General features: G+C 68.4%; 21 protein-coding genes and 1 pseudogene (2 of these 22 running past the window's edge). 8 read left to right on the top strand and 14 right to left on the bottom strand.

Features of this window, described 5'->3' with window-relative positions; translation table 11 throughout:
- Positions 1–177 carry the final stretch of a lycopene cyclase family protein gene (locus ACIA8C_RS31815; protein WP_397141094.1) on the top strand. Its footprint begins 1014 nt before the window's first position, so only the last 177 of its 1191 coding nucleotides appear in the window; its start codon lies beyond the left edge, outside the window; the stop codon is at positions 175–177.
- On the opposite strand, the gene ACIA8C_RS31810 is transcribed toward ACIA8C_RS31815, so the two are convergent.
- From ACIA8C_RS31810 to ACIA8C_RS31800, 3 genes are read right to left on the bottom strand one after another with little or no spacing between them, the layout of a single operon-like run.
- Positions 147–1016 (bottom strand): ABC transporter permease, encoded by an 870-nt coding sequence (locus ACIA8C_RS31810; protein WP_397141092.1) that lies wholly within the window; start codon positions 1014–1016, stop codon positions 147–149. The two genes, ACIA8C_RS31815 and ACIA8C_RS31810, sit on opposite strands and share 31 nt — an antisense overlap.
- Positions 1013–1840: an ABC transporter permease gene (locus tag ACIA8C_RS31805; RefSeq protein ID WP_397141090.1), complete on the bottom strand. Its 828-nt coding sequence runs from the start codon at positions 1838–1840 to the stop codon at positions 1013–1015. Before ACIA8C_RS31805 ends, ACIA8C_RS31810 begins: the two co-directional genes overlap by 4 nt.
- A complete protein-coding gene (locus ACIA8C_RS31800) occupies positions 1837–2820 on the bottom strand; it encodes an ATP-binding cassette domain-containing protein (protein WP_397141088.1) in 984 nt (327 codons plus the stop codon). Before ACIA8C_RS31800 ends, ACIA8C_RS31805 begins: the two co-directional genes overlap by 4 nt.
- Positions 2821–3185: 365 nt before the next feature.
- Here ACIA8C_RS31800 and ACIA8C_RS31795 point away from each other — a divergent pair, with 365 nt between their 5' ends.
- On the top strand, positions 3186–4712 hold the full coding sequence (locus ACIA8C_RS31795) for an aldehyde dehydrogenase family protein (RefSeq protein ID WP_397141086.1): 1527 nt from the start codon (positions 3186–3188) through the stop codon (positions 4710–4712).
- A 7-nt stretch (positions 4713–4719) separates the two neighbouring features.
- On the opposite strand, the gene ACIA8C_RS31790 is transcribed toward ACIA8C_RS31795, so the two are convergent.
- Positions 4720–5991: a TetR/AcrR family transcriptional regulator gene (locus ACIA8C_RS31790; RefSeq protein ID WP_397141084.1), complete on the bottom strand. Its 1272-nt coding sequence runs from the start codon at positions 5989–5991 to the stop codon at positions 4720–4722.
- Positions 5992–6121: 130 nt separating this feature from the next.
- Here ACIA8C_RS31790 and ACIA8C_RS31785 point away from each other — a divergent pair, with 130 nt between their 5' ends.
- Together ACIA8C_RS31785 and ACIA8C_RS31780 are read left to right on the top strand one after the other, a co-directional pair.
- Positions 6122–6943, top strand: coding sequence for an enoyl-CoA hydratase-related protein (locus tag ACIA8C_RS31785; protein WP_397141083.1), 822 nt, complete (start codon positions 6122–6124; stop codon positions 6941–6943).
- Between the two features lie 232 nt (positions 6944–7175).
- Positions 7176–8201 carry an SDR family oxidoreductase gene (locus ACIA8C_RS31780; RefSeq protein WP_397141081.1) on the top strand — a complete coding sequence of 342 codons (1026 nt, stop codon included), beginning with the start codon at positions 7176–7178 and terminating at the stop codon, positions 8199–8201.
- Between the two features lie 133 nt (positions 8202–8334).
- Here ACIA8C_RS31780 and ACIA8C_RS31775 read toward each other — a convergent pair whose 3' ends face one another.
- From ACIA8C_RS31775 to ACIA8C_RS31745, 7 genes and pseudogenes are all read right to left on the bottom strand, one after another.
- Positions 8335–9570 (bottom strand): Nramp family divalent metal transporter, encoded by a 1236-nt coding sequence (locus ACIA8C_RS31775; RefSeq protein ID WP_397141264.1) that lies wholly within the window; start codon positions 9568–9570, stop codon positions 8335–8337.
- A gap of 127 nt (positions 9571–9697) precedes the next feature.
- A complete protein-coding gene (locus tag ACIA8C_RS31770; RefSeq protein WP_397141262.1) occupies positions 9698–10690 on the bottom strand; it encodes an alpha/beta hydrolase in 993 nt (330 codons plus the stop codon).
- Between the two features lie 309 nt (positions 10691–10999).
- Positions 11000–27913 carry an amino acid adenylation domain-containing protein gene (locus ACIA8C_RS31765; protein ID WP_397141079.1) on the bottom strand — a complete coding sequence of 5638 codons (16914 nt, stop codon included), beginning with the start codon at positions 27911–27913 and terminating at the stop codon, positions 11000–11002.
- A gap of 357 nt (positions 27914–28270) precedes the next feature.
- A pseudogene (locus ACIA8C_RS31760) lies at positions 28271–40480 on the bottom strand (amino acid adenylation domain-containing protein); the annotation flags it as partial.
- A 255-nt stretch (positions 40481–40735) separates the two neighbouring features.
- Positions 40736–48076, bottom strand: coding sequence for an amino acid adenylation domain-containing protein (locus ACIA8C_RS31755; RefSeq protein ID WP_397141077.1), 7341 nt, complete (start codon positions 48074–48076; stop codon positions 40736–40738).
- Between the two features lie 294 nt (positions 48077–48370).
- Complete coding sequence (locus ACIA8C_RS31750) at positions 48371–49357, bottom strand: DNA-binding response regulator (protein ID WP_397141075.1); 987 nt, start codon at positions 49355–49357, stop codon at positions 48371–48373.
- A gap of 91 nt (positions 49358–49448) precedes the next feature.
- The gene (locus ACIA8C_RS31745) at positions 49449–50270 is read right to left on the bottom strand and encodes a M23 family metallopeptidase (protein ID WP_397141073.1); all 822 of its coding nucleotides are present in this window, start codon (positions 50268–50270) and stop codon (positions 49449–49451) included.
- Positions 50271–50520: 250 nt separating this feature from the next.
- On the opposite strand from ACIA8C_RS31745, the gene ACIA8C_RS31740 reads away from it, so the two are divergent.
- A complete protein-coding gene (locus ACIA8C_RS31740; protein ID WP_397141071.1) occupies positions 50521–51567 on the top strand; it encodes a nitronate monooxygenase in 1047 nt (348 codons plus the stop codon).
- 63 nt (positions 51568–51630) lie between these two features.
- Positions 51631–52023 (top strand): SCO5389 family protein, encoded by a 393-nt coding sequence (locus tag ACIA8C_RS31735; protein ID WP_375914966.1) that lies wholly within the window; start codon positions 51631–51633, stop codon positions 52021–52023.
- Between the two features lie 60 nt (positions 52024–52083).
- Here the strand turns inward: ACIA8C_RS31735 and ACIA8C_RS31730 are convergent, their stop codons facing one another.
- The 3 genes from ACIA8C_RS31730 to ACIA8C_RS31720 form a co-directional block, all read right to left on the bottom strand.
- Positions 52084–53721, bottom strand: coding sequence for a long-chain fatty acid--CoA ligase (locus ACIA8C_RS31730; RefSeq protein WP_397141069.1), 1638 nt, complete (start codon positions 53719–53721; stop codon positions 52084–52086).
- 292 nt (positions 53722–54013) lie between these two features.
- Complete coding sequence (locus tag ACIA8C_RS31725; RefSeq protein ID WP_397141260.1) at positions 54014–55027, bottom strand: cation diffusion facilitator family transporter; 1014 nt, start codon at positions 55025–55027, stop codon at positions 54014–54016.
- A gap of 153 nt (positions 55028–55180) precedes the next feature.
- Positions 55181–55582, bottom strand: coding sequence for an ArsR/SmtB family transcription factor (locus tag ACIA8C_RS31720; RefSeq protein WP_397141067.1), 402 nt, complete (start codon positions 55580–55582; stop codon positions 55181–55183).
- A 483-nt stretch (positions 55583–56065) separates the two neighbouring features.
- Between ACIA8C_RS31720 and ACIA8C_RS31715 the strand changes: the two genes are divergently transcribed.
- Together ACIA8C_RS31715 and ACIA8C_RS31710 are read left to right on the top strand one after the other, a co-directional pair.
- On the top strand, positions 56066–57208 hold the full coding sequence (locus ACIA8C_RS31715) for an acyl-CoA dehydrogenase family protein (protein WP_397141065.1): 1143 nt from the start codon (positions 56066–56068) through the stop codon (positions 57206–57208).
- Positions 57209–57361: 153 nt separating this feature from the next.
- A protein-coding gene (locus ACIA8C_RS31710) for a flavin-containing monooxygenase (RefSeq protein WP_397141063.1) crosses the window boundary here: on the top strand, positions 57362–57671 show its beginning. The gene runs 1172 nt beyond the window's last position; only the first 310 of its 1482 coding nucleotides appear in the window; it begins with the start codon at positions 57362–57364; its stop codon lies off the right edge, out of view.

Below are 57671 nucleotides of genomic sequence, written 5' to 3'. Positions count from 1 at the left end.
CAACGCGCCCTGCTGTCCGCGCACGACGACTACGCCGCCCTCGGTGCGGTGTTATTCAACACCGTCGCGCACACCTGGCCGTTCCGCTGGCGCTACGACTTGGTCGGCTGGACCCACCGCAACCGCTGGCTGGACTACGACTTCGATCAGGCGCCGGTCTCCGCCGCACGCCGATAACCACGGACCGCGGGGTAGGTGAACAGCACGATCAGGCCGAGCGTCCACAGCACGGTCTTCATCAGTGGATCCGCGACCGGCCCGCCGTAGGACAACCCACGCATCGCGTCGATCGCACAGCTCATCGGCTGGTTCTGAACCGTCGACTGCAGCCACGGTGGATAGGCGATGGCCGGTGCGAAGCCGGTGTTGAAGAACATGAGCAGGGTGTTGATGATGCCGATGATGTTCACCAGCATCACGCCCTCGGTGACGGTGGCCAGCGCGGTGACGAGCACGGCGAAGGCGACACCGAACAGCACCGGGATGCCGATCAGCGCGATACCGGCGAGCGGTCCCTGGTTGAACCGGAAGCCGAGCAGCAGGCCGACGCCGATGACGAACAGGGTGGTGACCAGGACGCGGACGGCCTCGGCAAGCAGGCGTCCGGTGAGACCCGCCGCTCGGTGAATCGGCATGGTCCAGAACCGGCCGAGCAGGCCGTTCATCTTTTCACCCTTGAAGCCGAGCGCGCTCACAACGGCGCCCGACATCGCGGCGACCAGCGTGAGCAATGCCATCTGCGCGTAGATGCTCGGCTGGCCGGTGTAGCCGGTGATCGCCTTGCCGAGCACGATCTTGAACATCAGCAGGGTCAACGCCGGGTAAACCAGCGTCTGAATCGTCGTCGCGGGATCGCGCGCCCACACCAGCAGCAATCGCTTGCACTGGATCAGGCTGTGCGTGACCCAGTTGCTCAGCGAATTTTCGGGTTTCGCGGTCACCTCCGGCAACGGCGTGTTCCACGAGATCTTGTCGGTCACGTCAATCGGCGCCACGGGGGCCTCAACGGTATTCATGATCGCCTCACGCTCGCCCAGATCGCCAGCGGGATGAAGACGAGCGCGAGCCCGATCACCCAGACCAGCGGTACCCACAACACCTGCCAGCTCACCCCGCCCGCGGCCATGTCACGAAGCGCGAAGGAGAACTGAGAGACCGGCTGATTGCGCACGAAACCCTGGATCCAGGCCGGAAAGTTGCGTTCCGGGACGAATCCGCACGACAGCATGCCGAAGATCAATGTGGGCAGCGTCAGCGCCTGACTCAGCGATTCCGGGCTCTTGGTCAAACTGCCGAGCGCGTCGGCGCCGAGCGCGAGCGTGGTACCGATCGCCAACGAGAACAAACAGAACAACGCCGCTTGGCCGAAGCCCGCGACGAATCGGAATCCGATCACGTAGCCGAAGAGGACCGCCGCGGTCAGCGAGGTGATCGAGCGAACCAGCCCGGCCGCGATCCGCGCGGACAACGGAACCAGCATGCCGATCGGCATCGTCTGCATCCGGGTACTCAACCCGGTCAGCGCCTCGAACGCGGCCAGCTGCGCGTTCGACATCATGGTGAAGGCCATCGTCTGCAACACGATGATCGGCATCACGTACTGGGCGTAGTCGATGCCCTGGAACTTCATCACGAAGCGCAGCGGCAGATAGAACCCGAGGGTGAACACCAGCGGCGTTATCACCGCGACGATCAGCTCGCCCTTGGTGGCCATGGTCCAGACGATGCGTCCGGACAGCGCGCGCCACTGCGCGAGCGAGGACAGCCGGGCCTCGGGTAGATCCGCGAACAACGCGGCCGCGTCGGCGGCCCGGTCGGGAGCAGCGGTAGCGGTTGTCACGCGGTGCCGCCCGAGCGGCCGGTGATGGACAGGAAGACGTCGTCGAGTGAGGGCCTGCGCAACGCGATGTCGGCCAACTGGATGCCCGCGGTGTCGAGCCGGCGCAGCGCCTCGGTCAGCGTGGCCGCGCCCTCCGGCGCCGGAATCGAGAGCCGGTCGCCGCCGTTGATGGCGGCCAGCACCGCGACGGGCACCAGGTCGCCGAGCGCGGTGGCGGTCGGGCGCAGTTGCGTCGGATCCAGCGGGACCACCTCGCAGTAGCTGCCGCCGGTCTTCTCCTTGAGCTCGTCGGCGGTGCCCTCGGCGATCACCGTGCCCTTGTCGATGACGATGATGTTGTCGCTGAGCACGTCGGCTTCCTCGAGGTACTGCGTGGTGAGCAGCACCGTGATGCCCTGGGCCTTCAGCGCGTTCACCAGATCCCAGACGCCTTGGCGGCTGCGCGGATCGAGGCCGGTGGTCGGCTCGTCGAGGAACACCACCTCCGGCCGCACCACCAGACCGCACGCGATGTCGACCCGGCGACGCATGCCGCCGGAGTAGTGGCGCACCGCCCGGCGGCCCGCGCTCACCAGATCGAACTCCTCGAGCAGGATGTCGGCGCGCTTGCGGGCGGCGGACTTGGCCAGACCCATCAGGCGACCGAACAGTTCCAGGTTTTCCCGGCCGGAGAGGTTCTCATCGAGCGCGGCGTACTGACCGGTCATCATGATCGACCGGCGCACTCCCGCCGCGTCCGTGAGCACGTCGTGACCGGCGACCACGGCGGTGCCGGAGTCCGGGCGCAGCAGCGTGGACAGGATCTTCACCATCGTCGTCTTGCCCGCGCCGTTGGGTCCGAGGATGCCGAGGACGGAGGCGCGGTCGGCAACGAAGCTGACCCCCTGCAGTGCATGCACATCGCCGAACGACTTCCGAACGTCCGTCACCCGGACCGCTGGTTCACTCGCGTGCAGATCTGCTTGGTTCAAGCTCGGCATCAACTCTCCACTATCGGCAATTGCGGCGGCTCGGGGCCGCCGGAGCGCGCGCGTATACGTCCCCCTAGGAGATCCGTAGCGCTTGGCGTGATGTTACCGGCATGCACGGTTCGCACCGGGGTGCCCGCGCAGTACCCAACAGGAGGTCGTCCTAAATGTGTCTTTACTCACACTCGCCGATATCGGTCCGCTGCGACGCGGATCGGCGCTGGTGGACCGTGTCAAGGGCAGCGCGGTGGCGGCGAACGAGCCTTGTCGGCCCGTCGCGGCGACCATAGTCTGCTAATTGGGGGAACACTCACTCGTCCGCGGCGGCCGCCTCGCAAGTGGCCCGTACGCCGATTTCGATACTGCGAGAGGTGATCATGGCCGAGTCCGCGCAGCCACAGGTGGCGGCGCAGCCCGGAGGATCGGGCCGATCGAACGTGCTGACGTCCTACGACCCGCGCACCGGCGAGACCGTCGGCAACTACGCCGTCATGGGCGCGGGCGAAATCAACCGAACGGTGCGCGCCGCCCGAGCGGCCGAAAAGTGGTGGGCCGAGCTGGGATTCAGTGGTCGCAGGCGCTGGCTGCTCGACTGGAAACGCGATATCGCCCGTCGCGCAGGCGAATTGGTCGAGATACTGTCCGAGGAAACCGGAAAACCGGAGGCGGACGCGGCAATCGAGGTGATGCTCGCGGTCGAGAACCTCGACTGGGCGGCCCGCAACGCGGCCCGCGCGCTCGGCAGGCAGAAGCTCGGCTCCACCTGGCTGACCCGCAACCAACGCGCCTCGGTTGGCTACCTGCCGCTCGGCGTGATCGGGGTGCTCGGTCCGTGGAACAACCCGGTGTTCACGCCGATGGGGTCGATCGCCTACGCGATGGCCGCAGGCAACACGGTGGTGTTCAAACCGCACGAGCTGACCACCGGCGTCGGCGTCTGGCTGGCCGACAGCTGGACCAGGCTGGCCCCGAATCAGCCGGTGCTGCAGGTGGTTACCGGCGATCACGCGACCGGCAACGCGCTGTGCCGGGCCAAGGTGGACAAGATCGCCTATGCCGGTTCGGATTCCGGCGCGCGCGAGGTGATCGCGCTGTGTACCCAGACGATGACGCCGGTGGTCGTGGAACGCAGCGGCAAGGGCAGCATGGTCGTGCACGTCGACGCGAAGCTCGACGACGCCGCCGAGGCCGCGGTGTTCGGGGCGATGGCCAATGCCGGGCAGAACGCCACCGGAATTCAGCGGGCCTACGTCGCGGAGTCGGTATACGAACCGTTCCTGGAGCTGGTGGCCGCGCAGGCCGCCAGGCTGCGCCCCGGCGCCGACAAGCGCGCGTCGTACGGGCCGATGATCTTGGAGTCGCAGGTCGAGGTGGTGCGCAAGCAGATTCGCGACGCGCTGGCCCGCGGCGGTCGTGCGGTGGTCGGCGGCCTGGATTCGATTCGCGAGCCGTACATCGAGCCCGTGGTGCTTGCCGAGGTGCCGGAAGAGAGCCTGGCGATCACCGGCGAGGGCATCGGGCCCGTCCTGGTGGTGAACAAGGTGACCAGCATGGAAGAGGCCGCGCAACGCATCAACGCGGTGGGCAACGACGTCGCGGTCTCGGTGTTCACCAGGGACGTGCACGAGATCGAGACGTTCGCCGAGCACCTGCGCGTCGGCGTGGTGACCATCAATTCCTCGACCGCCTACGCGGGCATTCCCGCGCTGCCGTTCGGCGGTGTCGGCGAATACGGGCAGGGCCACAGTCACGGCGATCAGGGACTGCGCGAATTCAGCCACACCCTGGCCATTGCGCGTAAGCGCTACAAAGCGCCGGTCAATCTGTCCACGTTCGACCGCCACCCGCGCGATTTACGCTTGGCCAAGACCATCTTTCGCATCCGGCACGGGCGACGTACCTGACGTGCGTCTATGCCTTGTTGCCCAGTAGGACGGCTTGCATGAGGGCCGTTACCCGGGCTAATTGTGGTGGGCGGGAATCGAATCGGAGGAGGCGGCCGACATCGATGACCTGACCGATCGCGGCGTGCACCCGGAAACGTGCCTCGACGGGATCGCCGTCCAGCAGGTTGGCCCATTCGAGGACATTCTGGCGTTGAATGGCGCGCAGTTTGTGTTGCTCGGCGGGCGGCAGGTTACTGAATTCGGCGTAATAGACCGGCATGATCTCCGGCATCGCGAAGGTGAGCCGGGCCTGGCGCTCGGCAATGCGGCGCACCGCGTCCTCGCGGCTGGTCGCCTCGGCCAGCGCTTCGGTGATCGCGAGAGCAACCCGATCGCCGGTCCGGTAGAACGCGGCTGCGAGCAGGTCGGACTTGCTGGCGAAGTAGCGGTACACGCTGGAGGCGTTGATGCCGACGGCCGCGCCGATCTCCTCGATGCTGGCCTCGTGATAGCCCTGCCTGCCGAAGATCCGGATCGCCTCGGTGAGTAGCTGTTCGCGCTTCGACGACACCGGCAGGCCGCGCGTGACGGGCCCCGGATCCGGTTCCGGCGACGCGGGCGGCAGCTCGGCGCGCAGGATCGCCCAGGACATGTCGTGCAACAGCGGCAACAGCTTGGCACCGGACAGCGCGCTGCGATGCGCGGAGATGCTGGCGATCGCGCTGAGCACCGCGGCGGCCAGCATCGCCACATCGGCAGGCGGCGCGTCGGGCCGCAGCAGTGCGATGGGTTCGGCGAGGGTGCCGTTCAGGTCGTCGTAGATCTTCCTGATCCGGACTCGATCTTCGCGTTCCAGATAGCGCCGCTCCCAGCGGTACAGCCCGGCCTCGCGGCGGATCTCGATGGTGTGTTCGCTGATCGCCCTGATCAGTGCGTCCAGCCGCGCGTCAGGAGCAAGCCGCGCGTCATCCGCGGCGCGGGCGACATTCAGCAGGTGTCTGGCGCCCTCTTCGGCGGCCGCGACGAGCAACGCGTATTTGTTCGTGAAATGCCGATACAGCGCGGGCCCGGAGATACCCACCTCGGCGGCGATCTCGTCGACCCCGACCGGGTAGTACCCGCGATCGCTGAACGCGCGCGCGGCCGCCCGAATGATCTGCACCTTGCGATCCTTGGGACGCCGGCGAACCGGCCCGCCCGGCACCCGGCCCCCACCCCCGGCGGGATCACTGGGCGCTGTCGCACCGGCATCCGGCCGCGAGGAAGCGAGGCCGACCTCGCTGCGATCCGCGACCATGCACCTCTCCGATCTCCGGCGGCGCCGCTGGTTGACAGCGCCCGACAATGGAACCTAAGTTAACCACAATTCGCAAAGTTAACCAGTATTCATGGCAGGGTAGCCGCTGAGTTCCAGCGTAGGAGCAGACATGAGCAATACCGATTCTGCGGCAGTAGCCGCGTCCTCCGCGCCCGCGACGCGGTTTTCGGCGGTGCACGACGGCAAGGTGCTCCGGGTGACGATCACCAACCCGAAGCGCAAGAACGCCGTCGACTACGACACCATGGTCGCGCTCGGCGACACCTTCGTGAACGCGGCCAAGGACCGGTCTGTGCGGGTGATCGTGCTGACCGGCGACGGCGGCGATTTCTGCACCGGCGCCGACCTCTCGACCACCGTGCGCGAGGCCCAGCGCGGCATCACCCCCGACATGACGATGGACGCCGCGAACCGCTTGGTGAAGTCCATCGTCGACGCCCCGGTCCCGGTGATCGCCCGTGTCAAGGGCGCGGCGGCAGGCGTCGGCGTCGCCATCGCGCTGGCGGCCGACCTCGTCTACGCCAGCGAGGACGCTTACCTCTTGCTGGCCTTCATCAACATCGGCCTGATGCCGGACGGCGGCGCGGCCGCCATGATCGCCGCCGCAGCGGGCCGCCCCCTCGCCGCGGAGATGGCCCTACTCGGCGAGCGACTCCCGGCCCCCACCGCAAAACAAGCAGGCCTGTTCACCGCGGTAGTCCCGGAGGACGAACTCGACGCGAAGGTCGAAGCCGCCGCCGCAAAGATCGCCACCGGCCCCCGCCGCGCCCTCGAACTCACCAAGCAGGCCCTCAACCAAGCAACGTTAACCTCCCTCGACACCGCCCTCGCAGCCGAAAAGACCGGCCAGGCCGAACTTTTGACCTCCCCCGACTTCCTCGAAGGCGCCACCGCAATGCTCACCAAGCGCAAGCCGGTATTCGAAGACTGACCGCCAAACCCGAACTCTGCCAACGCAACAACTGATTTCGCGACCGCATGGGTAACTCACCGGGAACCGGCTGATCCGGCCACCTACTAAACCGCCAGTCGCCAACGCTACGAACAGCGCACACGAGTCTGGCCCGAAGTCGCGGAGAGGCGGACCAGCCAACGCGACACTCGACGCGCACGAATCTGGCCTGAAGACTCGGAGAGGCGGGCCGGCGCTAAGCTCCTCGGCTATGGGCTACCTGGTTACCGGGGCAACTGGGTTCATCGGTCGGTTCCTCATCCCCGAGCTGCTGAAACGCGAGGGGATCATCCATGTGCTGGTGCGGCCGGGCGCCGATTCAGCCGACCGGTTCACCTGCTGTGCCCGCGAGTGGGGTGGTGCGGATCGGGTGCGTCCGGTGCACGGCGATCTGGGTGCGCCCGGTCTGGGTATCGATCCGGCGTGGCTGGCCGAGTTTCGCGGCTCCATCGATCATGTCTTTCATCTGGCATCCAGCTATGACCTCGCCGAACGCAGTGACGGCACCAAGCATGTGGTCGACGTCGCCGAGAGCCTGAAAGCCGGTCTGCTGCATCATGTCTCGACGGTCGAGGTAGCCGGTTCGGCGGAGGGCCTGTTCACCGAGGACATGTTCGACGAGGGCCAGGTGCTGGCCACACCGACGCAGCGGGCCAAGTTCGAGGCCGAGCGGATCGTTCGCGATGCCGCGCTGCCCTGGCGCGTCTACCGCCCGTCGATCGTGATCGGCCATTCCAGAACCGGCGAGATCGATCGAATCGACGGCCCGTACTACTTCTTCCGGTTGCTGCGGATGGGCGCGCAGCTGCCGAGAATCCTGCCGGTACTGGTGCCGAAGCTCGGCGAAACCAACATGGTCCCAGTCGATTTCGTGGCCCGCGCACTGGATCATCTTGCGCACCAACCAGGCTCGAACGCCACCACCTACCATCTGGTCGACCCGCGCAGACAGAGCGTGGCCGAAGCATTGAACCTGTTCGCCGACGAGGCCGGCGCGCCACACCTGGTCGAGGTGATGCCGAAGCGCGCTCTCGACATGGTGTTACAGGTCCCCGGCGCCAGCTGGCTCCTCCCCCGCGTCGGCGTCCCCCGAGATGTCCTGGAGCACAGCGAGTTCACCTGCTGGTTCGACTGCCGCAACACCACCGCCGCCCTGGCAGGCACCGACATCAAGGTCCCACCCCTAGCCGCCTACGCCCCACTCATCTGGAAGTACTGGATCGAGAACTGGGTCTGAGCCCAACCCGCAGCCCGCCATCGAGGTGAGTCATATGGTCGCTAAAAGATCTTCAACAGCAACCATTTGACTCACCTCGATGTGCGGTACCGGTTGGGGGTGGTGGCTGTCGAGGGTGAGTGATGCTGTTGCTTTAAGCGCCGGTGATTGTCAGGTAGATCAGGACGATGTTGAGTACTGAGATTATGGCGGCTATCAGCCAGGCCAGGGCGGTGGTGTTTCGGTGGTTGACGTTGGCGCCCATCAGGGATCGGTCGCTTGTGAAACGCACCAGGGGGATCAGGGCGAAAGGGATGCCGAAGGACAGCACTACCTGGGAGATGATCAGGGCGCGGGTGGGATCTATGCCTGCGGCGAGGATGGCCAGGGCGGGGATCAGGGTGATTACTCGGCGCACGAGTAGTGGGATGTGGCGGCGTAGTAGGCCTTGCATGATCATCGCGCCTGCGTAGGCGCCGACGGAGGTCGAGGCGAGGCCGGAGGCTAGTAGGCCGATGGCTAGCAGCAGTGCGGCGACTGGGCCGAGGGCGTCGCCGACGGCGGTGTGCGCGTCTTGTAGGGTCTCGATCTCGCGGTCGCGCAACGTGTTTGCCGCCATCAGCAGCATCGCCAGGTTTACCGTGCCCGCCAGCACCATCGCGAGCACGACGTCGATTTTGGTGATCTTCAGCAGCCGGGCCCGCAGCGGTCCGGGTGCCGGATGGCCGTGCCGGTCCCTGGCCAGGCCGGAGTGCAGGTACACCGCGTGTGGCATGACCGTCGCGCCGATCATGGCGGCGGCGAGCAGCACGCTCTCGGCGCCTTGGAATCGGGGCAGCAGTCCGCCGAGGGTGCCGCCGACCGAGGGCGGCGAGATGAACAGGCTGGCGAGGAAGCCGATCGCGATCACCGCGAGCAAACCGGTGATCACCCGCTCGAACGGCCGCTGCCCGCGCCGGTCCTGCACCAGCAGCAAACCCATCGACACCACGCCGGTGATCACGCCGCAGACCAGCAGCGGCAGTTGGAACAACAGGTTGAGCGCGATCGCGCCGCCGACCACCTCGGCCAGGTCGGTGGCCATCGCGACGGTCTCGGCCTGCCCCCAGTAGGCCAGCCGGGTCGACCGGCCGGACCGCTCCCGCACCGCCTCCGGCAGCGACATGCCGGTCACCAATCCCAGCTTGGCCGAAAGGTATTGGACGAGTCCCGCCATCACGTTGGCCATCACGATGACCCAGACGAGCAGGTACCCGAACTTCGCACCCGCGCTGATGTTGGACGCCACATTGCCGGGATCGACGTACGCGATCGCAGCCACGAAGGCAGGGCCGAGTAGCAGGCTGGCCGCACGGGCCCGCTGGGACGCAGATCTAGCGGACTCAGCCAAGGTAGTGCTCACAGAACAAGATTTTACGGGTTCCCGAACTTTTTGGTTAGTTGTACCCGTAAAAGCCGACCGCCTGGTCATACCCAAAGGTATAACCAGGCGGTCGGTCGGTATCTAGCGGGTCGGTTCAGATGCCCAAGCCGTGGGCCAGGACCGGCCACGACAGCTGGAACTCGTCGCGCCAGTAGCCCCACGAGTGGGTGCCGGAGTTGCGGAAGTTGTAGGTCGCCGGGATGCCAAGCGAGTCCAGCTTCCCCCGGAGGTTGTTGGTGCAGTAGTTGGTGCCTGCCTCGATCACGCCGCCGATGATGATCTGGTTGGCCAGACCGTACGCGCCGGGGAGCGCGTACTTGCCGTCGAGGGTGTCGTACTGGCCGGGCAGACCGTTGCCGGTCGAGATGTAGAGGTCCAGTCCGCGCAGGCCCTCGGCGTGCACGTACGGATCGTTGGCCGCCCACTCCGGCGAACCCTGCGGGCCCCACATGTTTTCGGTGTTGCCACCGCCCCAGGTCTCGACGGTGAGCTTGACGAACTCCGAGCCGACCGGGTCACTGGTCTGGGCGCAGCCACTGTAGGCCGCGGCCGCCTTGTAGAGGCCGGGCTTGGCGATCGGCAGCGCGAGCACGGTGGTGCCCGAGGTGGACAGACCCGAGATCGCGTTCACGCCGTTGGTGCCGAGCGCGCCGTCGACCAACGGCGGCAGCTCCTCGGTGAAGAAGGTCTTCCACTTGTTGCGGCCGAGCGTCGGGTCGTCCTTGATCCAGTCGGTGTAGTAGCTCCACTTGCCACCGATCGGCTGGATCACGTTGACGTTCTTGTCCGAAAGGAACTGCAGCGCGTCGGTCTTCGCCTGCCAGGACGCGTCGTCCTGACCGCCGCCCGCACCGTTGAGCAGGTACAGGGCCGGGCGCGGCACCGAGGCGTCGGCCGGGCGCTGCACGTCGATGATGACCTTCTGGTCCATCGCCGCGGAGTACACGTACAGCCGAATGTTGCGCGCATCCTTGTATTCGGCCTTGGTGATCTTCGAGCCGTCGGGTGCGGTCGGGTTGGCGAGCAGACTCTTGCCATCGATGATCGGATCAGCGGCCGAGGCTGGGGTCATGCCGAGGCCGGTCATCACTCCCGCAAGGACCGCAGTTGCCGCGATCGCCGCGGCGGCGCGCAGGCCGCTGCGCCGGGTCTGTCGACGTATCAATTTCGCACCTTCGCTTCGTCTCTAGATTCCATCTGCATTCCCCTTAGAGCGCTTGCGAGCCGCGTATGCGCGAGGCCGCACGTGCCGTGCTGCGGTGGCTGCGCTGAACACACCACGGCAGACCATACGGGGTATGTGGTCGTGGCAAAAGAGGTGATCGTTACCGCCGGGTTGCCCCATCATGCCTGAGCAACCCCGATCTTCGCGCGCCCGACCCACCTTCGGCCGTACCTAGTGCGCCCGCGGATCGAGCAGATCGGACAGGCTCGGACCGATCTCGGCCAGCGCCTCCGGCGTGGTCATCTGATCGTGCGCGACGCCGATCGGGTGATCTTCGACACGACCGTCGACGAATGGTTGCCAGCCGGCTGCCGCGGTGTCGTGGCCTGCCGCGCTGTAGTAATCGAGCCTGCCGTGGAACACCTCTGGGCGATGTTCGGCGATGAGCTCGGCCGAACGCACCGCGCTGCGGTAGATCCGGCGCACCCGTTCCGGGGTGAGCACGGCCATGTCCGGCGGGATGGTGGCGTGCAGCGCGGCGAGCGCCTCGTCGCTGAGGTCGTGAATGTCGCCGTCGCTGGGCAGCAACGCGACTGCGTCCATGACGGCACTCGCGGGTTCCGCCGTGGTTACGCTCGCCGGGCCTGCCGCAAGTGCCGCGCCGATACCGAGCTCGCTGAGTGCCTCGCGGATCGCCGCACGGAAGTCGGTGACGTCGATGTCGGGATGACTGTCCAGCATGGCGAGCAGCGCGACCTGCTCCCCCGCGGCCTGCAATTCGGTCGCGATGGCGTGCGCGAGCACGCCGCCGAGCGACCAGCCGAGCAGCCGGTACGGGCCGTGCGCTTGCACGGCACGGATCTCCGCCACATATCGGGCGGCCATCTCGGCCAGCGATGCGGGCAGGTAGCCGTCCTCCGTCAGCGCGGGCGACTGCAGCCCGAAGATCGGCCTGCTCGCAGGCACGTAACGAGCCAAACCGGCGTAGCACCAAGACAATCCGTACATCGGGTGGATGCAGAACAGCGGCTCGGCGGCGGCCATGTCGTGCGGCACCCTGGTGCGGATGGGCAGCAGCACGCCGAGCGCGGCATTCGAATCGAGGTCGTAGTCGTGGTCACCGGCCAGCGCGGCCAGGATGCGGGTGGCCAGCGCACCCGGGGTGGAGTCGGTGAAGAACCACTGCACTCGCACCTCGGCACCGGTGAGCGTGCGCAACCGGCTGACCGCGCGGGTCGCGACCAGCGAATTGCCACCCAGATCGAAGAAGTCGTCGTCGAGGCCGACCCGGTCGACGGCCAGGATCTCGGCGAAGACCTCGACGATGGTCCGCTCCAACGGGGTGGTCGGCGGCCGATACGGGCGCGCGGCCAGCTCCGGGACCGGGAGCGCTTTACGGTCGAGTTTGCCGCTTGCGTTGAGCGGCAACGCGTCCAGGACCAGGAACGCCGACGGCACCATGTAGGAGGGCAACGACGCACGTGCGTGCAGCAGCGCCGCGGTTTGGTCGATGGTCTCCCCCGGCATGGCGACCAGGTAGGCGACGAGCCGGTCGCCCGCGGTGCCGCTGACCAGGGAGACGGCGGCGTGCCGCACCGAATCGATGGCGAGCAGCACGGTCTCGATCTCACCGAGCTCGACTCGCTGGCCGCGCAACTTCACCTGGAAGTCGCTGCGGCCCAAGTACTCCAGTGCGCCGCCGCGCCAGCGGACGATGTCACCGGTGCGATAGAGGCGCGCACCGCCCTCCTGCGCGACGAAACGCTCCGCGGTGAGGGCCGGGGCACCGAGGTAGCCACGAGCCAGCTGGACGCCCGCGACGTAAAGCTCGCCCGCCGCGCCCGGCGGCACCGGGCACAGCTGCCGGTCGAGCACGTGCACCTGAGTGTTGGCGACCGGCGTGCCGATCGGAACCCGCACCGCGGCAACGTCTTCCACCGGGTAGTCGGTGACCACCGTCGCCTCCGCGGGCCCGTACCAGTTGATCAGACCGGTGTGCGGTAGGGCGGCGGCGAACGATGCCACGGTCTCCGCGGTGAGCGCCTCGCCCGCCACGAACACGCGACGCAGGCTCGGGAACTCCGCCAATTCCGGGCCCAAGAAGGCGTCCAGCATCGAGGGCACGAAATGCACCGTGCTGACCGCATTTTCGGCAATCGTCTTGGCCAGGTAGGCCGGATCGCGATGACCGTCGGGTTCGGCGACGACGATCGAGGCGCCGGTCTGCAACGGCCAGAACAACTCCCAGGTGGAGATGTCGAAGGTGATCGGCGTCTTGTGCAGCACAACGTCACTGACATCGTGCGGATAAGTCCATTGCGCCCAGCGGAACTGGTTGACCATCTGCCGGTGGGTGATCACCACGCCCTTGGGACGGCCGGTGGAACCGGAGGTGTAGATGACATAGGCGACGTTGTCCGGGTGCACGTCGGTGTCGGTGAACGCGACCGACTCCAGCGGCAGGTAGAGCGTGTCCACCGCGACGACCGCGATATCGGTGTCGGTCACGAAAGCGTCGGCGCTGGTGGTCAGCACGCAGGCCGGGTTCGCACTGGCCAGCACGTACTCGTTGCGTTCGGCCGGGTGATCCGGGTCGATCGGCAGGTAGCCCGCGCCGGCCCGCAGCACCCCGTAGATGGTGACGACCAGGTCGATACCGCGCCGCATGGCCACGCCCACCCGCGATTCCGCGCCGATGCCCCACCGGGCGATTTCCCCGGCCAGTGCCCGCGAACGCAGGTCGAGGTCGGCGTAGCTGAGCGTGACATCGCCGTAGCGCACCGCGGGCGCATCCGGCGTGCGCGCCACCTGCGCGTCGAACAACGTCAGCAGCGTCGCGTCGTCCAGCAGGTCCGGCACCGTGGTGGCGTTGCGGGCGGCCAGCTGGGCGCGTTCGCTGTCGAGCAGCACATCGATATCGGCGATGCGGGCCTGCGGGTTGGTCACGAAGCGACGGATCAACGCCGAAAGCCGTTGCGCGAGTGCCTGTGCCGCCGCCTCGTCGAAGAGGTCGCGCAGGTACTTCACCGACACCCGCAGCTGACTGTCCAGCACCACCATGATGGTGAGCGGATAGTGGGTGCCGTTGACCGCGCCGACGCCGGTGACGCTCAGGCCGTCGATGTCGCTGGCCTTGTCCAGGCCGTCCCGGTCGACGGGGAACGATTCGAACACCACGAGGGAGTCGAAAAGCCCTTCCACGCCGATGGTTTCCTGAATATCGCTCAGCCCGAGGTAGTGGTGGTCCAGCAACCCGGCCTGCTCACCCTGCAGCTGGCGCAGCAGCCCACCGAGCGTGTCGGTGGCGCCGAGCCGCACCCGCACCGGGATCGCGTTTAGGAACAGCCCGACCATGCTCTCGACGCCGTCCAGCTGCGGCGGCCTGCCGGACACGGTGGCGCCGAACACCACGTCGTCGCGATCGACACTGCGGCCGATAAGCAGACCCCAGGCCGCCTGCACCACCGTGTTCACCGTGACGCCGAGGCCCGAGGCGAGCCGGGTGAGCGCGGTGGTGTCGGACTGCGCCAGCTCGAAGCCGACTTCGCCGACCCCGGCCGAGATTTCGCGGCCCGGATCGACCGGTGCCAGCGGCGTCGGCTCGGTGATACCGGTGAGCGCGGTGCGCCAGGCTTCGCGTGCCGAGTCGGCCTTCTGCGCGACCAGCCAGGCCAGGTAACCGCGATAGGACGGCACCTTGGGCAGATGCCGGGAATTGCCGCCGAGCGCGTACAGCGTCAGCAGGTCCTTCATCAGCAGCGGCATCGACCAGCCGTCGATCAGGATGTGATGGCTGGTCACCAGCAGGTGGAAGGCGTCGGCGGACGAGCGGATCAGCGCGAAGCGCAGCAGCGGAGCGGTCCGCATGTCGAAGTGATCGGCGAGGTCGGCCGCCTTGATGTCGGCCAGTTCCTCGGCCGCGGCCTCGGGCGCGAGCTGGCCGAGATCGATGATCCGCCAAGGCACTTCGACCGAGTCCTGCACGATCTGCAGCGGATTGCCCGCGGCGTCTTCGGCGAAGGAGACGCGCAGGTTGTCGTGCCGATCCAGCACCGCCTGCGCGGCCGCGTGCATCCGCCCTGGGTGCACGTCGCCGCCGAGGTCGAGGACGAACTGGGTGGTGTAGACGTCCACCGACGACTCGGCGAGCAGCGCGTGGAACAGCATGCCGGACTGCAGCGGCGTCACCGGCCACACATCGGTGAGGTTCGGGTAGGTGGTGGTGAGGCGGTCGATATCGGGCTGCTTCAGCCGAACGAGCGTGAAGTCCGACGGCGTGAAGGTGACCCCGTCCGTGCGCAGGCCGTGTTCGGCCAGCCCGCCGAGCGCGTAGATCCAGTGCTCGGCAAAGTTTTTCACCGCTTCACCGGCGAATACGGCGGCGGCGTAGTCGAACCGGGCGACCAGGCCGTCGTCGGCGGCGTCGACGGTGAGGTCGAGCAGCAGGTCCTCGGCCATGGTGTCGGTGTGCACCCGGGCCGGGCGAAGATCCCGATAGCGCAACGCGAATCGGCCACGGCCGAGCTCGCTCAGTTCGGCGGCGGTGTCCGCGTTGAGGTAACGCAGCAGGCCGTAGCCGACGCCGTGCGAGGGCACCGAGCGGCGCAGCTCCTTGATCTGCGCGAGCGCGGCACCGGCGGCCGGACCGCCGACCAGTGCGTCGTCGGCGTCGATCCTGGTGAGCCGCAGCGGAAGCGGGAACTCCGTGGTGAAACCGCCGACCATGTTCTCGTCGGCGCCGGTCGCGGACCGCTCGTCGGCGCAGAGCCGGATCACCGAACCGAGGGCGCGCGTGACGGGTTCGCCCGCTGATGTCTGCAGTGCCAGCGCGACCGCGGTGAGCAGGACGTCATCCACGGTGGCGTGATAGGCCGCCGCGGCAGCCGCGACCGCGGCGGCGCCTTCCGCGGTGATGGCCAGCGAGACCCGGCTGCGCGCCCGCAGATCGCGACCGTCGGGGACGGTGCTATCCGGGACGGTCGCCAAAATTCGTTCCCACCAGCCCAACTCGCCGACGGTCCGCAGATCGTGGGCCTTGGCCGAGAGCGCGCGGATGAGCACGCCGAGGCCGGATTCCGGCGCGGCGGGGGCGGCGTGCCGGCCGCGGCTCCACGCCGCGGTCAGCTGATCGACCATGGTTCGCCACGAGATGTCGTCCACGACAAGGCCATTGGCGACGACGATCAGCGTCGACCGGCCCTCCGGCCCGCCGGTCAGCACGAAGTGGATGTTGCGTCCCTGCTCGGGATCGAGGGCAGCGGCGGCCGCCTGCACCACATCGTCGATGGGCAGGGTGGTTTCACCGCCCTGCGCGTCGAGCTGGCGGAACGCCTCGCCGGTGCGTTCGTCGGCAGGCGGGATCCGCAGCACCGGAGTGTCACCCTCGCGGTCGAGCCGCACCCATAGCATCGGATGCTGCTCGAGCACCTTGCCGACCGCGGTGTGCACCGCCTCGACGGCGCAGCTGTCCGGCACGTCCAGCGCGATGGCCCGGACCTCGACCCCGGTTTCGAGCAGCCGCGCCGCGTGCGGCGTCAACGGCAGGTCACCGGACTCGTCACCCGGCCCGTCCTCGACCACGGCGGCCTTTGCCAGCACTGCGACGGTGCGCGACTCGAAAACGTCACGCGGCGTGAAGGTCACGCCGCGACCACGGGACCGCGACACCACCTGGATGGAGACGATGCTGTCGCCGCCGAGGGCGAAGAAGTCGTCGTCGAGCCCGACCCGTTCGATGCCGAGCACCTCGCCGATGACCTCGGCGATGGTCAATTCCGCCTTGGTCTGCGGCGCGCGGTAGGCAGTGGTCTCGATGGCCGGTTCGGGCAGTGCGCGCCGATCCAGCTTGCCGACCGGCGTCAGCGGGATCTCGTCCAGCACCACGATGGCCGTCGGCACCATGTACTCCGGCAACGTGGTGCCCAGCTGTTCGGTCAGCGTCGCGACGTCGAGTGTCGCGCCCTTGGCGGGCAGCACATAGGAGACCAGCATCGTTGCGCCCGCGCCGGATTCGCGGCCGAGGGTGGCCGCGAACTCGACTCCGGGCTGCGCGGTCAGTGCCGCGTCGATCTCGCCGAGCTCGATCCGGAAACCGCGCACCTTCACCTGGAAGTCGTTGCGGCCCACATACTCCACCACCGGCTCACTGCCACCGCGGGGCCCACCCGCCACCCGACCACCGCCCCTCATCGAATCGCTTCGCGATGCCGGCAACCAACGCACTACGTCGCCGGTGCGGTAGAGCCGCTCGCCGGGCCGGCCGTACGGGTCGGCGACGAACCGAGCCGCGGTGAGCCCCGCCCTGGCGTGGTAGCCGCGGGCCAGCTGGATGCCGCCCAGATACAGCTCGCCCGCAACACCTTCGGGCACCGGCCGCAGCCTGCGGTCGAGCACCAGCGAACGCATGCCGCGGATCGGGCCGCCGATGGTGACCGGCTCGCCCGGCCGCAGCGGGTCGCTGATGTTGGTCATGATCGTGGTCTCGGTGGGGCCGTAACCGTTGTGGAAGCGCCGGTTCTCGGCGCCGGCCCACTTGGCGACGAGGTCGGCGGGCACCGCTTCGCCGCCTGCCACGATGGCCCGCATGCCGGACAGGGCGTCCTGGTCGAGCGAGGCGAGCACGGACGGGGTGAGGAAGGCGTGCGTCACCCCTTCGGCCCGGATCAGTTCGGCAAGTTCGTCGCCGCCGAAGGTCTGCGGCGGCGCGACCACCAGCGCGCCCGCCGAGCCGAGCGCGAGCAGCAACTCCAGCATCGAGGCGTCGAACGAGGGGGACGCGAAAGCCAGTGCGCGCGTTGACTGGTCGAGCTCGTACCGCTCGACCTGCTCGGCACTGAAGTTGGCCAGGCCCGCGTGCGTGACAACGACGCCCTTGGGCAACCCGGTGGAGCCCGACGTGTAGATGACGTACGCGGCGTTGGTGCTCCGGATCGGCCCGTGGCGTTCGGTGAGGCTGATCGGCCGGTCCGACCGGGACGCGACGTCGAAGGTGAAGTCGCGGTCGTCGAGCACGAACCAGGGACGGCCACCCGCCATCGTGGGCAGGCCGCCGAGCTCGGCGGTGAGTGTCACGCCAAGTGCCGCACCGGAATCGGCCACCATGTGCGCGATGCGGTCGGCCGGGTAGGTCGGGTCGATCGGCACGATCGCCGCACCGGTCTTGGCGATCGCCCAGAGCGCGAGCATGGACTCGACCGAGCGCCGGATCGCCAGCGCGATCAGGACATCAGGACCCGCACCGCGATCGATCAGCGTGCGCGCCAATTGCGAAGAGGCGGCGTCGAGTTCGACGTAGCTGAAGGAACGCCCCGCCACGACGAGGGCGGCGCCGGTGGGGTTCCTGGTAACCGCGGAGGCCATCAGTTCCGGCAGGCTGCGCGGCGCGGCGGCCTCGGCACCCGCGCGGGAGACCAGGTCGGCGCGCTCGGATTCGTCCAGGATCTCCAGGTCGCCGACCGCGATGCCGGGGTCCTTGGCGACGGCGGCCAGGATGTCGCGGAAGCGGCGGCCGAACTCGGTGACCGTCTGCTCGTCGAACAGGTCACGGGCATAAGTGAATTCGGCGGCGAGGCCGGCCTCGGCACCCGCCTCGGTCCGCTGCTCGCGCATTGTCAGCAGCAGATCGAACTTGGCGGTGTCGGCCGCCGGGTCGAGCGCGGCGAAGTTCAGGCCGGGCAGTTCGAAGCTGGTGGCGGCAAGGTTTTCGAAGGACAGCGCCACCTGGAACAGCGGATGTCTGCCCGCGGAACGCGCCGGATCGAGCACCTCGACCAGCCGTTCGAACGGGGTGTCCGCGTTCGCGAAGGCCCGCAGATCGGTCTCCCGGTTGGCGGCGAGCAACTCGGTGAAGCCCAGGTCGGCCGCGACCCTGGTGCGCAAGACCAGCGTGTTGACGAACATGCCGATCAGATCGTCGAGTTCGGCCTCGCCGCGGCCCGCGATCGGGGTGCCGATGGCGACGTCCTCGATGCCGGACATGCGGGCGAGGAACACCGCGAGCGCGGTGTGCACGACCATGAACAGGGTGGCGTTGTGCTGCTTTGCCAACCCGACCAGCGCGGCATGCACGTCGGCGTCGACGACGAAATCCGTTTTGCCACCGGCGAAACTCTGCGCCACCGGACGGGGCCGGTCGGTCGGCAGGTTCAGTTCGTCCGGCAGATCGGCAAGTTCGGTTGTCCAGTAGGCCAGTTGCGCGCCCGCCAGCGACTCTGGATCGTCGTCGCTGCCGAGCACGCTGCGCTGCCACAGCGCGTAGTCGGCGTACTGGATGGGCAGCGGAGCCCAGGACGGCGCCTCGCCGCCGCTGCGAGCGGCGTAGGCCAGCATCAGGTCTCGGGTGAGCGGGCCCATCGACCAGCCGTCGGCGCTGATGTGATGCGCGACGAACACCAGCACGTATTCGCTGCCGGCGAGCTGGAACAGCCTGGCGCGGAACGGCACCTCCATGGTGACGTCGAAACCGGCGGAGACGATGCGCTGCACCTCGTGCGCGACGCGTTCCTCGCCGATCTGCGCGGGCGCCAGATCCACCGAAACCTCGTGCGGCGCAACAATGCGCTGCTCCGGCCCCGCCCCGGTCTCCGGGTAAACGGTGCGCATGATTTCGTGGCGCGCGACGAGATCGGCGACGGCCTGCTGCAACGCGTCGACATCCAGATCGCCGGACAGCCGGATGGCGGCCGGGATGTTGTAAACGGCTGCGGTGGTGTCGAACTGGTTGAGGAACCACATGCGCTGCTGGGCGGAGGACAGCGGAATGTGGTCGGGGCGTGGCTGAGCGACGAGCGGGTTGCGGGTGTGCTCGCTGGTGGTGTGCTCGACCTTGACCGCGAGTCCGGCGACGGTGGACGCCTCGAAGAGAGCGCGCACGGGGACCCGCGAATCGAGTGCGGCACCGATCCGCGCGGCGACCTGGGTCGCCAGCAGCGAGTTGCCACCGAGGGCGAAGAAGTCATCGTCGGCGCCGACGCGCTCGGCACCGAGCACCTCGGCGAAGACCGACGCCACGATCTCTTCGATAGGCGTCGACGGCGCGCGGAATGCCAGTGCCTCGAACTCGGGCTCCGGCAATGCCTTCCGGTCCAACTTGCCGTGCACGGTGAGCGGCAAGGCGTCCAGCACCACGAACGCCGACGGCACCATGTACGACGGCAGTGCCGCGCTCAGCGCCGACTTCACCTGTGCCACATCGAGACCGGCGGCATCGTCGGGCAGCCCCGCCTCGGCGGCGGCTTGCGCGGCGAAGGCAGCGGCTTGAACAGCGAACGACGAGGCAGGCCCCGCCGGAGCGCCGGGTTCGGCGGCGACCAGATAGGCCACCAGGCGATCACCGGTCTTCGGATCGGACTTGGCGACCACCGCGGACTGCGCGACCTCCGGCAGCGCGAGCAGCGCCGCCTCGATCTCACCCAGCTCGATCCGGAAACCACGGATCTTTACCTGGAAGTCGGTGCGGCCCTGGTACTCCAGCTCACCGGAGGTGTTCCACGCCACCAAGTCACCGGTCCGGTACATTCGCGTGCCGGGTTGGAACGGGTTGGCCACGAACCGATCCGCGGTCAGATCCGCGCGACCGAAGTAACCGCGTGCCAGTTGATCGCCCGCCAGATACAACTCGCCGGAGATGCCGATCGGCACCGGGCGGAGCCGACCGTCGAGCACGTAGGCCTGACTGTTCCACTCAGGTGCGCCGATCGGCACGGAGCTCTGGTCGGCGGCGGTCACCCGATGAGACGTGATCGACACCGCGGCCTCGGTCGGGCCGTACAGGTTGTCCAGCAACACGTCTGGGTGCGCCGTCACGAACCGCTGGGCCAGCGCGGCGGGTAGCGCCTCACCGATGGCGAGCACGCGCCGCAGCAGGGACGGTTCCGGCGTGGCCTCGGTGCCGGTGTGCACCAGCAGCGCGTCCAGCATGGACGGGACGACGTGCAGCGTCGTCACCGCTTCCCTGACGATCAGGTCGTTGAGGTAGGCCGGATCACGGTGCCCGTCCGGCGCGGCGATCACCAGCTTGCCCGCGCAGACCACCGCCGACCAGAACTCCCATACCGAGAGGTCGAAGGTCGCCGCGGTCTTGAGCAGCACGGCGTCGTCGTCGGACAGCCCGAATTCGGCTGCCTTCCACTGCAACTGGTTCGCGATGGCGGCGTGCGAGACGGCGACACCCTTCGGGCGGCCGGTCGAGCCCGACGTGAAGATCACGTACGCGGTGTTCTCTGGCCGCAACGGCGCGACGCGCTCGGTGTCCGCGAGCGGCGTGCTCGCGAAGGAACCGAGCACGAGCTCGTCGATGGGCACCAGGGGCGCCGCCTCGGTGTCGAAGTCCGCGTCCGCGTTGGTCAGCACGCACACCGGTGCCGCGGCCCGGAGGATGTACTCGGTGCGCTCGGCGGCTTGGTCCGGGTCGACCGGCACATACGCGCCACCGGCCTTGGCCACCGCGTACATCGCGACGACCAGGTCCACCGAACGGCGGAAGGCAAGTGCCACTCGCGATTCCGGTCCGACGCCGATCGAGATCAGGTATCGGGCAAGACGATTCACCTGGGTGTCGAGCTCGACGTAGTTCAGCTCGCGGCGGGCACCGTTGGGCAGGTCGGCCACCACGGCGACGGCCTCGGGTGCCGCGGCCATTACCGCCCGCCGCAGGAACCACGGCAGCGTCGCGGCGGCGTCTATCGGGTGCGCGGTGTCGTTCCACCGGGCCAGCACCGCGTCGCGTTCGTCGGCCGCGAGCAGGTCGATATCGCCGACCGGGGTCGCGGCATCGGCGACGACGGAGGCCAGGATTCGCGACAGCCGGTCGGCGAAGCTCTGCACCGTCGCGGCGTCGAAGAGGTCGGTGGCGTAGGTGAAGAATCCGCCGATGCCGGTCGGCGTGCCCGACTCGTCATAGCTGTCCGCCACGATGAGGTGCAGATCGAATTGCGACACATCGAGATCCGCGTCGACGCCGGCCACGGCGAGGCCGGGCAGCTCGAGCGTGGTGCGGGCGATGTTCTGGAACGACAAGCCCACCTGGAACAACGGATGGTGCGCGGTCGAACGCGGCGGGTTGAGCACCTCCACCAACCGCTCGAACGGAATATCCGCGTGCGCGAACGCCTGTAGGTCGGTATCGCGTTGCCGGGCAAGCACATCGGTGAACGCTTCGCCGCCGTCGAAGGTCGCCCGGAAGATCACCGTGTTGACGAACATGCCGATCAGGTCGTCGAGCTCGCGCTCGCCACGACCAGCCACCGGGGTGCCGATGGCGATGTCGCCGGAACCCGACAGCCGGGCGAGCAGCACCGCGAGCGCGGTGTGCACCACCATGAACAACGTCGCGCCATGTGCGCGAGCGAGTTCCATGAGCCCGGCGTGCGTGGCCGCATCGATCCGCACGTCCACTCGCGCACCGGCCATCGACGCGATCGCGGGGCGCGGCCGGTCCGTCGGCAACTCCAGCAGGTCCGGCAATCCCGCGAGTTGCGTGCGCCAGAACCCGATCTGCTGCGCGGCAATCGATTCCGGGTCGTTCTCGTCGCCGAGCACCGCACGCTGCCACAGCGCATAGTCGGCGTATTGCACCCGCAACGGATTCCAGCCGGGCGCTTCGCCTGCGGTCCGCGCGGCGTAGGCGATCATCACGTCGCGCACCAGCGGGCCCATCGAGGAGGCGTCCGCCGCTATGTGGTGCACCACCACCGCGAGCACATAGTCCGATCCCGCTGTGCCGTCGGTGATTTCGAGCAGTCGAACGCGCACCGGCACCTCGTCGGTCACGTCGAACGGAGTCGACGCCAAGGTGTATACCTCGCCGGGTACCTCGGCCGCGGCGACCGGATGCGCGGTGGCATCCAGGGTCACCAGGCTCGCGGGCAGCACCACCTGCACCGGACCGTCGGCGCTCTCCGGGTACACGGTGCGCAGTACCTCGTGCCTGCTCACCACGTCGTCGAGGGCCGCGCCGAGCGCCGCGACATCCAGCGCGCCGGTGAGCCGCAGGGCGAACGGCAAGTTGTAGGCGGCCGAGCCCACCGCCGCGTCATCACCGTCGGCTTGGTCGAATCGGTTCAGGAACCACATCCGCCGCTGTGCCAGCGACAACGGCAGCTGTTCGGGCCGGTCGATGCTGCCGAGCGGAATGCCACGCTGGTCGTGCGTCCTGGATTCGATCGCGGCGGCCAGCGACTGCACCGTCGGCGTCTCGAACAGCGTGCGCACCGGAACTTTGGCGTCGACCGCGGCACCGAGCCGCGCCACCAGCCGGGTAGCCACCAGCGAGTTGCCACCGAGGGCGAAGAAATCGTCGTCGGCACCGACCCGATCGAGCCCGAGCACCTCACCGAACACCCCGGCGACGATCTCCTCGACCGGCGTTGCGGGCGCGCGGAATTCGCGCGCGGTGAAGGTGGGTTCGGGCAGCGCCTTGCGATCGAGCTTTCCGCTCGGGTTCAGCGGGAAGGCGTCCAGTGCGACGAGCGCGGTCGGCATCATGTATGCGGGCAGCGTTTCCGCGATCGCCGCGAGCAATTCCGGCTGCTCGATGGAATGTCCCTGCGCGGCAACGACGTAGGCCACCAGCTGATCGCCCAGCGTCGACTGGCTGACCAGCGCCACCGCTTGATTCACCGAAGGCTGGGCGAGCAACGCGGTTTCGATCTCGCCGAGTTCGATGCGCTGACCGCGGAACTTCACCTGGAAGTCGGTGCGGCCCAGGTAGTCCAGCCGATGCGAGCGACCTGCCGTGGCATCGCGCCACACCACCAGGTCGCCGGTGCGGTACATGCGCTCGCCGAAGCCGAAGGGGTCGGCCACAAAGCGATCGGAGGTCAGATCCGGCCGCCGGACGTAGCCGCGCGCCAGCTGATCACCGGCGAGGTACAGCTCACCGGGCACCCCGGCGGGCACCGGGCGCAGCCGAGCGTCGAGCACGTAGACCTGGGTGTTCCACTGCGGCAGGCCGATCGGCACCGAACGGGTATCCGAGCCGTCTGCGGGCCAGTAGGTCACCGACACCGCGGCCTCGGTCGGGCCGTAGAGGTTGTGCACCCGCGCGGCCGACACCGCACGGAACGCGCCGACGGTCTCCGGCGGCAACGCCTCGCCGATCACGAAGACGTCGCGCAGCGTCGGGCAGGCGTCCGCGGCGGTGTGCGCGGCGAACACGGTCAGCATCGACGGCACGAAGTCGGTGACCGTGACTCGCTGTGCGGCAATGGTTTCCGCGACGTACACGGGATCGCGGTGTCCGTCGTGGGTGGCGACGACCAGTTTCGCGCCGACCCGCAGCGGCAGGAAGAAGCCCCACAGCGATACGTCGAAGGTGGTCGCGGTCTTCTGCAAGTAGACGTCGTCGGTGCCGAGTGGGTACTCCGCCAGCATCCACTCGAGCTGATTGTTGATCGCGGCGTGCGACACCGCGACGCCCTTTGGCCGTCCGGTCGAACCCGAGGTGAAGATGACGTACGCGGGATGCTGCGGCAGTACCGTCCGGAGCAATTCCTCCTGACGGACCGGGGAACCGTCAAAGGCGTTGGTATCGGCCGTATCCAGGGTCAGCACCGCAGTACCGGTCGGCACCTCGCTCGCGTCCGCCGACGTGGTCACCACGCAGGTCGGCTGTGCGGTATCGAGAATGTGCGCGATCCGCTCAGCCGGATGATCCGGATCCAACGGCACATACGCACCACCAGCCGTCACAATCGCATACATACCGACAACCAGATCCAGCGAACGCCGAATCGCCAAACCCACCAACGACTCCGCACCCACGCCCTGCGAAACCAACAACCGGGCAAGCTGATTAACCCGCTGATCGAACTCACGATAGGTAAGCGTCGTGCCCTCGTGCACTAGCGCGATGGCTTCCGAATGCGCGGCAGCCGCACGCCGGTAGCCGTCGAGCAACAGCTCGGGCGCTACCGCGTGCCGGGTCTCGTTCCAGCCGACCAGAATCCGTGCCAGCTCCGCAGGGGCGAGCAGATCGATCTCACCGACCGCGCGCTCCGGATCGGCACCCACTGCGGTAAGCAACCGCTCGAAGCGCTGCGCGAACTCCGCGATCGTCGCCTCGTCGAACAGGTCCGTGGCGTAAAGGAACTGCGCCGAGAACCCCTGCTCCGCCTTGGGCACCACCGTCAGCTGCAGATCGAACTTGGCCACCGCGCCGTCGAAATCGAGGGCCTGCGCGGATAATCCGGGCAGCTCGACCTGCGCCTTGTTCATGTTCTGGAAGAACAGAGCCACCTGGAACAGTGGGTGATGCGCCTGCGAGCGCACCGGGTCGAGCACCTCGACCAACCGCTCGAACGGCAGCTCGGCATGCGAAAAGGCCGCCAGGTCCGTCTCTTTGGTGGCGGCGAGCAGCTCCAGGAACGAGGCACCGGGATCGATCGGCGTGCGCAACACCAACGTGTTGACGAACATGCCGATGAGCCCGTCGAGCTCCCGCTCACCACGACCGGCCACGGGTGTGCCGATGGTGATGTCATCGGTGCCCGAGAGTCTGGCGAGCAGTGCCGCGAACGCGGCGTGCACCACCATGAATTCCGAAGCGCCGGCCCGCTGGGCGAGCTCGATGAGTCCGCGATGCACCTCGGCGGTGACCTCGAAGGTGTGCTCCGCACCGCCGCCGGTGGCGACGGCCGGGCGCGGCCGGTCCGCGGGCAGTTCGACCCGATCCGGGATGCCTGCCAAGGCATTGCGCCAGTACGCGATCTGCGCGGCGGCCACCGAGTCCGGGTCGTGCTCGTCGCCGAGGACCTCACGCTGCCACAGCGTGTAGTCGGCGTACTGCACCGGCAGCGGCGGCACCGCGGGCGGCGCGCCGTTGCGCCGGGACAGGAAGGCGCCGAGCAGGTCCCGCAGGAACGGCGCGACCGAGGCGCCGTCGGCGGCGATGTGGTGCACGACCACCACGACGACGTGTTCGCTAGGCGACAACTCGGCCAGTGCGATGCGCAGCGGCACCTCGGCGGCGACATCGAAGCCGGTCAGCGCGAACCCGCGCAACCAGTCAACTAGGTCGTGCTCGGCCAGCGGCTTCGGCGCCAGGTCCGGAACGGCCTGCGCCGCAGGCAGGATGACCTGATAGCCGACGCCATCGATGGCCGGATACACGGTGCGCAGCGTTTCGTGCCGCTCGATCACATCGGTGATCGCGGCCTGCAACGCAGGCACATCCAACGAGCCGGACAGCCGGATGGCGAACGGGATGTTGTTCGCCGCCGACGCCGTGTCGAACTGGTTCAGGAACCACATCCGCTGCTGCGCCAGCGACAGCGGAATGTGCTCGGGCCGCTCGGTGGGCGCCAACGCACGCCGATCGCCTGCGCCCTTCAACGACTCCATCCGCTCGGCAAGCCCGGCGACCGTTGGTGTTTCGAAGATCAGCCGGGCAGGCACCCGGGCGGTAAGGGCCGCGCCGAGCCGGGCGGCGGCCTGTGTCGCGATGAGCGAATTGCCGCCGAGCTCGAAGAAGTTGTCGTCGGCACCCACCGGGGCACCAGGCCCGAGCAGTTCGGCGAACACATCGGCGACCAGTTCCTCCAGCGGGCCGACCGGCGCGCGAAACACCTTGGTCTGCAGGCGCGGCGAGGGCAGCGCGGCCCGGTCCAGCTTGCCGACCGGTGTCAGCGGGATCGCGGCGAGCACCATGACCACGGTCGGCACCATGTGCGCGGGCAGGCTCCGCTCCGCGACCGCGGCCAATTCGGCGGCGTCGGCGTCCATTCCGGGCGCGGAATGCACATAGGAGACGAGAATCGTCGCACCGCTGTCGAGGTCGTGCCCGACGGTAACCGCGAAGTCGACCGTCTCGTGCGCGGCGAGCACCGCGTCGATCTCACCGAGCTCGATGCGGAAGCCGCGAATCTTCACCTGGAAGTCGTTGCGGCCCAGGTATTCCAGTTCACCGGAGTCGGTCCAGCGCACCAGATCGCCGGTCCGATACAACCGGGAACCATTGGCGTCGAACGGATTCGCGACGAAACGCGCCGCCGTCAGCCCCGCTCGATCGTGGTATCCCCTCGCCAACTGCGTGCCCGTGACGTACAGCTCACCGGCGGCGCCAGCGGCCACCGGTACCAACTGCTCATCCAGCACGTATTCGGTGATCGCGCGGATCGGCGCGCCGATGGTCACCGGTGCGTCCGGGGCAAGCGGCGCACTGATATTCGTCATGATCGTGGTCTCGGTGGGCCCGTACCCGTTGAAGAACTCCCGGATCCGCTTACCGGAAACCGGTGCGGCCCAGCGCCGCACCAACTCCGGCGGGCAGGCCTCGCCGCCCGCGACCACCACGCGCAACTCGTCGAGCCCGAACGGATCCAGCGAGGCCAGCGCGGCCGGCGTGATGAACGCGTGCGTCACGCCTTCCCGGCGGATCAGCGCCGCAAGCTCCTCGCCACCGAACACCGTGGGCGCGACGATCACCATGGTGGCCGCGCCGCCGACCGCCAGCAGCAACTCCAGCACCGAGGCATCGAAGGACGGCGACGCGAAATGCAAAGTCCGCGAATCACTCGTCACCCGATACCGCTCGCGCTGCTCGTCGCAGAAGCTCGACAGTCCGGCCTGAGTGATGACGACACCCTTGGGCTTGCCGGTCGAGCCCGACGTATAGATCACATAAGCCGGATGTTCGGCACGCAGCGGCCGCACCCGGTCGATGTAGGTCACCGGATCCGCGGGGAACTCCTCGAGCAGCCGCGCGCAGTCGGCGGTGTCGATCGGGAGCCAGTCCAGCCGGTCCGGCAGCTCGTCACGCACCGCGGCGACGGTCAGTCCGAAGACCGCGCCGGAGTCGACGACCATGTGCTCAACCCGGTCGGCCGGATAGTTCGGATCCACCGGCACGAAGCCGGCGCCGGCCTTGGCCACCGCCCAGACCGCGACCACGGAGTCGATCGACCGCGGGATGCCGACGGCCACCAGGTCCTCCGGCCCGACACCGCGGCCGATGAGTAGTCGGGCCAGCCTGGTCGACCGGTCATCGAGCTCGGCGTAGCTCAGCTCCGCCAGGGTGCCGGTGGCGTCGGCGAACGCGACGCCGACGCCGCTCGGGTTCGCCTCGACGGCGGTCGCCATCAGTTGCGGCAGGGTGGTGACTCTGGATCGTCTGGTTCGGGTCGGCCGAACGCGTGCCGGTCGGGTCATGACTCCACCTCGCTGGCGCTCGGCTCCGTCATGCCCCAGGCGGGCTGTAACATGGCTCCCTCGCTGCGCTCGGTCACGCGCACACCGCTGCGCGCGCGTCGTCATACCGCTGCCCGACCGACCGAACCATGGAGAAGCCTCACCCTGCCTGTTGTCGCCGCAAACCCGCCTCGATGCTCCCCGCCCCCATGATCATCGAACGCGCGTATGCCCATCGTTACCGACCCCACCGGCGCACACCGGACACAGCCCGTGCGATCCGTACCGCGAATCGCGACCCGACCGCGCGAAACGCGCGCCGGGAACGATTATTCCCTGCCGGCGCGCGATTGGTGACCCCACGTCGGCAGGACCTGCTCAGCTCAGCTGATCGAGCAGAATCGCCAGCTCGGCGCCGATCTCGGCCAGCGCCTCCGGGGTGGTCATCCGCGCGTGCGTCACGCCGACCGGCCGATCGACCACCGCGCCCGTCACGTGCGGCGACCAGTCGGTCGACGTGGCGCGAAGCACATCCGCGGGGTCGGCCACCGCCGCGCTGAAGTACTGCAGCGTGCCGTCGAACACCCCCGGTCGGTGCTCGGCGATCAGTTCGGCCGAGCGGACCGCGCTGCGATAGATCCGACGCAACCGTTCGGGGGTCAGCGCGACCAGTTCGGGCGGGATCATCGCGTGCAGCGCGGCCAGCGCTTGATCGCTGAGGTCGTAGATATCGTCCTCGGCCCCGATCAGGTCGCCGCCGAGCCCGAGTTCGGCCAGCGCCCCGCGCACCGCCGCGCGGAAGCCCGCGACGTCCGGGTTCGGGTGGCTGTCCATCATGGCCAGCAGCGCGACCTGCTCGCCGTCGGCCTGCAGCTCGGTGGCGATCGCGTGCGCCAGCACACCGCCGAGTGACCAGCCGAGCAGCCGGTACGGGCCCTGCGGTTGCACGGTCCTGATCTCGGCGACGTAGCGGTGCGCCAGCTCGGCGATCGAGTCCGGCAGGGCGCCGTCCTCGGACAGGGCAGGCGACTGCACGCCGTAGATCGGCTGATCGGCGGGCAGGTGCTGGGTGAGCCCGGCGTAACTCCAGGCCAGGCCGTACATCGGGTGCAGGCAGAACAGCGGTGCCGCGGTGCCCGCGGTGCGGATCGGCAGCAGGACGTTCATCGCGGCGTTCGGGTCGGTCTCCCCCGGTGTCTGCGTGTCGATCCGTGCGGCGAGGCCCGCCACCGTGGCATCGGTGAAGAACCATTGCACGCTGACCGTCGCACCGGCGGCGTCGCGCAGCCGGCCGACGGCCTGCGCGGCCAGCAGCGAGTTGCCGCCGAGTGCGAAGAAATCGTCGTCGAGGCCGACCGTTTCGGCGCCGAGCAGGTCGGCGAAGACCGCGGCGATGGTCCGCTCCAGCGGCGTGCTCGGCGCGCGGAAGTCGCGCGCGCTGACGAATTCCGGTGCGGGCAGCGCCTTTCGGTCGAGCTTGCCGTTCGGTGTCAGCGGGAGCGCGTCCAGCACCACGATCGCGTCCGGCACCATGTAGCCGGTGAGGAACCGGCCGACCTCGGAACGGACGGTCACCGGATCGATGACCGCGGCGCCGTCGGACACGACGTAACCGACGAGCCGGTCGCCGTGCGAATCCGAACGGACAAGTGCGACGGCCTGATTCACCCCGTCGCAGCGCACCAGCGCCGCCTCGATCTCGCCTAGTTCGATGCGGAAGCCGCGCAGCTGCACCTGCTGGTCGCCGCGACCGGCGTATTCGAGTAGCGCCTTGTCGCCGCGGTCGCGCCAGCGGCCGATGTCACCGGTGCGATACATGCGAGAACCGGGCGCGCCGAACGGGTTTGCCACGAACCTGGCCGCGGTGAGACCCGGCTTGCCCAGGTAACCGCGAGACAGTTGCGCGCCGACGACGTGGATCTCGCCCGGCACGTCGAGCGGAGTCGGGTGCAGGCGCGGGTCGAGCACAAAGGCGTCCAGGCCCGGGATCGCGCGACCGATGACACTGGCCGCGTTGTGCCGATCCCGCTCCTCCAGCGGCAGGAACGACACATGCACCGTGGTCTCGGTGATGCCGTACATGTTGACCAAACGAGTTGTCGCGCCGTGTCGTTCGTACCAGCGCTCGAGCTTGCGCAGGTCCAGGGCCTCGCCGCCGAACACGACGTAGCGAAGCGCCAGCTCGGCCGGGTCGGCGGCCCGGTCGGCCTCCACCAATTGGTAGAAGGCGGACGGGGTTTGGTTCAGCACGGTCACGCGTTCGCGAATCAGCAACTCGCGGAACTGTTCCGGCGACCGCGAGGTGACATAGTCGACCACCACGACCGAGCCGCCGTGCGCGAGACCGCACCACAGTTCCCACACCGAGAAGTCGAACGCGAAGGAATGGAACAGCGTCCAGACATCGTGTTCGCCGAAGCGGAACAGGGTTTGGGTGTTCGCGAACAGTTCGACGACATTGCGGTGCGAGACGCCGACGCCCTTCGGCACGCCGGTGGAACCGGACGTGTAGATGACGTAGGCCAGATTGTCGGGGTGCAGCGGCGCGAGCCGGTCGGCATCGTGGATCGGCGCGTCGGCGAATGCCGTTGTCTCCTCGAACAAGACGACGGGCAGGTCACCGGTGGGCACCGCGGCGCGCTCGTCCGCCGTGGTCAGCACGCAGACCGGGGCGGCGTCGGCGAGCATGAATTCCAGCCGCTGCGCCGGGTAGGCGGAGTCGATCGGCAGGTAGGCGGCACCGGTCGCGAGCACGCCGAGCAGGGCGACCGGCAGGTCCTCGGTGCGTGGGACCGCAACGGCGACCAGCGATTCCGGGCCGGCGCCCTGGGCGATCAGCGCGCGGGCGACCTGGTTGGCGCGATGCTGCAATTCGCGATAGGTAAGCGTCGCGGAGCGACTCGATGAGGGGTGGTGGTCGGGCGACGGGTGGGCCAATGTGCGGTCACCAAAGCGGATGGCGACCGCGTCCGGACGACGCCAGACCTGGTCGGCGATGAGGCCGGGCAGGGTGGCACCGGGCACCCAGGCGCCGAGTGAATTCCATTCGTGCAGTACGAGTTCGGCTTCGCCGGCGGCGAGCATGTCGATATCGCCCACCACTACCGCGGCATCGGCGGCCACCGCAGTGAGGATGCGATGGAACCGGTCGGCGAAGTTCTGCACCGTCGCGGCGTCGAACAGGTCCGTCGCGTAGCTGAGGATCGCCGACATGCCTTGGGTGTCCGGCTGTTCCGCGACGGTGAGCTGCAGGTCGAACTTGGCGACCTGAACCTGCGGATCGATGCCGGACACGGTGAGGCCGGGCAGTTCCAGCGAGGCCGTGGCCAGGTTCTGGAAGACCAGCATCACCTGGAACAGCGGGTGCCTGGCCGCCGAGCGGACCGGGTCGAGCAGTTCGACCAGGCGCTCGAACGGCAGGTCGGCGTGGCCGAAGGCCGCGACGTCGGTGTCTCGCACGTCGGCGAGCAACGCGTCGAAGGTGGCACCCGGCGCGATCTCGTTGCGTAGCACCAGGGTGTTGACGAACATGCCGATCATGTCGTCGAGTTCGGCCTCGCCGCGGCCGGCGACCGGCGTGCCGATGGCGATGTCGGTGGTGCCGGACAGCCGCGCGAGCAGCACCGCTAGTGCGGCGTGCACCACCATGAACAGGGTCGAATTGTGCTGCTTGGCAACGCGATCGAGGGCGGCGTGCAGGTCGGCGTCGATCTCGAGATCCAGCGTCGCGCCCCGGTACGAGGCGGCCGCGGGTCGCGGACGATCGGCGGGGATGGCCAGCTCGTCCGGCAGCGCGGCCAGCGCGGTGCGCCAGTAGTCCGCCTGCTTGGCGATCAGGCTTTGCGGGTCGTCCTCGGCGCCGAGCACGTCGCGCTGCCAGATGCTGTAGTCCGCGTACTGAACCGGAAGCGGCTCCCAGGCCGGAACCTGGCCGCTGGTGCGGGCGGCGTAGGCCAGCATCAGGTCGCGGGTCAGCGGGCCCATGGACCAGCCGTCGGCGCTGATGTGGTGCGCCACGAAGACCAGGATGTAGTCGGTGGTGTCGGTGACCTGGAACAGCTTGGCGCGGAACGGAACCTCGGTGGTGACATCGAAACCCGCGGCGACGGTGCGGTATACCGCGTCCGCCACCTCCGCCGCATCGATCGGCTCGGGAGTGAGGTCGACCGGTACCCGCGTGGCGATGGACTGCACCGGGCCCTGGCCGGTCTGCGGGTAGGTGGTGCGCAGGATCTCGTGGCGGCCGACCAGATCGGTCACCGCCGAGTGCAGCGCGGCGACGTCGAGTTCGCCGGAAAGGCGGATGGCGGCCGGGATGTTGTAGACGGCGGAACTGGTGTCGAACTGGTTCAGGAACCACATCCGCTGCTGTGCCAGCGACAGCGGAATCCGTTCCGGGCGTTGGCCTGCGACCAGGGCCTTGCGGCCGCCGGTGCCCGCGTGCTGTTCGACCTTGCGCGCCAGACCGGCGACAGTGGACGCCTCGAACAGAGTACGCACCGGCACCCTGGCATCGAGCGCGGCACCGATGCGGGCGGCGACCTGAGTAGCCAGCAGCGAGTTACCACCGAGACCGAAGAAGTCGTCATCCGCGCCGACCTGCTCCACACCGAGCACCTCGGCATACACCGACGCCACGATCTCCTCGATCGGCGTCGACGGCGCACGAAACGCCTGCGCCTCGAACTCCGGCTCCGGCAACGCCTTTCGATCCAGCTTGCCGTTCACATTCAACGGCAACGCATCCAGCACCACGAACGCCGACGGCACCATGTACGACGGCAAACCAGCGGTCAACGCCGACTTCACCTGCACCACATCGACATCGGCGCCCACCAAGTAGGCAACCAACCGATCACCAGTCTTCGGATCAGACTTGGCGACCACCGCCGTCTGCGCGATCTCCGGCAGCGCAAGCAGCGCCGCCTCGATCTCACCCAGCTCGATCCGGAAACCACGAATCTTCACCTGGAAGTCGGTACGGCCCCGGTACTCCAACTCACCGGAGGCCTGCCACGCCACCAGATCACCGGTCCGGTACATCCGCGCACCGGGCTGGAACGGGTTGGCCACGAACCGATCCGCGGTCAGATCCGCACGACCGAAGTAACCACGCGCCAGCTGGGCGCCGGCCAGATAGAGCTCGCCGGAGACACCCACCGGCACCGGCCGCAGCCGCGAATCGAGCACGAAGACCTGACTGTTCCACTCCGGTGCGCCAACGGGCACCGACGCCTGGTCGTTTCGAGTGACCCGGTGACTGGTGATGGACACCGCGGCTTCGGTCGGACCGTACAGGTTGAACAGTTCGACGCGGGGGTAGTCGCGCACGAAGCGCTGCGCCAGTCCGGCAGGAAGCGCCTCGCCGATCGCCAAAACCCGCCACAACGAGGTGGGGAAATCGCCGTTGGTCAGTGCGTCGAGCATCGAGGGCACCACATGCAGCGTGGTCACCCACTCGCGGGCCATCAGCTCGTTCAGGTACACCGGGTCCTGATGACCATCGGGCGCGGCGATAACAAGTCGTCCACCACACACCGCGGCCGACCAGAACTCCCACACCGACAAGTCGAACGTGGCAGCGGTCTTCAGCAGAACCGCATCGGCGGCATCGAGACCGAACTCGGTGACCTTCCACTGCAACTGATTCGCGATCGCCGCGTGCGAAACCGCAACACCCTTCGGACGACCCGTCGAACCCGACGTGAAGATCACATAGGCCGTGTTCTCCGCACGCAGCGGCGCGATACGGTCGTCGTCGGCGACCGGGGAGGCATCCAGTCCCTCGAGATCGAGCTCATCGATCCGCACCAAAGGCGCGGCATCGGTAGCGAACTCGGCATCGGCATTGGTCAGCACACACACCGGAGCGGCGGTCTCGAGGATGTAGTTGGTCCGCTCGGCAGCCTGCGCCGGATCCACCGGCACATACGCACCACCGGACTTCGCCACGGCATACATCGCCACGACCAAATCCACCGAACGCCGGAACGCCAGCGCCACCCGCGACTCCGGCCCCACACCCATCGAGATCAAATGCCGCGCAAGACGATTCACCCGAGCATCCAGCTCGGCGTAGGTCACCTTCTCGCGTCCGGTCGGCAGATCGACTACGAGCGCAACGGAGCGCGGGTCGGCGGTTACCGCGGCATCCAATAGCGAGACCAAGGTCGCCGACTCGTCGACCTGCTGCTCGGTGGCGTTCCACCCCGCCAGCACGTCGTCGCGCTCGACCGCGTCGAGCACCTCGATATCCCCGACCGGTGTCGTCGCGTCCGCCACCACGGCGGCGAGGATCCGCGCGAACCGGTCGGCGAAGCCCTGCACCGTAGCGGCGTCGAAAAGGTCTGTCGCGTAGGTGAAGAACCCACCCATGCCGGTCGGCACGCCGGACTCGTCGTAGCCGTCACCCACGATGAGATGCAGATCGAACTGCGACACAGCCAGATCCGCGTCCAGTCCGGACACCGCGAGGCCGGGCAGCTCGAGCGCGGCACGGGCGATGTTCTGGAACGACAAGCCCACCTGGAACAACGGATGGTGCGCGGTCGAACGCGGCGGGTTGAGCACTTCCACCAACCGCTCGAACGGAATATCCGCGTGCGCAAACGCCTGCAGGTCGGATTCCCGCTGCCTGCTGAGCAATTCGACGAACGGCTCAGCCGACTCGAACTGCGTCCGGAACACCACCGTGTTCACGAACATGCCGATCAGATCGTCGAGCTCACGCTCGCCACGACCGGCCAGCGGGGTACCGATGGCGACATCCGCCGAACCCGAGAGCCGGGCAAGCAAGACGGCCAGCGCGGTGTGCACGACCATGAACAACGTCGCGCCCTGCGCGCGAGCGAGTTCCACTAGTCCGGCGTGCGTGGCCGCATTGATCTGTATGTCGACCCGGGCACCCGCCATCGACGCGATCGCGGGACGCGGCCGATCCGTCGGCAACTCCAGCAGATCCGGCAGGTCGGCCAGATGTGCGCGCCAGAAGCTGATCTGCTGCGCGGCAATCGATTCGGCATCGGCCTCGTCGCCGAGCACCGCACGCTGCCACAGCGCGTAATCGGCATACTGCACCCGCAGTGGTGTCCAGTTCGGCGCTTCGCCCGCGGTCCGCGCGGCGTAGGCGATCATCACGTCGCGCACCAGCGGGCCCATCGAGGACCCGTCGGCGGCGATGTGATGCACCACGACGGCAAGCACATACGTATCCGCCTGGCCATCCACCTGCAGCAGGGCCACCCGCACCGGGACCTCGGCGGTCACATCGAACGAACTCGACGCCAGCGCGTATACCGCGCTCGCCACGTCGGCCTCGCTGAGCAGCCGCGGTGCGATATCCAGGGTGATCCCGTTGGGCGGCAACACAACCTGGATCGGGCCTGCGTCCGTCTCCGGATACACGGTGCGCAGCACCTCGTGCCGCGCCACCACATCATGCAGTGCCGCACCGAGCGCCGCGACATCCAGCGCACCGGTCAGCCGCAAGGCGAACGGCAGGTTGTAGGCACCCGACCCGGCCGTCTCGTCGCCGGACTGGTCGAAGCGGTTGAGGAACCACATCCGGCGCTGCGCCAGCGACAGCGGCAGCTCGTCCGGTCGCGCGATGCTGCCGAGCTCGACGCCGGGACGACTGTGCACCTGCGAGTCGATCACCGCCGCGAGACCGGCCACGGTCGGCGCCTCGAACAGCGTGCGCACCGGCACGCGGCCGCCGACGGCGGCACCGAGGCGCGCCACCACCTGGGTGGCGATCAGCGAATTACCGCCGAGCGCGAAGAAGTCGTCGTCCGCGCCGACCCTGGTGAGCCCAAGTACCTCACCGAACACGCCCGCCACGATCTCCTCGACCGCCGTTGCGGGCGAGCGGAATTCGCGCGCGGTGAACATCGGCTCGGGCAGCGCCTTGCGATCCAGCTTTCCGCTGGCATTCAGCGGGAACGCGTCGAGCGCGACGATGGCGGCCGGAACCATATAGGTGGGCAGCGTTTCCGCGATCGCGGCACGCAAATCCTGCGGCTCGATCCTGGCGTCGGGTGCGGCGACCGCGTAGGCCACCAGCTGGTCGCCGAGGGTCGACTGACTGACCAGCGCCACGGCCTGGCTCACCGAAGGCTGGGCGAGTAGCGCGGTCTCGATCTCGCCGAGCTCGATGCGCTGGCCGCGGAACTTCACCTGGAAGTCGGTGCGCCCGATGTAGTCGAGCACCATGTCCTCGTCGGCGCCGGAAGCCTTGCGCCACACCACCAGATCGCCGGTGCGATACATGCGCTGACCGGTGCCGAATGGGTTGGCCACGAAGCGATCCGCGGTCAGATCCGGCCGCCGGACATACCCGCGGGCCAACTGATCACCGGCCAGGTACAGCTCACCCGCTACGCCGTCAGGCACCGGGCGGAGTCGGGCATCGAGCACGTAGACGCGGGTGTTCCACTGCGGCAACCCGATCGGCACCGACCGGGTATCCGAACCGTCCGCGGGCCAGTAGGTCACCGACACCGCGGCCTCGGTGGGTCCGTAGAGGTTGTGCACGTCAGCGTCGATCACCGCGTGCAGCGCGGTCACCGTCTCCGGCGGCAACGCCTCACCGATCACGAAGATCTGCTCCAGCGTCGGCACGGCGCCCTTGGCGGTGTGCGCCGCGAAGATCGTCAGCATCGACGGCACGAAGTCGGTGACCGTGACTCGCTGTGCGGCAATGGTTTCCGCGACATAGGCCGGGTCACGATGGCCGTCCGGGGTCGCGACGACCAGCTTGGCACCCACCCGCAGCGGCATGAAGAAGCCCCACAGCGACACGTCGAAGGTGGTGGCGGTCTTCTGCAGGTAGACGTCGTCCTGGTTGAGCGGATACTCAGCGAGCATCCATTCGATCTGGTTGTTGATCGCCGCGTGCGACACCGCGACGCCCTTGGGGCGACCGGTGGAGCCGGAGGTGAAGATGACGTATGCGGGGTTCAGCGGCGAGACCGGCCGGAGCAGCTCGTCCGCGCGGACCGGCGCACCGTCGAAACGCGCCAGGTCGGCGGCATCGATGGCCACCGCGGTGGCGCCGTCCGGCAGCGCGACAGCATCGACGGAAGTGGTGACGACACAGGCGGGTTGGGCGGTGTCGAGAATATGCGCGATCCGCTCGGCCGGATGATCCGGATCCAACGGCACATACGCACCACCAGCGGTCACAATCGCGTACATACCGACAACAAGATCCAGCGAACGCCGAATCGCCAAACCCACCAACGACTCCGCACCCACACCCTGCGAAATCAACAACCGGGCAAGCTGATTAACCCGCTGATCGAACTCGCGATACGTCAGCTCGGTGCCTTCGTAGACCACCGCGACGGCGTCCGGGTTGGCGGCCACCGCCTGCCGGTAGCCGTCGAGCAGCAGGTGCGGCGCGACCCGCTGCCGGGTGTCGTTCCACTCGAACAGGATTCGATCCCGCTCGACCAGCGACAGCAGATCGGCATCGCCAACCGCGCGGTCGGGATCAGCCGTGACCGCGCGCAGCAGTCGGCGCATCCTGGCGGCGAAGCGCGCCACCGTCGCCTCGTCGAACAGGTCCGTCGCGTAGCTGAACATGGCCGACAGACCGGCGTTTTCGCCGTCGTGCGGGGTGACGGTCAACTGCAGGTCGAACTTGGCCGCCGCGCCGTCCAGATCCAGGGCAGACGCCGACAGCCCCGGTAGTTCCAACGCGGGCTTCTCCATGTTCTGGAAGAACAACGCGACCTGGAACAGCGGATGGTGCGCCTGCGAACGTGCCGGATCGAGCACCTCGACGAGCCGCTCGAACGGCAGCTCGACATGCGAAAAGGCCGCGAGGTCGACCTTTTTGGCCGACTCGACCAGCTCACGGAACGATGCGCCGGGCGCGTTCTCGGTGCGCAGCACAAGCATGTTGACGAACATGCCGATCAGGCCGTCCAGCTCCGCCTCGCCGCGGCCCGCCACCGGCGTGCCGATGGCGATATCGGTCGAACCCGACAGCCTGGCCAGCAACGCCGCGAAGGCCGCGTGCACCACCATGAACAGCGAGGCGCCCGTGTCATGCGCGAGCGCGTCGAGCTTGGCCCTGGTCTGGGCGTCCACCTCGAACGTGTAGACACCGCCGCGCCCGGTTGCCAGCGCGGGGCGCGACCGATCCGTCGGCAGCTCGAGCCTGCCTGGCAGACCCGCCAATGCCGTTCGCCAGTAACCGATCTGCTCGGCGGCCACCGACCGAGGATCGTTCTCGTCGCCGAGCATCGCGCGCTGCCACAGGGCGTAATCGGCGTACTGCACGGGCAATGGGGCCCAGCCTGGCGCGTCCCCCTCGGTGCGCGCGAAGTACGCGACGGTCAGGTCCTGCACCATCGGCGCCATCGAGGTGCCGTCGGCCGCGATGTGGTGCACGACCACCGCGAGCACGTAGTCGTCGACGCCCAACCGCAGCAGTGCCATCCGCAGCGGCACCTCGGCCGCCACATCGAACCCGGCCAGCATGAACTCGGCCAGCCTGCCCGGCAGCTCGGACTCGGCGACCTCGGTCACGGCCAGCTCCGGAATCGCCTGCGCCGCAGGCAATATCACCTGGTATCCGGTGCCGTCCACCGCCGGGTACACCGTGCGTAAAGTCTCGTGCCGCTCGACCAGATCGGCGACCGCGGCCCGCAGCGCGGACACGTCAAGCGTGCCGGAGAGCCTGATCGCGAACGGAATGTTGTTCGCCGCCGACGCGGTGTCGAACTGGTTCAGGAACCACATCCGCTGCTGCGCCAGCGACAGCGGAATGTGTTCGGGGCGCGGTATGGGCGCCAGCGCCTGCCGCCCGCCCGACCCTGTGAACGGGGCGAGCCTGGCCGCCAAACCGGCGACGGTCGGCGCCTCGAAGACCGTCCGCGCGGGCACCCGCGCGCCGATCTGCGCGCCGATCCTGGCGACCACCTTGGTGGCGATCAGCGAGTTGCCGCCGAGCTCGAAGAAGTCGTCGTCGGCACCGATCTCGGCACCGGTGTCAAGCAGTTCCGCGAAGACGTGCGCGACCAGTTGCTCCAGTTCGCCACTCGGCGCGCGGAATTCCTTGGTCTGCAGCTGCGGCGCGGGCAGCGCGCGCCGGTCCAGCTTGCCGGTCGGCGACAGCGGGATCTCGTCGAGCACCGTGATCGTGGTCGGCACCATGTGCGCGGGCAGCCGCTGCTCGGCGGCCGCGATCAGCTCGTCGGTGTCCACCGTCGCGCCGGGGGCGGCCAGCACGTAGGAGGCCAGAATTGTTGTCCCGCTGTCGAGCTGGTGGCCGACGGTCACCGCGAAGTCGACACTCTCGTTGGTGGCGAGCACCGCGTCGATCTCGCCGAGCTCGATGCGGAAACCACGCACCTTCACCTGGAAATCGTTGCGGCCCGCGTACTCCAGCCGACCTTCGGCTGTCCAGCGGACGAGGTCACCCGAGCGGTACAACCGAGAACCGCTGGGATCGAACGGGTTCGCCACGAACCGGCCGGCGGTGAGCGCCGGTCGTTCATGGTAGCCACGCGCCACCTGCGCGCCCGCGATGTACAGCTCGCCGATCACGCCGTCCGGCACCGGCGAAAGCCGCTCGTCCAGCACATATTCGGTGACACCGCGAATCGGCCCGCCCATAGTCAGCGGGGCGTCGAGCACCAGCGGCTCGCCGATATTCACCACGATCGTGGTCTCGGTCGGCCCGTAGACGTTGAAGAGTGCGCGAACGCCGCCGGTGACCGGAAGTATCCAGCGCCGCACCAGATCCGGCGGCCAGGCCTCGCCACCGACCGCGACCACGCCCAGATCGTCGAGCCCGGCGGGATCGATCGAGGCCAGCGCGGCCGGGGTGATGAAGGCGTGGCTCACCCGCTCGCGGCGCAGCAGCTCGGCCAGGTCGTCGCCGCCGAACACCGTCGGCGCCACCACGACCATGGTCGCCGCGCCGCCGAGGGCGAGCAGCAACTCCAGCATCGACGCGTCGAACGACGGCGACGAAAAGTGCAGGGTCCGTGCGGTACTGGTGACGCCGTAGTGGGTGCGCTGTTCCTCGCAGAACCCGGCGATGCCCGCCTGGGTGGCCACCACGCCCTTCGGCGCGCCGGTCGAACCGGAGGTGTAGATCACCCAGGCCGGATGCTCGGCGCGCAGCTGGCGCACCCGATCGGCATTGGTGATCGGCTCGGTCGAGTGCCGCTCGAGCGAAGTCAGCGTCGCATCACTATCGATGACGAGCCATTCGACCTGTCCCGGCAGCTGGGAGGCGGTCTGCGCGGTGGTCAGGCCGAAGACCGCGCCCGAGTCCTTCACCATGTGTTCGATGCGGTCGGCCGGATAGTTCGGGTCCACCGGCACGAAGCCGGCGCCGGACTTGGCCACCGCCCAGACGGCGACCACGGAATCGATCGAGCGCGGAACGCCGATCGCGACAAGATCTTCCGGGCCGACGCCGCGCTCGATCAGCAGCCGCGCCAAACGGGTCGACCGCTCGTCGAGCTCGGCGTAGCTCAGTTGCGCCAGTGTCGCTGTGGCGTCGGCGTAGGTGAGGGCGATGCCGTCCGGGTTCGCCTCGACGGCGGTGGCCATCAGCTGTGGCAGCGTGATAACCCGGGGTCGCCGGGTCCGAGCTGGACGGACACGAGCGGAACGCGTCATGCGGTCACCAGTGCCAGGGTCTTGCTTCCCCGCCGAGCATTCGGACGCACGTCCCCCAAAACACGAACCATGAAACTCTGCTCATCCTGCCTGTCGAACATGTTGAAGCCACACCTTGCGGCGGCCGCTCTGATTCGGCGAACCGGTCCCGAGTGACCCTAGTCATGTTTTTAGGGGCTTGCACCCGGTACCAGCCGGGTTTTACCCCGCACCCAGCAGATCGGACAGGGCGACAACCGTCGCCACCTGCGTCCATGCGCTACTGACATCGCCGCCGTCGGCGAGCACCACGGCCCGCAGATCCTCCAGGGCCGCCGGATCGAGGGTACTGGCTCCGGCGCGGTCGGTCAGCAGGTGGCTGACCCACTCGTCGGCCAGCGCCTCGGTCAGGTCGGCAGCGCCGGGCACGAGCACCATGGAGGCACCGCACGATCCCGTCGCCACCACCTCGATCAACGCCAGCTCCGCGGGTCCGCCGAACTGGAAGGTGCGCGATTCGAAGGTCAGCTCGGTGCCGGTGCGCAACTGGTCCGCCGCACCCGCCACCTGGTCGTAGCCGAGCGTGCGGGCCCCGACGAAGGCCGGGTCGGTGCCACGCAGCACGCGCGTGCGGTGCGCGTAGGTGACCGGCCGTGGCGATTCGGCCGCTATCTGCGCGGCCACCGCCGGATCGTCCAGCACGAGCCAATCGACATCGCCTGCCGCGGCCGCCGCGGCGTTCGTGAGCCCGACCTTGACCACCGGTCCGGCCGGAATCGGCGCGTCCGCCGACGCGAGCGGCGCCACCGCGGCACCGGCCTTGAGCACGGCCCAGGTCGCGACGACCGCGTCGACGCCGCGGTCGAACCGGAGCGCGACACCGTCGCCGGGGCCGCAGCCGCGAGCGGCCAGCACGCGCGCCAACCGGGACGAGCGCGCGTCGAGTTCCTGGTAAGAAACCGCGTCCTCGCCGAAGACCAGCGCCGGTCCGTCCGGGTCGTCCTCGACCACCGCGGTCAGCGCCTGGGTCAGCGCCGTGCCGGTGGTGGTCGTCGCGCCCGCGGCGGTGGGCTCCTGCGCCGATTCCGCGGCGGACTGCACCCGCTCGCGCTCCTGGGCGTCGAGCAGGTCGATGTCGCCGACTCGCACCTGCGGATCGGCGACCACCGCGGTCAGCACCCGTGCCAGCCTGCGGCACAGCGCCTGCACCGTCGACTCGTCGAAGAGGTCGGTCGCGTAGGTGATCGCGGTGATCAGCTCGCCGGGCGCACCGTCGGCGTCGTGCCTCGGGTCGACGTTCACCTGCAGATCGAACTTGGCCGCGATCTCGCCGCCGTCCAGCCCGGTGATCGTCAGGCCGGGCAGTTCCAGCGACGGCTGCTCGTTGTTCTGGAACGACAGCACCACGCCGAACAGCGGGTTGTAGACGGTCGCATGACCGGCGGCGACCACCTCGGCGACCCGCTCGAACGGGATGTCCGCGTTGGCGAATGCGGCCAGGTCGGTCTCGCGGGCCCGGTCGATCAGCTCGGCGAAGCTCACGCTCGGCTCGACGGCGGTGCGCAGGGTGAGCGTGTTGACGAACATGCCGACCAGCTCGTCCAGCGCGCGTTCGCCGCGACCCGCGATCGGCGTGCCGATGGCGATATCGCTGCTGTTCGACTGCCTGGCCAGCAGCACCGCCAGCGCGGCGTGCACGACCATGAACAACGTCGAATTGTGTTCGCGGGCAAGTCGAACCAGCGCCGCGTGCACGTCCGGCGAGACGGCGAAGCCGGTCGAGGCGCCGCGCATCGACGGGACCGCGGGGCGTGGCCGGTCCAAGGGCAGGTTGAGCTCGCCGGTCAGCCCGGCGAGCTGTTCCCGCCAGTACGCCAATTGCCGTGCGGCGATGGAGTTCTCGTCGTCGTCGGTGCCGATGACGGTGCGCTGCCAGCTGGCGAAGTCGGCGTACTGCACCTCCAGCGGCGACCAGCGCGGCGAATTGCCGCCGATCCGAGCGAGGTACGCGGTCACCAGGTCACGCGCCAGCGGTGCCATCGAGGCACCGTCGGCGGAGATGTGGTGCACGACCAGCGCGAGCAGGTGCTCGTCGGGACCCACCGCGAGCAGCAGCGCGCGCACCGGAACCTGTTGCGTAACATCGAATCCGGTGGACAGCAGCTCGGTGATGCGGCCGATCGGATCCGCGGTGGAGACGGTCTCCAGGCCACCGGGCAGCGACTCGCGGACCGAGAGGATCTCCTGGTAGGCCACCCCGGACAGATCCGCCGGGTAGCGGGTGCGCAGGGTCTCGTGCCGTTCCAGCACGTCGGCGACGGCGTTGCGCAGCGCGGGCACGTCGAGCACACCGGACAGCCGGATCGCCAGGGGGATGTTGTAGGCGGGCGAGTCCGGATCGAACTGGTTGAGCACCCACATCCGTTGCTGGGCAAGGGACAACGGCACCTGATCGGTGCGCGGCAGCCGGGCCAGCGGCGGCCGTGCGCCGGACGCCTTGGCCGCGCCAGGCACCACGCGGGCGGCCAGCGCGGCGACGGTGGGCGACTCGAACAGTTCGCGCACCACGAGGTTCGCGTCGAGCGCCTCGTTGATCCGGGCGACCACCCTGGTGGCCAGCAGCGAGTTGCCGCCTAGGCCGAAGAAGTCGTCGTCCAGGCCGATCTCGCTGGCGCCGAGCAGCCCGGCGAACACCTCGGCGACGGCCTGTTCGACCGGCGAGCTCGGGGCGCGGAAGGTGGCGGTGCTGAGGAATTCCGGTGCGGGCAACGCCTTTCGGTCCAGCTTGCCGTTGGGCGTCAGCGGGAGCACGTCGAGCACCACGATCGCGTCCGGAACCATGTAGCCGGTGAGGAATTCGCCTACCTGGCTACGCAATTCGACGGGGTCGAGTTGGGAAGCGGTGTCGGGGACCACATATCCGATGAGCCGGTCAACCGCGTTCTCGTCCGCGAGCACCAGCACCACCGCTTGGCTCACGCCGGGGCAGCGCACCAGCGCCGACTCGATCTCGCCGAGCTCGATGCGGAAGCCGCGCAACTGCACCTGCTGATCGCCGCGACCGGCGTACTCGAGCGTCGCCTGTCCGCCGAAGCCGACCCAGCGGCCGATGTCGCCGGTGCGGTACATCCGAGATCCCGGCGCGCCGAACGGATTCGCGACGAATCTGGACGCGGCGAGCCCGGGGCGGCCGAGGTAGCCGCGGGACAGCTGGGCACCGGCGACATAGATCTCGCCTGCCACGCCGACCGGCGACGGGTGCAGCCGGTCCTCGAGCACGTAGGCGTCCAGGCCGGGCAGCGCGCGGCCGATGACGCTCGCCGCGTTGTCGACCATCTGCTCGTCCAGCGACAGGAACGACACGTGCACCGTGGTTTCGGTGATGCCGTACATGTTGACCAGCCACGGCGCGTCCACCGCGTGCCGCTCGTACCAGCGCTGCAGCTGGCGCAGGTCAAGTGCCTCACCGCCGAACACCACGTAGCGCAGCGCGAACTCGGCCTGATCGGCGGACTGCGCGGCGCGGTCGGCTTCGGCGAGCTGATAGAACGCCGACGGCGTCTGGTTGAGCACGGTGACCTGCTCGCGAATCAGCAACTCGCGGAACAGTTCCGGCGATCGGGAGGTCAGGTAGTCGACCACGACGACGGTGCCGCCGTTGGCCAGCGCGCACCACAGCTCCCACACCGAGAAGTCGAAGGCGAACGAGTGGAACAGCGTCCACACGTCGGTCTCGTCGAACTCGAACATCGACTGGGTGTTCGCGAACAGCTGCACCACATTGCGGTGCGTAACGCCGACACCCTTGGGCACGCCGGTGGAGCCGGAGGTGTAGATGACGTAGGCCAGGTTGTCCGGCCGCAGCGGTGCGGTCCGCTCGGACGCGCGCACCGGAGCGTCGGCGAAGTCGGCCGTGTCTTCCAGCAGGATGACCGGAATGTCTCCCGCGGGAACGGATTCCAGCTCGCTCGCGGTGGTCAGGATGCACACCGGAGCGGCATCGGCGAGCATGAACTCCAACCGCTGCGCGGGGTAGGTCGTGTCGATCGGCAGGTACCCGGCACCGGCGGTGAGCACCGCGAGCAGCGCGACCGGCAGCTCCTCGGTACGCGGAACCGCAACGGCCACCAGTGCTTCCGGGCCGACGCCCTTGGCGATCAGCGCCCGCGCCACCTTGTTGGCGCGGCGCTGCAACTCGCCGAACGTGAGCGTGGTGTCGCCATAGCGGATCGCGCCCGCGTCCGGCCGCCTGCGCGCCTGGGCACCGATGAGATCGACCAGGGTCACCTCGGGCACCGAGGCGCCCGGGCTGTTCCACTCGTGCAGCACCAGATCGCGCTCACCCGGCGCGAGCACGTCGATGTCGCCGACAGTGATGCCGGAGTCGCCCGCGACCGCGGCCAGGATCCGGCCGAATCGGTCGGCGAAGTCCTGCACCGTCGCCTCGTCGAACAGATCGGTGGCGTAGGTGAAGGCGGCCGAAATACCTTCCGCCGCACCATGCCTGTCGATCCGCTCCACCAGCGCCAGCTGCAGATCGAACTTCGCGAGCGGCATCGCCAGATCCACCGCCGAGGCGGACAGGCCGGGCAGTTCCAGTTCGGTGCGCGCCAGGTTCTGGAAGGTCAGCATCACCTGGAACAGCGGATGCCGTGCCGCGGAACGCGCCGGATCCAGCAGCTCCACCAACCGCTCGAACGGCACGTCGGCGTGGCCGAACGCCTCGACATCGATCCGGCGCACCTCGCGCAACAGCTCGTCGAACGTCGCGCCCGAATCGATATCCGTGCGCAGCACAAGGGTATTGACGAACATGCCGATCAGGTCGTCGAGCGCGGCCTCACCGCGACCGGCCACCGGGGTGCCCACCGCGATGTCCCTGGTGCCGGACAGCCGGGCAAGCAGCACCGCGAGCGCGGCGTGCACGACCATGAACAGCGTCGAATTGTGGCCGTGCGCAAGGCGGCTCAGCGCGGCGTGCACGTCGGGGCCGATCTCGAAGGCCACCGTGGCGCCACGATTGGACGCGACCGCGGGACGGGGCCGGTCCGCGGGCAGCTCCAATTGCTCGGGCAGCGCGGCCAATTCGGTTCGCCAGTAGTCGATCTGCCTGGCCAGCACCGATTCCGGGTCGTTCTCGGCGCCGAGAATCTCACGCTGCCAGATCGCGTAGTCGGCGTACTGCACCTCGAGCGGCGGCCATTCCGGTGCGCCACCGCGCATCCGGTCCAGGTAGGCGGCCATCAGGTCGCGGGTCAGCGGGCCCATCGAGAAACCGTCGCCCGCGATGTGGTGCACCACGCAGACCAGCACGTGCTCGGTCTCGCTCAGCTCGAGCAGCCGCACTCGCACGGGCGGCGCCAGCGTCACGTCGAAGCCCTCGGTCACCACCGCGGCGACCAGTCCGGGCAGCTCGGCCTCGGTGGCCTGCTCGACCACGAATTCCGGTACCGCGCGCGGATCTCCGGTCGCCAGCACCCGCTGGTAGCCCTCGCCGTCGACCTCGGGGTACAGGGTGCGCAGCACTTCGTGCCGCTCGGTGAGGTCGCGCACGGCGGCGCGCATCGCGTCGATATCGAGGTGGCCGGACAGGCGCACCGCGGCCGGAATGTTGTTGACGGCACTGGCCGGATCGAACCGGTTCAGGAACCACATCCGCTGCTGCGCGTAGGACAGCGGCACCTTGGACGGGCGCGGCCTGGCGTGCAACGCCTGACCGGCGGCCGAACCCGCGTGCTGCTCAACCCGTTCCGCGAGCGCGGCCACGGTAGTCGCCTCGAACAGCAGCTGCACCGGCACCCGCACCTGCAGCGCCGACCCGATCCGGGCGGCCGCCTGCGCGGCGAGCAGCGAGTTGCCGCCGAGTTCGAAGAAGTCGTCGTCCACGCCGACCCGGCCCTCGTCACCGGCCACCAGCAGTGCCGCGAACACGTCGGCGACGATCTCCTCCACCGGCGTGGACGGGGCACGGAAAGCCTTGGCGGCGAACACCGGAGCAGGCAGCGCCGCGCGGTCCAGCTTGCCGACCGGGGTCAGCGGAATCTCGTCGAGCACCATGATGGCGGCCGGAATCATGTACGCGGCCAACGACTCTCCGATGAACTCGGCGAGTTCACCGGTGTCGACGGCGGTTCCGGCCCTCGGCAGCACGTAGGACACCAGCGCGGTCGCGCCGGACGGCAGCGTCTTGCCGAGGGTGGCCGCGTAGTCGATGTCCGGGTGCGCGGTGAGCGCGTTGTCGATCTCGCCGAGTTCGATACGGAAGCCACGGATCTTGACCTGGAAGTCGGAACGACCGAGGTACTCGATGGCACCCCCGTCCTCGCCGCGGCGCACCAGGTCTCCGGTACGGTACAGCCGCGCACCCGGCGTATCGGTGTCGGCGCCGAACGGGCTGGCCACGAAGCGTTCCGCGGTGAGCCCAGGCTTGCCGAGATACCCCTGCGCGAGCGCGGGTCCGGACAGGTACAGCTCGCCGACCACGCCGGCTGGCACCGGCCGCAGCCGCGAATCCAGCACGAACGCACCGACTCCCGGAATCGCCGAGCCGATCGTGATGGGCTCGTCCGGCAGCATCCGCGCCGAGCTCGTCGCGAGAATGGAGGCCTCGGTGGGTCCGTAACCGTTGTAGAACTCGCGCTCCGCGGCCCAGCGGCCGACCAGTTCCGGCCCGAACTTGTCACCGGCCACCACCACGACCCGCAGGTCGTCCAGGCCGGTCGGATCGACCGATTCCAGCGCGCCCGGCGTGATCAGCATGTGCGTGACCTGTTCGCGACGCAGCAGATCGGCCAGCTCGTACCCGCCGAACACCGACGGCGGCGCGATCACCAGCGTCGCGCCCGACGAGAAGGCAAGCAGCAACTCCAGGATCGACACATCGAAGTTCGGCGAGCACACATGCAGCACCCGCGAATCGGCGGTCACCCCGTAGTGCTCGCGTTCGGCGGCCACCAGGCCGGCCAGGCCGGTGTGGGTGACCACGACGCCCTTGGGGCGTCCGGTCGAACCGGAGGTGTAGATGACGTAGGCCGGGTGCCGCTCGTCCAGCGGACGCACCCGGTCGGTGTAGGAGATCGGGTGCTCGGGCCGGGCGGCGATCCGCGCGGCCTGTACCGGGTCGTCCAGCTCGATCCAGTACACGCCGGTGCCGAGCACCGGGCGATGGGCCGAGGTGGTGAGCCCGACCGTGGCGCCGGAGTCGGACAGGATGTGGTTGATGCGGTCGGTCGGGTAGGCCGGATCCACCGGCACGTACGCCGCGCCGGTCTTCGCGATGGCCCACACGGCGACCACCGACTCGAGGCTGCGGGCGATGCCGATGGCGACCACGTCGCCGGGGCCGACACCGCGCTCGATCAGTTCCCTGGCCAGTCGCGAGGAGGTCGCGTCCAATTGGGCGTAGGTGAGCTGGCGTTCGTCGTCGAGCTGACCCGACGGATTGAACCGAACGGCGACCTCGTTGGCCTCGGATTCGACGGCGGCGGTCAGCAACTGCCCGAACAGCGGGCTGCCCGACCTGCGGCGACGGCTACCACGAGCGGAACGACGGGCAGTTTCCATTCGAGTGCATTCACCTCTCGCATCGAGCTAGGACCCGGCCCTACCCATCTAGAGGGCATATCGTCCGGGGCCAGCGCGGTTCCGAGCAATCATATAAGGGACTGATCGGTGTCCACGCGTGCTGTCTTGGATTCGTACGGACCGCTGACAGCGGCCTGCGCCCCCTTGATCGGCTCCTGTTCTTGTTCACACATCCGCCGCTACCCCCATGGAAGCGGTGTCTTGCCAGATGCCACGGTTTATATCGGTACAGAACCGCTCACGTTGCAGGAGTACCCGGATCGGTGAACTAGTTCACAACCAACCCCGCCGGGTTGCCTGCACCCCGGCTTGGAATCGGGTGCTCGCGCCGAGCCGCTCCAGTAGTCGCGCGGTCCGGCGGACCACAGTACGCCGAGACATACCCAGCCGTCGCGCGATGGTGTCGTCGGTGGCGCCGAGACCCATCAGGGTCAGGATGGCGCGGTCGCGTTCGTCGAGGGCCTCCGCGGTCGGGTTCACCGAGATGGGCGCGGCCAGCGACCACAGCACGTCGAACGTTTTGATCAGCAGGTCCAGCGCGGGTGAGCCGGTGATCCGCAAGCCCATGGGGTCCGAGCGGCGTTCATCGACGTGCAGCACCAGGCTAGCGCGTTCGTCGTCGCTGATGATCATTTTGAACGGCGGCTCCGGCAGCGTCCGCGCCTGCGCCCCACTGGCATTGGTGGACAGTGCGTGGCGCAGCCGATCCGGATCCTGATAGATGGTGTCCTGGTAGAGCGTCTGATACCGGATGCCCTCGCCGAGCCGATTCCGCTTGAGCTGGAACAACTGTCGCTCGCGCTCGAGATCGCTGAGGTAGGGCCCGCGCTCGATGACCTTGACGCCGGTGCGCGCGCTGGTCTGCATCTCCTCGAAATCGGCCAGCATTTCCAGGCGCTCGAAAACCGGGACAACGGCGCCGTTGCTGCGCGGCGAGCGGCGCACCGAACGGAACGTCTCGCTGAGCCGCGCTGCGGCCGTGTGCATCTGGTTGATCTGCTGTTGCCTGCGCCGAGCCTCGGCCTCCGACAACGACTCCGGGGCGTGGGCGTCCCACACCGCGGCGGTGCCCTCGGAGGCCGGCACGCGCACGGCGGCGCGCAAGTCGGCAAGCACGTTCAATGATGCCGCCGCGGTCTCCTCCGAAACGCCCAGGTACTGCGCGATATCGGCGAGACTCGATCGCGGATGATGCACCAGCACGGCATAGGTGCGGCCGTGCGGTGATCCAGGCTCGAAGATGTCGCCCAGCTCTGTCACGGCCCGAGCCTATCGACCGACCGGTCCCCGTGGGGCATCCTGCCCATCTGGGGGCCGGAAGATCGACGGAATATCAAGCCGGGCAGCGGAATCAGTGCGCCGAGGGGCCCCACTGCAGCGGCACTCCTTTGGCGGCCAAGTACGGCATCGGATCGATCTTGGTGCCGTTCTGGTCCCAGATCTCCAGGTGCAGGTGCGGTCCGGTGGAGTTGCCCCGGTTGCCGACGGTGGCGATGACATCGCCCGCGTTCACCCGCTGGCCGACGTGCGCGAGCATCTCGTTGACGTGCCCGTAGACGGCGATGGTGCCGTCGTCCTGCTGCACGCGCATCCACAGGCCGAAGCCGGACGCGGGGCCCGCCTCGATCACGGTGCCGTTGCTCACCGAGTGGATGGGGGCGCCGATCTGATCGGCGAAGTCGAGGCCGTAATGCATTTCGCCCCAGCGGCTACCGAAGCCGGAGCTGATCTCGCCGCCGACGGGACGCACCGCGCCCATCGGTGCGGGCGCGGCCTGCTGCTGCACGCCCTTGAGGATCTGCTCGGCCTGAGCCAGCGGGCCCGCGATCTCCGGCGGCAGGTTCTGCAGGCCGAAGGGTGCGGCCACGGGAGCGGCGACCTGGGTGGCGACCGGCGCCTCTTGAGCAGGGGCCTCCGGCGCGGGGGCGGCCTTGACCTGGGCGACCGGCAGAATGCCGGTGCCGCGGAAGGTCATCGGAGCGTCGGCCTCGTCACCGTCGTGCGCACCGGGCAGCAGCGGACTGGCGACGGCCGGGGCGATCTGAGAAACGGTGCCGATCAAGGCACCCGCGGCGACCGCGACACCGGCGGCGACCTTCACCCGCTCGGTCGCGGTCGACTCGACGCGATGCCGCGTCGGCCGACCCGAGATATCATCGCCGATGAGGCTCATGACGGTAATGGAACTGGGGCCTACCCGATGGTGCGACACAGCTGCGTCCTTGCGTCCGAAGAACAGTTGGTTCAGCGGTGCCTGGCCTGTCGCCGACCCGGTTTCGGTAACGATCCGGTGAAGTCTGCGATGTAACGGTTTGGCATCCGTTGTGACGGGAACTCTACCCCGTCGTGACCATTCCGCAACCTTCTGCGGCAAAGACCCAGGTAAATACCGGGTCACCCGTCCAGTAGGTCACACTCGAGTAGTGATCATCGACGACTTGGCAGTCCCGATCGTGCTCGCCCCGATGGCCGGTGGGCCCTCTACGCCGGAGTTGACCGTGGCGGTCACCGAGGCCGGTGGCGTCGGCTTACTCGCCGCCGGTTACCTGAGCGCGGCCGATACCGCCGCCCGAATCACCGCGACCCGAACCGCGACCGACTCCCCCTTCGGCGTCAACCTCTTCGTGCCCGGCCCCGCCACCCCGGCCGCCGAATTCGCCGACTATCTCGCCGAGCTCGCGCGCGAGCATCCGCTCGGCGACGCGAAATACGACACCGACGACTGGGACGCCAAACTGGATCTGCTCGTCGCCGATCCGGTCGCGGTGGTCTCCTTCACCTTCGGCTGCCCCACCGCCGAGGAGATCTCGCGGCTGCGTGCCGTCGACTCCGAGAGCTGGGTGACCGTGACCTCGGCCGCCGAGGCGCGGATCGCGGCCGAGCGCGGTGCCGACGTGCTCATCGCGCAGGGCGCGGAGGCGGGCGGGCACCGCGCCACGTTTGTCGACCGACGCGAGGACGACGCCACCGATCCGCTCAGCGTGCTCGCCCTGCTGCAGATCCTGACCGCGGCAACGGACATTCCGGTGGTGGCCACCGGTGGCATCGGCACCGGCGCCGGCATCGCGGCAGCACTCGCCGCGGGCGCGGCGGCCGTGCAACTCGGCACGGTATTCCTGCGCTGCCCCGAGGCGGGCACCAATCCGGTGCACCGCGCCGCATTGGTCGCGGACACCCCGACCATGCTCACTCGCGCCTTCACCGGGCGCCGTGCGCGTGGCCTGCGCAATCAATTCATGGTCGAACACAGTGCGACCGCACCCGTCGCGTATCCGGAGATCCATTACGCCACCGCGCCTTTGCGGGCGGCGGCCAGGTCCGCGGGCAACCAGGACAACGTGAATCTGTGGGCGGGACAGACGCATACCCTGGCACCAGAGTTACCGGCCGGCGAACTGGTCCGCACCCTCGCGGTCGATACGAAAACCGCACTGAACTCGGCACTTTCGCGGCGAATCCAGGTTTGTTGACAACGACTTTCGATTAGACTCGAGACGCATCGCATCGGCCATCCATCCTTGGAGGAGAGCGCTATGTCCCTCGATGTCCCAGCCCCACTGCTCGAACGCGCCGAACGCGGCGAAGTCGACGACGCCGATTTCGTCGAGGTCGTCCGCCAGTCGTTGCCCTACGCCTACGAAGTCGTCAGCCGGGTCGCCGGCGAACTGCGTTCCGGCAGCGAAGAATACGCCGACAACCTGGTTGCACCGCCGGACGAGGTGGCGCGCGGGCAACTGCTGCGCGCGATGGCCTCCGACGCGATCCGCGGCGGACTGGAGCGGCACTTCGGCGTGAAGCTCGCCTTCCAGAACTGCCATCGGGTGGCTGCCTTCCCGCTGTCCGCGGTCGGTGGCGAGACCTACAGCACGTTCATCGGCACCAGGGCCCAACTACTGAATCAGAGCCCGGAACTGCGTAACTGCTGATCGCCCACGCGGAAAGCCCGGCGCGGCAAGCTATTGCGCGCCGGGTTGACCGCGATCGGATCAGGACAGCGTGGTGACCGTCAGGTCGCCATCGGCGTACTGGGCGCGCAGGCGCTTCTTGTCGAACTTGCCGACGCTGGTCTTCGGCACCTCGGCGATGAACGTCCAGCGTTCCGGCAGTTGCCATTTCGCGAACTTGTCGGCGAGGAAGTCGCGCAGCTCGTCGGCCTTCGCCTCGGCCCCCTCGGCGAGCACGATCGCCACCAGCGGCCGCTCGTCCCACTTCTCGTCCGGCACGCCGATCACGGCCGCCTCGGCGACGGCCGGGTGACCCATCACGGCGTTCTCCAGGTCTACCGACGAAATCCATTCGCCGCCGGACTTGATCACATCCTTGGACCGGTCGACCAGGGTAAGATAGCCGTCCTTGCTGATCTTGCCGACGTCACCGGTGCGCAACCAGCCATCGTCGAACTTGTCCGGATCGACCTCGGCGCCGTCCGGCGAGTAGTAGGAGCCGGTGATCCACGGACCACGAACCTCCAACTCGCCCAGCGCTTCCCCGTCGTTCGGGACCACGCTGCCGTCGTCGCCGACCAGCCTGGCCTGCACGCTCGCCGGGAATCGGCCCTGGGTGTAGCGGTACTCCCACTCGTCCTCGCCGGTCACACCGGTCGGCGGATGCGCGACGCTGCCGAGCGGCGAGGTCTCCGTCATGCCCCACGCGTGCAGGATGCGCACGCCATGCTTTTCCTGGAAGGCGCGCATCATCGACGGCGGCACGGCGGAACCACCGACCACCGCGGTGCGCAGATGGGTGATGTCCTGGGGGTGCGCGGCCAGACCGGCCAGCACGCCGCCCCAGATAGTCGGCACCGCCGCGGCGAACGTCGGCCGCTGCGCCGCCATCATCTCCAGCAGCGGGCCCGGCTGCAGGAACCGGTCCGGCATCAGCACATTCGCGCCCGACATCAGCGCCGCGTACGGGATGCCCCACGCGTTGGCGTGGAACAGCGGAACGATGGCGAGGATGGTGTCGCGGCCGGTGAAGGCCATGCCGCTCGGCGAGCACACCTGCATCGCGTGCAACCAGTTCGAGCGGTGCGAATACACCACGCCCTTCGGATCGCCGGTGGTGCCGGAGGTGTAACACATTGCCGCCGCGGAACGTTCGTCGATCACCGGGAAGTCGTAGGTATCCGGCTGCGCGGCAAGGAGTTCGGTGTAGGCGTGCACCTGCACACCCTCGGGTGCGGACAGCGTCGATGCGTCGCCGTTGACCACGATGACGTGCCGGACCGTCTTCAAGTTCGGCAGGTACTGGGCGAACATCGGCAGCAACGTGCCGTCGACCAGCACCACCTTGTCCTCGGCATGGTTGGCCACATAGACCAATTGATCGGGGAACAACCGGATGTTGAGCGCGTGCAGCACCGCCCCCATCGCAGGCGCCGCGATGTAGGCCACCAGATGCTCGTTGTTGTTCCACATGAAGGTGCCGACTCGATCGCCGATGCCGATGCCCAGCTCGCGCAACGCGTTCGCCAGCCGCGCCGCGTCCGCGCCCACCTCGCGATAGGTCATGGTGCGCACGCCCGTACCGGTCCAGGTGGACACGGTCGAATCGCCGACAAACGTCGATGCGTAGCGCAGCAACGTCGCCAACGACAACGGCTCGTCCTGCATAGTGCTCAACATCGGAACTCCTTTTTCTTCAGTGACCTGTCCCGCCTCTCCGCGGATTCAGGCCAGATTCAGGTGCCACGTCCGGGTTCCGGCTCCGATGGAGCAGGTCAGGCAGCTTCGAGAGGTTCCGGACGCGCGTCAGCATGGTTCAGCACGCACCGACCATGAGCCACTTCACACGGCGAATGCTAGTCCGCCTCTCCGAGTATTCAAGCCGGACTCAGGTGCCTCGACCGTCCCGTTGGCGCCCGGCGGTGACAGCGCGGCTGAATTAGCCCATACCCGGTGAGCTACCCATGTTCTTTTACCCAGCGTGCGCCGGGTAGGCGTGTACGACGGCGGTGTTCAGTTTGGGGACCACGTGGGTGAGGGTGTGCTCGGCCTCGTGGGCGACGCGGTGGGCGTCGGCCAGGGTGATGGACGGTGCGACGTCCAGTTCGACGTCGGCGTGCAGCCGGTGGCCGATCCAGCGCATCCGCAGGCTGCGCACGCCCTGCACGTCCGGGTCGGCGGCGAGGGCCCGTTCGGCTGCGGCCACCAGACCCGGCTCGACCGCGTCCATCAGGCGGCGCAGCACATCTCGGGCCGCGGTGCGCAGCACCGCGAGGATGGCAACGGTGATCAGCAGGCCGACGAGCGGGTCGGCGAGCGGGAAGCCGAGCGCGACGCCTGCCGCGCCGAGCAGCACCGCCAGCGAGGCGAAGCCGTCGGTGCGGGCGTGCAGGCCGTCCGCGACGAGTGCGGCCGAGCCGATCTGCCGCCCGACCCGGATGCGGTACAGCGCGACGGTCTCGTTGCCGAGGAAGCCGATCACGCCCGCGAGGGCGACCAAGCCGAGATGCTCGATCGGCACCGGCGCGATGAGTCTGCGGACCGCCTCGTATCCGGCGACCAAAGCCGACAGCGCGATCATCGCGACGACGAACAGGCCGGCCAGATCCTCGGCGCGGCCGAACCCGTAGGTATAGCGCCGGGTGGCCGCGCGTCGCCCGAGTGCGAACGCGATCCACAGCGGCACCGCGGTCAACGCGTCCGAGAAGTTGTGAATGGTGTCGGCGGCCAGGGCAACCGACCCTGATACCGCAACCACCAATACCTGCAGCACCGCGGTCACGCCGAGGACCGCGAGACTGATCTTCACCGCTCGAATGCCGACGGCACTGGCCGCCAACGCGTCGTCGACGCTGTCGGCCGCGTCGTGGCTGTGTGGCACGAAGATCTCGCGGATGACCCCGCGCAATCCCTTCGGATGTTCGTGCGGATGTTCGCTGTGGCCGAAACTTCCTTGGCTGCTGTGGCTTTCACCGTGCGTGTGCATCGCCGAGTGGTCATGAACGTGCCCGGACTCTTTGCCATGCGCGTGCGAATGCGCGTGGCCGTGCTCGATTCCTTCGCCGTGTTCGTGCCGCCCGCTGCCGTGCCCATTCGTTGTATTCACCACGTCACGCTCCGAGATCCGTTGCCCAGTGCCTTATTTCAGTAATTTATTCCCGGTCCGGTGCGCACGTAGTTCGCGCACGGCAGCCTCGCCGCGGTGGTGCGGCGGCACGCCGGGGCCCGCGTGCTCGGCGTTGTGGACGGCGTCCACCACCAGCTGCCGGACGTGCTCGTTCTCCAGGCTGTAGTAGATCGTCGTGCCGGAGCGGCGGGTGCCGACCAGGCGCGCCATCCGCAGCTTGGCCAGATGCTGCGAGACCGAGGGCGCGGGCTTGCCGACGTGGCCCGCGAGGTCGTTCACCGACAGTTCGCGGTCGACGAGTGCCCACAGCACCTGGACCCGGGTCGCGTCGGCCAGCATCCGGAAAACCTCGACAACCAGGCCCACCTGACCCTCCGCCAGCGGCGACCGACCTTCCTGGCTATCTGCATTCATACGCAGATAATAGACCAGAGAAACGGGCCGCGACTACCTCGAATTGCCCGACCTCGTCCCCACCGGACCGGAATGGCGGCGACACCCCCTGCGTGGCCGCCGACATGCCGGTCCGTCCCCATCGAACCGTTCACTGTCTTAGTCGCTTTGGCGCTGGTGCGCCAGCTAACCTGCCGAACAACATCCGAATGAGACAAAACCCGTCGACCGGCCGCCGCTGGACAACTGGCGGCAACCGTCGTGACCAGCGCGAATTTGCCCGCGCCACTACAGGGCTCGCGCTCGTGACATGCAATTACATCTGCACGCCCATAGAAGGCCGACCGGTCGTCTATGTCGGATTTCCCGACAGAATACTCATCCGCACGCCTGGCGCGATCCGCCGAGCCGGTGTGTCAGTAGGAAATTCATCAACGCGCGCCGCAGCTCGATTCCGCAGCGGCCTGAGGCCCGCGGCGACGGTCGGCTCGCTAGCGTAGGGGTATGCCAGTGGATCGAATGCTGCCGACGTCCGAGGCTCGGGACCTGCTCGAGCTGACCCGCGATATCGCCGACAAGGTGCTCGAGCCGCGGGTGGTCGAGTGCGAGAAGACCGGGACGTTCCCCGATGGCGTCTTTCCCGCCCTCGGCGCGGCCGGTCTGCTGAGCCTGCCATATCCCGAGGAATTCGGCGGCGGCGCTCAGCCTTATGAGGTGTACCTGCAGGTGCTGGAGGAACTCGCGGCGCGCTGGGCGGCGGTCGCGGTGGCGGTCAGCGTGCACAGCCTGTCCTGCCATCCGCTGTTCACCTTCGGCACCGACGAGCAGCAGCAGCGCTGGCTCGCGAACATGCTGTCCGGCGAAACCATCGGCGCCTACAGCCTTTCCGAGCCGCACGCGGGTTCCGATGCGGCCGCGCTGCGCTGCAAGGCGACGAAAGTCGATGGCGGATACCGGATTACCGGCGCAAAGGCGTGGATCACCAACGGCGGCCGCGCCGATTTCTACACCCTGTTCGCGCGGACCGGCGAAGGTTCCCGTGGCATTTCGTGTTTCCTGGTGCCGCGCGACACCGAGGGCCTGAGCTTCGGCAAGCCCGAGGAGAAGATGGGCCTGCGCGCCGTGCCGACCACCACCACCGCCTACGACGCCGCGTTCCTGCCCACCGAACGACTGATCGGCGAAGAGGGGCAAGGACTTTCGATCGCCTTCAGCGCCCTCGACTCCGGCCGTCTCGGCATCGCGGCCGTGGCAACGGGTTTGGCCCAGCGCGCGCTCGACGACGCGGTCGCCTACGCCAAGGAGCGAGAGGCGTTCGGCCGCCACATCATCGATCACCAGGGCCTCGGCTTCGTACTCGCCGATATGGCCGCCGCCGTCGATTCGGCTCGCGCCACCTATCTCGACGCCGCCCGCCGCCGCGACGCCGGGCTGCCGTACTCGCGCCAGGCCAGCGTCGCGAAGCTCATCGCCACCGACGCCGCCATGAAGGTCACCACCGACGCCGTCCAGGTGCTCGGCGGCTACGGCTACACCCAGGACTTCCCGGTCGAGCGCTACATGCGCGAGGCCAAGGTCATGCAGATCTTCGAGGGCACCAACCAGATCCAGCGGCTCGTCATCGCCCGCCAGCTCGCCGGGAACTAGACAGCCGCACCCGTTCTCGGGATACGCACCCGTTTAAATAGTGCGGATCCCGAGAATCGGTGCGGATCCGACGGGAAACGCGGTGGCCGGAAATGTTGATTGGTTGACCGCGGATGTCTTCGGACCTGCGGGTTCGGCGTTTATGGTCAGGTTATGACAACGCCGTCCATCATCATTGTCGGAGCGGGGTTCGCCGGGCTCGGCGTGGCGCTCGAGCTGCGGCGGGCCGGGCTCGACTCGTTCACCATCCTGGAACGTGCCGCGGATCTGGGCGGTGTGTGGCGGGAGAACACCTATCCCGGCGCCGCGTGCGACGTGCCTTCGCCGCTGTACTCATGGTCGTATGAGCCCAAATCCGATTGGCCCCGGCGGTTTTCGGAGCAGCGCGACATCCACGCGTACATGCGCGGTGTCGCCGACAAGCACGACCTGAAGCGGTTCATCAGGTTCGGCACCGAGGTGA

This window comes from Nocardia sp. NPDC051321, assembly GCF_044455225.1.
GTDB lineage: Bacteria > Actinomycetota > Actinomycetes > Mycobacteriales > Mycobacteriaceae > Nocardia.
The sequence above is the reverse complement of the archived record's forward strand: the minus strand, read 5'-3'. Positions and strand labels throughout refer to the sequence as shown.

What these genes read in the sequence shown, in the direction of transcription:
- ACIA8C_RS31770 (WP_397141262.1), bottom strand. Translation starts at nt 10,690, where the DNA reads ATGACCGGCCTCGGCATGACCCCAGCCTCGGCCGCTGATCCGATCATC.
- ACIA8C_RS31785 (WP_397141083.1), top strand. Translation starts at nt 6,122, where the DNA reads ATGAGCAATACCGATTCTGCGGCAGTAGCCGCGTCCTCCGCGCCCGCG.
- ACIA8C_RS31730 (WP_397141069.1), bottom strand. Translation starts at nt 53,721, where the DNA reads ATGTTGAGCACTATGCAGGACGAGCCGTTGTCGTTGGCGACGTTGCTG.
- ACIA8C_RS31720 (WP_397141067.1), bottom strand. Translation starts at nt 55,582, where the DNA reads ATGAATGCAGATAGCCAGGAAGGTCGGTCGCCGCTGGCGGAGGGTCAG.
- ACIA8C_RS31715 (WP_397141065.1), top strand. Translation starts at nt 56,066, where the DNA reads ATGCCAGTGGATCGAATGCTGCCGACGTCCGAGGCTCGGGACCTGCTC.
- ACIA8C_RS31745 (WP_397141073.1), bottom strand. Translation starts at nt 50,270, where the DNA reads ATGAGCCTCATCGGCGATGATATCTCGGGTCGGCCGACGCGGCATCGC.
- ACIA8C_RS31765 (WP_397141079.1), bottom strand. Translation starts at nt 27,913, where the DNA reads ATGACCCGACCGGCACGCGTTCGGCCGACCCGAACCAGACGATCCAGA.
- ACIA8C_RS31780 (WP_397141081.1), top strand. Translation starts at nt 7,176, where the DNA reads ATGGGCTACCTGGTTACCGGGGCAACTGGGTTCATCGGTCGGTTCCTC.
- ACIA8C_RS31790 (WP_397141084.1), bottom strand. Translation starts at nt 5,991, where the DNA reads ATGGTCGCGGATCGCAGCGAGGTCGGCCTCGCTTCCTCGCGGCCGGAT.
- ACIA8C_RS31810 (WP_397141092.1), bottom strand. Translation starts at nt 1,016, where the DNA reads ATGAATACCGTTGAGGCCCCCGTGGCGCCGATTGACGTGACCGACAAG.
- ACIA8C_RS31800 (WP_397141088.1), bottom strand. Translation starts at nt 2,820, where the DNA reads ATGCCGAGCTTGAACCAAGCAGATCTGCACGCGAGTGAACCAGCGGTC.
- ACIA8C_RS31755 (WP_397141077.1), bottom strand. Translation starts at nt 48,076, where the DNA reads ATGGAAACTGCCCGTCGTTCCGCTCGTGGTAGCCGTCGCCGCAGGTCG.
- ACIA8C_RS31795 (WP_397141086.1), top strand. Translation starts at nt 3,186, where the DNA reads ATGGCCGAGTCCGCGCAGCCACAGGTGGCGGCGCAGCCCGGAGGATCG.
- ACIA8C_RS31735 (WP_375914966.1), top strand. Translation starts at nt 51,631, where the DNA reads ATGTCCCTCGATGTCCCAGCCCCACTGCTCGAACGCGCCGAACGCGGC.
- ACIA8C_RS31725 (WP_397141260.1), bottom strand. Translation starts at nt 55,027, where the DNA reads ATGCACACGCACGGTGAAAGCCACAGCAGCCAAGGAAGTTTCGGCCAC.